The organism is Peribacillus deserti (assembly GCF_016909175.1).
GTDB classification, from domain to species: domain Bacteria; phylum Bacillota; class Bacilli; order Bacillales; family DSM-1321; genus Paraperibacillus; species Paraperibacillus deserti.
This window is the reverse complement of the sequence record NZ_JAFBFI010000005.1, coordinates 1-57,671: the sequence shown is the minus strand read 5'-3', so window position 1 is coordinate 57,671 and position 57,671 is coordinate 1. Positions and strand designations below refer to the sequence as shown.

The 57,671-nt window shown below is 40.7% G+C and carries 52 protein-coding genes, 1 rRNA gene and 1 pseudogene (1 of these 54 running past the window's edge); 48 read left to right on the top strand and 6 right to left on the bottom strand.

Features of this window, described 5'->3' with window-relative positions; translation table 11 throughout:
* The 13 genes from JOC77_RS07115 to mgrA form a co-directional block, all read left to right on the top strand.
* A protein-coding gene (locus JOC77_RS07115) for an ABC transporter substrate-binding protein (protein ID WP_204540826.1) crosses the window boundary here: on the top strand, nucleotides 1–367 show its final stretch. 911 nt of this gene lie to the left of the window's left edge; the window shows 367 of its 1,278 coding nt (coding positions 912–1,278); the start codon falls outside the window, past its left edge; it ends in the stop codon at nucleotides 365–367.
* 63 nt (nucleotides 368–430) lie between these two features.
* On the top strand, nucleotides 431–1,024 hold the full coding sequence (locus tag JOC77_RS07110; RefSeq protein ID WP_204540824.1) for a hypothetical protein: 594 nt from the start codon (nucleotides 431–433) through the stop codon (nucleotides 1,022–1,024).
* Between the two features lie 37 nt (nucleotides 1,025–1,061).
* Nucleotides 1,062–2,177, top strand: coding sequence for a GDSL-type esterase/lipase family protein (locus tag JOC77_RS07105; RefSeq protein WP_204540821.1), 1,116 nt, complete (start codon nucleotides 1,062–1,064; stop codon nucleotides 2,175–2,177).
* Between the two features lie 405 nt (nucleotides 2,178–2,582).
* On the top strand, nucleotides 2,583–2,822 hold the full coding sequence (locus JOC77_RS07100) for a hypothetical protein (protein WP_204540818.1): 240 nt from the start codon (nucleotides 2,583–2,585) through the stop codon (nucleotides 2,820–2,822).
* A gap of 165 nt (nucleotides 2,823–2,987) precedes the next feature.
* Nucleotides 2,988–4,742: an ABC transporter ATP-binding protein gene (locus JOC77_RS07095; protein WP_204540815.1), complete on the top strand. Its 1,755-nt coding sequence runs from the start codon at nucleotides 2,988–2,990 to the stop codon at nucleotides 4,740–4,742.
* Nucleotides 4,743–6,524: an ABC transporter ATP-binding protein gene (locus JOC77_RS07090; protein ID WP_204540812.1), complete on the top strand. Its 1,782-nt coding sequence runs from the start codon at nucleotides 4,743–4,745 to the stop codon at nucleotides 6,522–6,524.
* Between the two features lie 225 nt (nucleotides 6,525–6,749).
* Complete coding sequence (locus tag JOC77_RS07085; protein ID WP_204540809.1) at nucleotides 6,750–7,724, top strand: aldo/keto reductase family protein; 975 nt, start codon at nucleotides 6,750–6,752, stop codon at nucleotides 7,722–7,724.
* Between the two features lie 41 nt (nucleotides 7,725–7,765).
* Nucleotides 7,766–8,803: an oxidoreductase gene (locus tag JOC77_RS07080; protein ID WP_204540805.1), complete on the top strand. Its 1,038-nt coding sequence runs from the start codon at nucleotides 7,766–7,768 to the stop codon at nucleotides 8,801–8,803.
* A 21-nt stretch (nucleotides 8,804–8,824) separates the two neighbouring features.
* A complete protein-coding gene (locus JOC77_RS07075; RefSeq protein WP_204540802.1) occupies nucleotides 8,825–10,222 on the top strand; it encodes a glycoside hydrolase family 1 protein in 1,398 nt (465 codons plus the stop codon).
* Nucleotides 10,223–10,334: 112 nt separating this feature from the next.
* Nucleotides 10,335–11,759, top strand: coding sequence for a glycoside hydrolase family 1 protein (locus JOC77_RS07070; RefSeq protein ID WP_204541256.1), 1,425 nt, complete (start codon nucleotides 10,335–10,337; stop codon nucleotides 11,757–11,759).
* A 206-nt stretch (nucleotides 11,760–11,965) separates the two neighbouring features.
* Nucleotides 11,966–13,405, top strand: a complete 1,440-nt coding sequence (locus JOC77_RS07065) for a glycoside hydrolase family 1 protein (protein ID WP_204540799.1) — start codon at nucleotides 11,966–11,968, stop codon at nucleotides 13,403–13,405.
* Between the two features lie 164 nt (nucleotides 13,406–13,569).
* Nucleotides 13,570–14,817 (top strand): sugar efflux transporter, encoded by a 1,248-nt coding sequence (locus tag JOC77_RS07060; RefSeq protein WP_204540796.1) that lies wholly within the window; start codon nucleotides 13,570–13,572, stop codon nucleotides 14,815–14,817.
* Nucleotides 14,818–14,978: 161 nt separating this feature from the next.
* Nucleotides 14,979–15,977 carry an L-glyceraldehyde 3-phosphate reductase gene (gene mgrA / locus JOC77_RS07055; RefSeq protein WP_204540793.1) on the top strand — a complete coding sequence of 333 codons (999 nt, stop codon included), beginning with the start codon at nucleotides 14,979–14,981 and terminating at the stop codon, nucleotides 15,975–15,977.
* 162 nt (nucleotides 15,978–16,139) lie between these two features.
* On the opposite strand, the gene JOC77_RS07050 is transcribed toward mgrA, so the two are convergent.
* Nucleotides 16,140–16,829: a pseudouridine synthase gene (locus JOC77_RS07050; protein WP_204540790.1), complete on the bottom strand. Its 690-nt coding sequence runs from the start codon at nucleotides 16,827–16,829 to the stop codon at nucleotides 16,140–16,142.
* A gap of 320 nt (nucleotides 16,830–17,149) precedes the next feature.
* Here JOC77_RS07050 and JOC77_RS07045 point away from each other — a divergent pair, with 320 nt between their 5' ends.
* The 10 genes from JOC77_RS07045 (at nucleotide 17,150) to JOC77_RS07000 (ending at nucleotide 29,545) form a co-directional block, all read left to right on the top strand.
* The gene (locus JOC77_RS07045; RefSeq protein WP_204540787.1) at nucleotides 17,150–20,272 is read left to right on the top strand and encodes a glycosyl hydrolase; all 3,123 of its coding nucleotides are present in this window, start codon (nucleotides 17,150–17,152) and stop codon (nucleotides 20,270–20,272) included.
* A gap of 668 nt (nucleotides 20,273–20,940) precedes the next feature.
* The gene (locus JOC77_RS07040) at nucleotides 20,941–21,561 is read left to right on the top strand and encodes a stage II sporulation protein M (RefSeq protein ID WP_204540784.1); all 621 of its coding nucleotides are present in this window, start codon (nucleotides 20,941–20,943) and stop codon (nucleotides 21,559–21,561) included.
* Between the two features lie 76 nt (nucleotides 21,562–21,637).
* Nucleotides 21,638–21,808: a hypothetical protein gene (locus JOC77_RS07035; RefSeq protein ID WP_204540781.1), complete on the top strand. Its 171-nt coding sequence runs from the start codon at nucleotides 21,638–21,640 to the stop codon at nucleotides 21,806–21,808.
* 261 nt (nucleotides 21,809–22,069) lie between these two features.
* Nucleotides 22,070–22,300 carry a hypothetical protein gene (locus JOC77_RS07030; protein WP_204540778.1) on the top strand — a complete coding sequence of 77 codons (231 nt, stop codon included), beginning with the start codon at nucleotides 22,070–22,072 and terminating at the stop codon, nucleotides 22,298–22,300.
* A 285-nt stretch (nucleotides 22,301–22,585) separates the two neighbouring features.
* Nucleotides 22,586–23,014 (top strand): MarR family winged helix-turn-helix transcriptional regulator, encoded by a 429-nt coding sequence (locus JOC77_RS07025; RefSeq protein ID WP_204540775.1) that lies wholly within the window; start codon nucleotides 22,586–22,588, stop codon nucleotides 23,012–23,014.
* 399 nt (nucleotides 23,015–23,413) lie between these two features.
* A complete protein-coding gene (locus JOC77_RS07020; RefSeq protein ID WP_239558649.1) occupies nucleotides 23,414–25,060 on the top strand; it encodes an MFS transporter in 1,647 nt (548 codons plus the stop codon).
* A 24-nt stretch (nucleotides 25,061–25,084) separates the two neighbouring features.
* A complete protein-coding gene (locus tag JOC77_RS07015; RefSeq protein WP_204540772.1) occupies nucleotides 25,085–25,717 on the top strand; it encodes a biotin/lipoyl-containing protein in 633 nt (210 codons plus the stop codon).
* A gap of 514 nt (nucleotides 25,718–26,231) precedes the next feature.
* Entirely contained in the window at nucleotides 26,232–27,407 is a 1,176-nt protein-coding gene (locus JOC77_RS07010) for a MalY/PatB family protein (RefSeq protein ID WP_204540769.1), read from the top strand.
* Nucleotides 27,408–27,834: 427 nt separating this feature from the next.
* Nucleotides 27,835–28,842, top strand: coding sequence for a Gfo/Idh/MocA family protein (locus JOC77_RS07005; protein WP_204540766.1), 1,008 nt, complete (start codon nucleotides 27,835–27,837; stop codon nucleotides 28,840–28,842).
* 229 nt (nucleotides 28,843–29,071) lie between these two features.
* The gene (locus JOC77_RS07000; RefSeq protein WP_204540763.1) at nucleotides 29,072–29,545 is read left to right on the top strand and encodes a DUF948 domain-containing protein; all 474 of its coding nucleotides are present in this window, start codon (nucleotides 29,072–29,074) and stop codon (nucleotides 29,543–29,545) included.
* A gap of 137 nt (nucleotides 29,546–29,682) precedes the next feature.
* On the opposite strand, the gene JOC77_RS06995 is transcribed toward JOC77_RS07000, so the two are convergent.
* Together JOC77_RS06995 and JOC77_RS06990 are read right to left on the bottom strand one after the other, a co-directional pair.
* A complete protein-coding gene (locus JOC77_RS06995) occupies nucleotides 29,683–30,942 on the bottom strand; it encodes an MFS transporter (protein ID WP_204540760.1) in 1,260 nt (419 codons plus the stop codon).
* Nucleotides 30,943–31,672: 730 nt separating this feature from the next.
* Nucleotides 31,673–31,987, bottom strand: a complete 315-nt coding sequence (locus JOC77_RS06990; RefSeq protein ID WP_204540757.1) for a hypothetical protein — start codon at nucleotides 31,985–31,987, stop codon at nucleotides 31,673–31,675.
* Nucleotides 31,988–32,273: 286 nt separating this feature from the next.
* On the opposite strand from JOC77_RS06990, the gene JOC77_RS06985 reads away from it, so the two are divergent.
* The 4 genes from JOC77_RS06985 (at nucleotide 32,274) to JOC77_RS06970 (ending at nucleotide 37,714) form a co-directional block, all read left to right on the top strand.
* Entirely contained in the window at nucleotides 32,274–32,777 is a 504-nt protein-coding gene (locus JOC77_RS06985; protein WP_204540754.1) for a hypothetical protein, read from the top strand.
* A gap of 338 nt (nucleotides 32,778–33,115) precedes the next feature.
* Nucleotides 33,116–34,561, top strand: a complete 1,446-nt coding sequence (locus tag JOC77_RS06980; protein WP_204540751.1) for an NAD-dependent malic enzyme — start codon at nucleotides 33,116–33,118, stop codon at nucleotides 34,559–34,561.
* Nucleotides 34,562–35,025: 464 nt separating this feature from the next.
* A complete protein-coding gene (locus tag JOC77_RS06975) occupies nucleotides 35,026–35,889 on the top strand; it encodes a glycerophosphodiester phosphodiesterase (RefSeq protein ID WP_204540748.1) in 864 nt (287 codons plus the stop codon).
* Nucleotides 35,890–36,487: 598 nt separating this feature from the next.
* Nucleotides 36,488–37,714, top strand: a complete 1,227-nt coding sequence (locus JOC77_RS06970; RefSeq protein WP_204540745.1) for a glycoside hydrolase family 18 protein — start codon at nucleotides 36,488–36,490, stop codon at nucleotides 37,712–37,714.
* Between the two features lie 66 nt (nucleotides 37,715–37,780).
* Here JOC77_RS06970 and JOC77_RS06965 read toward each other — a convergent pair whose 3' ends face one another.
* Nucleotides 37,781–38,515, bottom strand: a complete 735-nt coding sequence (locus JOC77_RS06965) for a GntR family transcriptional regulator (protein ID WP_239558647.1) — start codon at nucleotides 38,513–38,515, stop codon at nucleotides 37,781–37,783.
* A 272-nt stretch (nucleotides 38,516–38,787) separates the two neighbouring features.
* Between JOC77_RS06965 and JOC77_RS06960 the strand changes: the two genes are divergently transcribed.
* The 5 genes from JOC77_RS06960 (at nucleotide 38,788) to chbG (ending at nucleotide 43,354) form a co-directional block, all read left to right on the top strand.
* Nucleotides 38,788–39,096, top strand: coding sequence for a PTS sugar transporter subunit IIB (locus JOC77_RS06960; protein WP_204540742.1), 309 nt, complete (start codon nucleotides 38,788–38,790; stop codon nucleotides 39,094–39,096).
* Nucleotides 39,097–39,100: 4 nt separating this feature from the next.
* Nucleotides 39,101–40,471: a PTS sugar transporter subunit IIC gene (locus JOC77_RS06955; protein WP_204540739.1), complete on the top strand. Its 1,371-nt coding sequence runs from the start codon at nucleotides 39,101–39,103 to the stop codon at nucleotides 40,469–40,471.
* A gap of 134 nt (nucleotides 40,472–40,605) precedes the next feature.
* Nucleotides 40,606–41,940 (top strand): 6-phospho-beta-glucosidase, encoded by a 1,335-nt coding sequence (locus tag JOC77_RS06950; RefSeq protein WP_204541247.1) that lies wholly within the window; start codon nucleotides 40,606–40,608, stop codon nucleotides 41,938–41,940.
* 295 nt (nucleotides 41,941–42,235) lie between these two features.
* Nucleotides 42,236–42,565 carry a PTS sugar transporter subunit IIA gene (locus tag JOC77_RS06945; protein WP_204540736.1) on the top strand — a complete coding sequence of 110 codons (330 nt, stop codon included), beginning with the start codon at nucleotides 42,236–42,238 and terminating at the stop codon, nucleotides 42,563–42,565.
* A gap of 81 nt (nucleotides 42,566–42,646) precedes the next feature.
* A complete protein-coding gene (gene chbG, locus JOC77_RS06940) occupies nucleotides 42,647–43,354 on the top strand; it encodes a chitin disaccharide deacetylase (RefSeq protein WP_204540733.1) in 708 nt (235 codons plus the stop codon).
* Between the two features lie 67 nt (nucleotides 43,355–43,421).
* On the opposite strand, the gene JOC77_RS06935 is transcribed toward chbG, so the two are convergent.
* Nucleotides 43,422–44,915 (bottom strand): peptide MFS transporter, encoded by a 1,494-nt coding sequence (locus JOC77_RS06935; protein ID WP_204540730.1) that lies wholly within the window; start codon nucleotides 44,913–44,915, stop codon nucleotides 43,422–43,424.
* Nucleotides 44,916–45,281: 366 nt separating this feature from the next.
* On the opposite strand from JOC77_RS06935, the gene JOC77_RS06930 reads away from it, so the two are divergent.
* From JOC77_RS06930 to JOC77_RS21570, 9 genes are all read left to right on the top strand, one after another.
* Nucleotides 45,282–45,752 carry a nucleoside deaminase gene (locus JOC77_RS06930; protein ID WP_204540727.1) on the top strand — a complete coding sequence of 157 codons (471 nt, stop codon included), beginning with the start codon at nucleotides 45,282–45,284 and terminating at the stop codon, nucleotides 45,750–45,752.
* A gap of 191 nt (nucleotides 45,753–45,943) precedes the next feature.
* Complete coding sequence (locus tag JOC77_RS06925) at nucleotides 45,944–46,771, top strand: alpha/beta fold hydrolase (RefSeq protein ID WP_204540724.1); 828 nt, start codon at nucleotides 45,944–45,946, stop codon at nucleotides 46,769–46,771.
* Between the two features lie 202 nt (nucleotides 46,772–46,973).
* A complete protein-coding gene (locus JOC77_RS06920; protein ID WP_239558646.1) occupies nucleotides 46,974–48,335 on the top strand; it encodes a cytochrome P450 in 1,362 nt (453 codons plus the stop codon).
* Nucleotides 48,310–48,456, top strand: a complete 147-nt coding sequence (locus JOC77_RS06915; RefSeq protein ID WP_204540721.1) for a hypothetical protein — start codon at nucleotides 48,310–48,312, stop codon at nucleotides 48,454–48,456. Before JOC77_RS06920 ends, JOC77_RS06915 begins: the two co-directional genes overlap by 26 nt.
* Nucleotides 48,453–48,935 (top strand): hypothetical protein, encoded by a 483-nt coding sequence (locus tag JOC77_RS06910; RefSeq protein WP_204540718.1) that lies wholly within the window; start codon nucleotides 48,453–48,455, stop codon nucleotides 48,933–48,935. Before JOC77_RS06915 ends, JOC77_RS06910 begins: the two co-directional genes overlap by 4 nt.
* A gap of 155 nt (nucleotides 48,936–49,090) precedes the next feature.
* On the top strand, nucleotides 49,091–49,546 hold the full coding sequence (locus tag JOC77_RS06905; protein WP_204540715.1) for a hypothetical protein: 456 nt from the start codon (nucleotides 49,091–49,093) through the stop codon (nucleotides 49,544–49,546).
* Complete coding sequence (locus JOC77_RS06900; RefSeq protein ID WP_239558645.1) at nucleotides 49,530–50,582, top strand: alpha/beta fold hydrolase; 1,053 nt, start codon at nucleotides 49,530–49,532, stop codon at nucleotides 50,580–50,582. Before JOC77_RS06905 ends, JOC77_RS06900 begins: the two co-directional genes overlap by 17 nt.
* Before the next feature lie 35 nt (nucleotides 50,583–50,617).
* Nucleotides 50,618–50,782 carry a hypothetical protein gene (locus tag JOC77_RS06895; protein ID WP_204540712.1) on the top strand — a complete coding sequence of 55 codons (165 nt, stop codon included), beginning with the start codon at nucleotides 50,618–50,620 and terminating at the stop codon, nucleotides 50,780–50,782.
* 47 nt (nucleotides 50,783–50,829) lie between these two features.
* On the top strand, nucleotides 50,830–50,964 hold the full coding sequence (locus JOC77_RS21570; RefSeq protein WP_275585058.1) for a hypothetical protein: 135 nt from the start codon (nucleotides 50,830–50,832) through the stop codon (nucleotides 50,962–50,964).
* Nucleotides 50,965–51,333: 369 nt separating this feature from the next.
* Here the strand turns inward: JOC77_RS21570 and JOC77_RS06890 are convergent, their stop codons facing one another.
* The gene (locus tag JOC77_RS06890) at nucleotides 51,334–52,359 is read right to left on the bottom strand and encodes a VanW family protein (RefSeq protein WP_204540709.1); all 1,026 of its coding nucleotides are present in this window, start codon (nucleotides 52,357–52,359) and stop codon (nucleotides 51,334–51,336) included.
* A gap of 180 nt (nucleotides 52,360–52,539) precedes the next feature.
* On the opposite strand from JOC77_RS06890, the gene JOC77_RS06885 reads away from it, so the two are divergent.
* The 7 genes and pseudogenes from JOC77_RS06885 to JOC77_RS06855 all read left to right on the top strand — a co-directional run.
* On the top strand, nucleotides 52,540–53,214 hold the full coding sequence (locus JOC77_RS06885; protein WP_204540706.1) for a restriction endonuclease: 675 nt from the start codon (nucleotides 52,540–52,542) through the stop codon (nucleotides 53,212–53,214).
* A gap of 21 nt (nucleotides 53,215–53,235) precedes the next feature.
* On the top strand, nucleotides 53,236–54,177 hold the full coding sequence (locus tag JOC77_RS06880) for a hypothetical protein (RefSeq protein ID WP_204540703.1): 942 nt from the start codon (nucleotides 53,236–53,238) through the stop codon (nucleotides 54,175–54,177).
* A gap of 9 nt (nucleotides 54,178–54,186) precedes the next feature.
* Nucleotides 54,187–54,911: pseudogene (locus JOC77_RS06875) on the top strand (ROK family protein); the annotation flags it as partial.
* Nucleotides 54,912–54,929: 18 nt separating this feature from the next.
* Nucleotides 54,930–56,159 carry an MFS transporter gene (locus JOC77_RS06870; RefSeq protein WP_204540700.1) on the top strand — a complete coding sequence of 410 codons (1,230 nt, stop codon included), beginning with the start codon at nucleotides 54,930–54,932 and terminating at the stop codon, nucleotides 56,157–56,159.
* Between the two features lie 374 nt (nucleotides 56,160–56,533).
* A complete protein-coding gene (locus JOC77_RS21820) occupies nucleotides 56,534–56,827 on the top strand; it encodes a cation:dicarboxylate symporter family transporter (RefSeq protein WP_204540696.1) in 294 nt (97 codons plus the stop codon).
* Nucleotides 56,769–56,987, top strand: coding sequence for a hypothetical protein (locus JOC77_RS06860; RefSeq protein WP_204541284.1), 219 nt, complete (start codon nucleotides 56,769–56,771; stop codon nucleotides 56,985–56,987). Before JOC77_RS21820 ends, JOC77_RS06860 begins: the two co-directional genes overlap by 59 nt.
* Before the next feature lie 610 nt (nucleotides 56,988–57,597).
* Nucleotides 57,598–57,671, top strand: a 16S ribosomal RNA gene (locus JOC77_RS06855); the annotation flags it as partial.

Below are 57,671 nucleotides of genomic sequence, written 5' to 3'. Positions count from 1 at the left end.
ATACCTTCCAATTGGTATTGGTAAAGGCACAAAACATCCAGATGAAGCATTCAAACTTCTAACATTCCTATCTTCTGGTAAAGGCCAGGATATGCAGGTCGATACTATCTCTGCTGTTCCTGTAGTAAAACGTAACGCAGATAAGATTGAAACGATGAAAAATGCTCCAGAAAACGCCAAATCTTTAGCGGCTTCTCTCGCAAATGGTAAAACGGTAATGAATGCACCATACATCCCTGAGTATGCTGAAATTGCCAACAAAATTCAGCCGGTCATTGACAATATCAACTTAAAAGGCGGCAAAGACACTGAGAAACAGTTGAAGAAAATTGCCGACCAGATTCGAAAAGAATACAACTTGAAATAATAATGAAAGGGGTACTTGTTGGCCACAGCCGGCAAGTACCCTTTTTCCAAGAAGGTGAATGGAATGAATAAAAGCAGATTTATCGAAAGCCGTTTTCATGCTTTTACGGACATCACGTATGGTCTTGTTAAAGCCAGTTTACTATTTTGGGAATATCTAATCAGGAACTTTATAGTGTTTGGCATTGCCAAGTCTTTTTGTACGCTGCTTGAGACTGTCAACGAACTTTTTGCAGGAAGCGGGAAACCAGTCAGGGAACTCTTTCGTGAAAATAGCACTAAATATTCGTATAAAAAGCTCTCGCTGGTTGCGTTCCTTCTTATTATATATATCAGTGCCTTTATTATCCTCCCATTTCCAGAATCATTCAGCAGTTACTATGCATCAATCATTAAATTCGGCTGCCTTTATATTTTTCTATTAGGACTTGTGCTATTTTCCTATATCTCATGGAATCTTATATCAAAGGATGTAACGGTAAAACAAGCTGTTATGTATGGTTTCTATTTAATGGTTAAAAGATTTTTTAGATCGATTCTTTTAATCATCATTATACTGGCTATCATGTATGTCGCAGATATAAACTTTATTTTCTTCTTATTCTTTGCACCTGGAATTTTTGCGATGTGTGTAAGGTTTATATTACGGAAAATATGATAGATTCATACCGTTTACAAATGATGGAGGAATTAGTATGAAAACACAATCGGCGGCTGAAAGCTGGGTGGGTTCATGGAGTATTAGTCCCGTTGATTTTAGCCAATCACCGTTTTTTTTCAATAATCAGACCGTTCGGGCGGCGGTAAGGCTGTCCATTGGCGGGAATAAAATGAGACTGAAATTTTCAAATCGGTTTGGCGGCATGCCTGTTGTTTTATCTGAGGTTCATGTTTTTATTCATAGAACCGGCTTGAGACATCCTGTTTTATTTCAAGGAAGCCCTATGACTGGGCTTCAACCGTATCAAGAAGTCATCATTAGCGATCCGATTGATTTAGAGATACATGATCTGGAAGAAGTAAAAGTTAGTATGTTTTTCTCAGGAAACGAGACCATTGAAACAGCTTATCAGGGATCCTCCCGCGTAGCATCGATTCCTGGAAACAGTAGTAGTGAAGTCCACGTCCAAGAGGAACATCTGCATCCTGAAGAAGCGCTGCCATTACTAACAGGAATAGAATTGTATGCGAGTGAAACGTGCATGTCTGTGGTTACGTTTGGTGATTCCATCACCGCCATGGATTGGCCGGATTGCTTTGCTGAAATATTAGCGGAGGAATCGATGGAAATAGGTGTTTTGCGACAGGGAATCGGCGGAAATAAAGTGCTGACTGACAGTCCGGAAGCCTTTAAATATGGCGTGGCTGGAGTAGAGCGCTTTAAGCTGGACGCCCTGAACCACGCTGGTGTGAAAGCTATCATCGTTTTACACGGAGTAAATGATATTATCCATTCAGCTGGCAGTAATCCGATTTCACAGCCAGTAGATGCAGAAGAAATTATTGAGGGACTAAAACAATATATCGGCTGGGCACATGAAGAGAACATCCGAATTTGCGGAGCCACTTTGCTGCCTTTCGGAGGATATGAAGGCATTACTTCTATTGAAGAAAACAAGCGTCGAGCCATTAATGACTGGATCCGAAATTCTGGGGAATTTGATGCAGTCATCGACTTTGACAGGGCAGTCCGAAACCCGGACAAACCCCTAGAACTTCTGCCTGCATACGACTCTGGCGACCATCTGCATCCAAGCCGTGAAGGGGCTGAGGCAATGGCACGGTCGATTGACATAAATCTGTTTGTTTGAATGAGTTTTTCTGTGTGCGAATGAATAATTGTTAAAAGTGTAGTTTGGATGACAAGCGAGAGGGTTGAAGGTGGTTGCGAGCAAAAATATAAAATGCGAGCAACTTTAAGGTAAATGCGAGCAGAAAAACGAATGTGCGGGCAGCTGGATGTGGAGCGAGCAAGTTCATAGCGGTTGCGAGCAAAAATATAAAAATGCGAGCAAAAAAAAGAATGTACGGGCAGCTGGATGTGGAGCGAGCAAGTTCATGGCGGATGCGAGCAAAAATAAAAAAATGCGAGTAACTTTAAGGTAAACCGAGCAGAAAAAACGAATGTGCGGGTGAAGCGAGCAAGTTCTTAGCGGATGTGAGCAAAAATAAAAAAATGCGAGTAACTTTAAGGTAAATCGAGCAGAAAAACGAATGTGCGAGAGGGGGGGGGGGGGCAGCAGGATCTCTATATTATATTCCTTAAGCGGTCCCAGCAGGAAGATGGCCCTTGGCGTATCCTTGCTGACAATCTATTGGAGGATTCTATTCCATTCGGCCCCTATAATGATGTTCAGCCATTTTCGGGCATCTATTTCTATCTTATGATGGCGGCTAATACAGCAGGTGTTACTCCCTATTCCAATATTGTGAAAACAGATATAAAGCGAGAGTAAAACAGTAATTGTGAAAAACGAATCATTTTTAATTGCCATTCATAAGAAGGCCGTACACAAAATATGATTTGTTTAGGCTCTTTTTCCAGATTTAAAAAGAGAGTCCTGGCTCATTCTACCCAGACAGCCTTGTCTGGACTTCTGAGCTTGAGAAAGGAGGTAAATATGCATAGCTTGCGATGGGCCTGGAGCTACATACGCGAATATAAGGGCAGGTTTGCACTTGGCTTGCTGCTCGTGCTGGTTGTTTCGGCATTAAACATGCTTAACCCGTATATAGCAGGTAAGATCGTGGATGATGTTATTTATGGGCAGCAGAAGAATGTATTGGGGCCGCTGTTAGGAATAATGATTGGGTTTACTTTTTTTAGGACAATAGTACGGTATGGGTATCAAATGACGTTTGAAAAGCTGTCGCAGAATGTCATCTTCAAGATGAGGGCAAATTTGTATGACCGCCTTCATAAACTGGATTTCAGTTTCTACGATCAGACTAAAACAGGGGATATTATGGCCCGTATGACAGGTGATCTGGAAGCTGTCCGGCATTTTACCGCGTGGTCCATTTATATGATTTTTGAGAATGCTATGATTCTGCTATTTGCCATTGGGTTTATGTTTTATATTCATCCACCGCTGGCTCTGGCCATGCTGATGGTAACACCTTTTATTGGTTTCTTCGCTTTTCGGCTCACAGCCGATGTTCGTCCTACGTTTACCGAAATCAGGAATCAATTTGCCAGACTGAACTCAGTGGTGCAGGAAAACATCAGCGGGAACCGGGTTGTAAAAGCATTCGCTAAGGAAGAGTATGAAATCCAAAAATTTTCAGCCGAAAACGGTGCCTTTAAAGAAAAGAATTTGCAATCTGCGAAGATTTGGGAAAAATATCTTCCGATTCTGGATTCACTTGCAGGCGTGCTGACGGTGGTTATGATTTTAGCCGGAGGGATTATGGTGATCCACGGTTCCCTTACATTTGGTGAGCTGGTCATGTTCAATTCTCTGATCTGGGCCCTCAATAATCCAATGCGCATGGCAGGCTGGCTGATCAATGATGTACAGCGGTTCATTGCTTCTGCTGAAAAAGTGGAGGAGCTCTTGAAAACAGAACCAAAAATCATGAATCAAGAAACAGAGGCTGCCAAGGTAAAAAACTTTAATGGAGTCGTAGAGTTCGACCATGTGAATTTCAGCTATGGCGAAGGTCCTGTACTTAAGGATATAAACTTTAAGGCAAAACCAGGGCAGTCCGTCGCGATTATTGGTCCGACGGGCTCCGGTAAATCTACATTAGTAAATCTCCTAAGCCGTTTTTATGATGCCTCAAGCGGGGTAGTGAGAGTGGATGGCATCAATGTAAAAGATTGGGACATTCAAAGACTCCGGGATGGAATGGCTATGGTCATGCAGGATATTTTCCTTTTTTCGGATACAATTGAAGGAAATATCGCGTACGGAAGCCCTCAATCATCACTCGATTCTATACAGAATGCTGCAAGACTAGCAGAAGCGCATGACTTTATCTCTGCTTTACCGGAAGGTTACGACACGATTGTAGGAGAGCGGGGAGTGGGTCTTTCTGGAGGACAACGTCAGCGTATTGCTTTAGCCAGAGCGATACTAAAGGACCCGTCTATACTCATTTTGGATGATACAACCTCCAGTGTCGATATGGAGACTGAGCTGCGGATCCAAACTACCCTGCAATCTATTCATCAGTGTAAAACCCGCTTTATTGTTGCCCACAGAATTTCTTCAGTAAAAGAAGCGGATTTAATCCTCGTGATGGAGAACGGAAGAATTATTGAAAGAGGAAAGCATACAGAACTGATTAAGAAGAAGGGCTATTACTATAATGTGTATAAAAACCAGTATGGAAACTTTGATCATAAGCAGCATGGCAAGGAAGTGATATAAATGGCCCGTAATAAATTTGATGTTGATGAAGAGCTGGATACCCCATTTAGTATCACTCATCTGAAGAGGCTGTTTGTTTATATTAAACCATACAAAAAGAAGATCATCCTGACGGTTCTCATCATGCTGATCGCAAGTGGTGCGAACTTAATCGGCCCGTATTTAATCAAACAGGCTATTGATGAAGAAATACCAGGCAAAGATATCCCGGGTCTTTTTCTTTTGTCAGCGATCTACTTATTTGCACTGATTATAACTGGAATATGCATGAAATACCGGATCAGGATCATGTCCCAAATTGGGCAGAGTATTATCCAGAATATCCGTAAAGATTTATTTACACATTTACAGTCTCTTTCCTTTTCTTTTTATGACAGCAGACCGCATGGGAAAATTTTAGTCCGTGTAGTAAATTATGTGAATTCGTTAAGTGATTTACTGTCAAATGGTTTGATCAATTTAATCACTGATATGTTTAGTCTCGCCGTCATTATTGGGTTTATGCTCGTTATTGATGTGAAGCTGACACTTCTCGCTATGCTTGGCTTTCCGGTACTTGCAGGTATTATCTTCCTAATTAAAAATGCCCAGCGTAAAGCCTGGCAGGATCTGAGCAATAAACAATCCAATATGAACGCTTATATTCATGAAAGCATTAATGGAATTAAAGTGACACAGGCCTTTACAAGGGAGAGCGAGAACAAAAGAATCTTCCAGGAGGTTTCTGGTGAGTATCGAAGCTCTTGGATGAAGGCTGTCTATATTCAGTTCCTTCTCTGGCCTTCTATTGAAAACATTTCAGTTCTGACTGTTTCCTTTATCTATGTGATGGGGATATCCATGATTGGCGATGGTGTGACTGTGGGTTCATTGATAGCGTTCATCGGGTATATCTGGATGTTCTGGACACCGCTCGCAAACATCGGAAATTTCTATAATGCCATTATTAATGCCATGGCGTATCTAGAACGAATCTTTGAAATGATGGATGAGAAGCCGACTGTTACAAGTGACCCCGAGAGCAAGGACCTGGGTATGATCAAAGGGAAGGTAGAGTTCGATGATGTGGTGTTTGGCTATGAAGGCGAAGACCGGACCCTTAAAGGAATCAATTTTAAAGCCAATCCAGGAGATACTATTGCCCTTGTCGGAGCAACCGGCTCGGGAAAAACGACAATCGTCAGCCTGATCAGCCGCTTTTATGACATTAACAGCGGATCCATCAAAATAGACGATGTAGATATTAAGACCGTTACCATTCACTCCCTTAGGAAACAAATGGGGGTTATGCTTCAGGATCCTTTTATTTTTTCTGGTACGATCATGGACAATATCCGTTATGGACGATTAGACGCAGCAGATGAAGAAGTGATCGCAGCTGCGAAAGCAGTCCAGGCTGACCCCTTTATCAGCGAATTGAAAGATGGATATCAAACAGAGGTAAATGAAAGAGGGACCAGGCTTTCTACCGGGCAAAGGCAGCTTATCTCGTTTGCAAGGGCACTGCTGGCAGATCCTAAGATTCTTATCTTGGATGAAGCTACATCTTCTATTGATACAGAAACGGAGCTTGCTCTTCAGAGGGGTCTTGAAACACTGCTTGCAGACAGAACTTCCTTTATCATTGCTCACCGTCTTTCAACGATTCAAAATGCAACGCGCATTCTGTTTATTGAAAACGGCAGAATTATAGAAGAAGGGACACATCAGGAATTACTTAATCAAAAAGGACATTATTGGAAGCTCCATAAGTCCCAGCATCACACATTAGAGGTTAGTTAAAAAAGAAATTGAGTAATTGTCTATACTTATTAATTTAAAGAATAGACATATATAAAAATAGATTTATAATAGTAGATGAAAGCGTTTTAGAAAACAGCGGGAAGACAGCTGCATCGATTAATTACGAAGCAATTTTTTCAGTGGTGATCAACCAGGTTTCGGAGGCTCTCTATCGTAACTTAATTAAACTATGGAAAGAGCCTCCATAAAACAGGAGGTATGGACATGCAGTATAGGAGATTAGGAAGATCCGGTCTAAAGGTAAGTGAGATTGGTTTAGGAAGCTGGCTGACATACGGAACTGCAGTCGAAGAGGATAAGTCAGCTGCCTGTATTCACAAGGCATATGAGCTGGGCGTTACCTTTTTTGATACAGCTAATGCGTATAACAAGGGAGCTGCGGAACGGGTTCTTGGGGAGGCATTAAAAGAATATCAGCGCTCAAGCTATGTGCTGGCAACAAAGGTCTTTTTTTCAATGGGCAAAGGTCCCAACGAGCGCGGTTTATCTAGAAAACATATTATCGAGCAATGTGAAGCAAGCTTAAAACGTCTTGGGGTAGATTATATCGATTTATATCAATGCCATCGTTACGATCCGGAAACACCAGTGGATGAAACGTTAAGGGCTTTAGACGATTTAGTGTCTCAGGGTAAAATTCTATATGCCGGCGTCAGCGAATGGTCGGCAGCACAGATCACAGATGCAGTACATATAGCAAGAGCACAACATTTAAGACCGCTTATTTCTAATCAGCCCATCTATAATATGCTCGTTAGGTATATCGAAAAAGACGTTCTGCCGGTAAGTGAGAAGGAAGGACTTGGGCAAGTTGTATTCTCACCGCTGGCACAGGGAATTCTGACTGGCAAGTATAAGCCGGGACAGGAGGTGCCTTCAGCAAGCAGGGCAGCAAATGAAGGGACAAACACCTGGATTAACAGCTATCTGAACGATGATGTGCTGACTCGAGTGGAAAAGCTTGCGATAATTGCAAAGAGCCTTGATGTAGAATTGTCTCAGTTAGCACTAGCATGGGTGTTGAGACAGCCAGGGGTCAGCTCCGCTATCATCGGTGCCAGCCGCCCTGAGCAGGTAGAACAAAACGTTAAGGCATCCGGGCTTGAGATTCCTCAAAACATCCTGGATGAAATTGATTCTGTTTTGGAAGAAATCAGAGGTTTTGTTCCAATCTGGTAACCCGCTTGAAAATCCTGCTACCTATAAATTGGAGGGAAGTTATGAAATTAAAAATCGGGTTTATTGGTTTTGGAAAGAGTACAAATCGATATCATCTTCCCTATGTATTGCAAAGGGATTCTCTTGAGGTCAGCAAAATTTACTCGAAAACTAGAAAACCAGACGTAGAGGAACAATATAAGTCCTGCGGCATCGAGTTCACATCGGAGATCGATGATATACTTCAGGATCCGGACATACAGCTTGTTTCCATCTGCACATCACACGCTTCCCATTACGAGTTTGCAAGAAGGAGCCTTGAGCATAATAAACATGTTCTGGTGGAGAAACCATTTGTCACAACACTAGCGGAGGCAAAAGATCTAATCAATCTTGCAAAAGAAAAGAACCTAGTTATTATGCCGTTTCAAAATAGACGGTTCGATAGTGATTTCCTTGCATTAAAACAAGTGCTTTCAAGTGGCCGTATTGGGAATATAGTAGAAATCGAATCCCATTTCGATTACTTCAGAACCGAATATCCGGATAATCACGGCAAGAAAATGGACGGGGCTTTTTATGGCCTGGGTGTTCACACCATAGACCAGATCATATCTTTATTCGGCAGACCTGATAAGGTTTACACAGATATCAGGTCGGTTCGAAATCCTAATAATCCGGATGATTATTATCATGTTGAGCTTTTTTATCAACATTTTAAAGCCATCGTGAAAACCAATCATTTAGTCAAGATCCCGTATCCTAAGTTCACTCTCCTTGGAACAAAAGGAAGCTTTGTTAAATATGGAATTGATAGACAGGAAGAATGTCTGAAAGCCGGGATGACTCCAGATCAGAGCGGGTTTGGGCTGGATCCTGAAGAATCTTATGGGAAAGTTCAATTCGAAGACTCTGATGGAAGTCATTTTGAGAAGATTATTACACCAAAGGGAGATTATGGCCGTGTGTATGATAATCTGTACCAAGCTGTTATGAATGGCAAAAAGAAGCTGGTAAGCGATGAAGAAATTCTTACCGTTATGGAAATTTTAGAAGAGGGTATTCAGGGTGAAAATCCTAAAATATATACATTAAATTAAAAGGCGAGAGGGGAAAAAATCATGGTAAAAAACAATGAAAAGGCTTTTCCTGAAGGATTTTTCTGGGGAGGAGCTGTAACATCATTCCAAACTGAGGGTGCCTGGAACGAAGGCGGAAAAGGACCTTCTATCGTGGATGCACGTCCTGTAAAAGAAGGCCAGTCTGACTGGAAAACCGCAGTTGATTTTTACCACCGTTATAAGGAAGATATCGCTCTATTTAAAGAAATGGGCTTTAATGCATATCGGACAAGCATTTCCTGGTCAAGAATTTTCCCTGACGGTGAAGGGGAAGTAAATGAAGAAGGCCTGCAGTTTTATGATGATTTATTTGATGAAATGATTGCAAATGGAATTCAGCCGGTTATCACTCTTTATCACTTCGATTTACCACTGGCTTTAAGAGAGAAATATAATGGGTTCGCTTCAAGAGAAGTGGTGAATCTATTTGACCGCTATGCAAGAACGGTATTTAAACGCTATGGCCATAAAGTCAAATACTGGCTGACATTCAACGAGCAGAATCTTGTGCTGACAAACCCGGATTTCTGGGGTGTGAAGCTTGATGGCGCAGAAAATGAAGAGGCATTAAAATATCAGGTTACACATAATGCGTTTATTGCCCATGCCAAAGCGGTTAAATCCCTTCATGAACTAGTTCCGGGCGGGCAGATGGCTGGAATGGTAACTTATATGACAACATACCCAAATACTTGCAAGCCAGAGGACGCTATTGCAAACATGAAAGCTAAGGAACTTTTAGTAGATTTCTATTTTGATGTTTTTGCACACGGCGAATATCCTTCTTATGTAACAAGTGACCTGAAGCGGAAAGGAATCATGCCCCAATTTGAAGAAGGCGATGCTGCACTGTTAAAAGAAAATACAGTGGATTATTTAAGCATCAGCTATTATCAGAGCCAGACAGTCAGCGCTGAAAAAGCAGATGGCAAATGGCTGATCTCTGGAGTTACTCCAAACCCGGGCCTAAAGACAAACGAATGGGGCTGGGCGATTGATCCAATCGGTTTAAGAGTGTGCCTGAAAGATATGTATGCACGGTACAGACTGCCTATCTTCATTACGGAAAACGGAATTGGTGTACGAGAGGAATTAAATGAAAATAATACGGTTGAAGATGATTACCGGATTGAATATTTAAGTGAACACATCAATCAGGTGAAGCTGGCGATCGAAGAGGGAGTAGATGTATTCGGCTACCTTACATGGGGTTCGACGGATCTGATCAGCTCAGGCGGATCATTTGAAAAGCGTTATGGCTTCGTATTTGTTAACAGGGGCGAAACCGATTTAAGAGATTTAAAGAGATATAAGAAGAAGAGCTTTGACTGGTATAAGAAAGTCATTGCCACAAACGGCGCTGACTTGTCATCTAAAGAAAGCGTTTCTGTTAAATAACTTTATGTATGCTGATCTTGTGAAATGGTAAAAATAGAAATGGAGATTAGTATTTTACCTAATCTCCATTTCTATTTTATGCTGAGGAGGAAAGATAGTGGAAAACCTTATCATGTCTGTCCCGCGTGACTTCATCCTGGGCGCTGCTTCTTCCGCCTGGCAGACTGAGGGCTGGAGCGGCAAGAAAGAAACACAGGATTCATATATTGATCTCTGGTACAAAAACAATAAACATGTCTGGCATAACGGGTATGGACCTGCTGTAGCTACGGACTATTATAATCGCTATAGAGAAGATGCCGCTTTGATGAAAGAAATAGGATTGACACATTACCGGACCTCCATTAACTGGTCCCGTTTTCTCACTGACTATGAAAATGGAAATGTCGATGAAGAGTATGCAGCATATGTTGACTCTATGATCAATGAATTAATCCAACAAGGTGTCGAACCGATGATTTGCTTAGAGCATTATGAGCTGCCAGCGGTTTTATTAGAAACTTATGGCGGCTGGGGCTCGAAGCATGTTGTGGAGCTGTTTGTGAAATATGCAGAAAAGGTTTTTGAACGCTATGGAGAACGTGTGAAACACTGGTTCACCTTTAACGAGCCTATAGTTGTACAAACAAGAGTATACTTAGACGCTATCCGCTATCCCTTTGAACAAAATACCCGTAAATGGATGCAGTGGAACTTCAACAAATCTCTAGCAACAGCGAAAGTTGTTCAGTTGTTTAAAGAAAAAGGATACAAAGAAAAGTACGGCTCAAAGATCGGCGTGATTTTAAATCCAGAAGTAACATATGCCCGTTCAAGTGCAAAGCACGATCAAGATGCTGCCAGGATATATGACTTGTTTTTTTATAGAGTATTCATGGATCCTTCCATAAAAGGTGAATATCCTGCGGAGCTTCTTGAGTTAATGGAGAAACACGATATAGTATTTGAAGCTGCGGATTCGGAGCTAGAGATCATAAAAGAGAATACGGTTGATTATGTAGGTTTAAATTTATACTTCCCGCATAGGGTTAAAGCGAGAACAACAGCCTGGAATGAAGAAGTACCATTCCATCCGGCTTTCTATTACGAAATGTTTGAGCTTCCTGGGAGAAAGATGAATCCTTTCCGCGGCTGGGAAATCTATCCGCAAATTATGCTTGATATGGCTCTTCGGATGAGGGATGAATACGGAAATATCGAATGGTTTATCGCGGAAAATGGCATGGGTGTAGAAAATGAATTCAACTATAAAAATGAACAGAAGATGATTCAGGATGATTACAGAATTGAATTTATCAGCGAGCATTTAAAATGGCTGTTAAAAGGGATAGAAGAGGGCTCAAATTGTTCAGGTTACATGCTATGGGCATTCACAGATAATGTATCCCCGATGAACGCATTCAAAAATAGGTATGGTTTGGTGGAAATCGACCTTGACGAAAACCGAAACCGAAGGATGAAGAAATCTGCTTATTGGTATCAAGAGCTTATCAAGAAAAGAGAAATATCAGTAAAAAACGATCAATTATACAAATAAGGGTTTGAGACAAGGAATTTAGAGAAAAAGGATAAAGATATTTTCTGAATTTTGAAAATTAAATGTATATACATTTAACACTAAACATATATAATTATTTGTGTAAGCGGATAATCAGCTCTGTTTTGAAAACGATATCAAAACAATTTTTTTGATTTATTGTGCATTAGAGATATCTTGTTACTAAACTTGAAGGAGTGAAACATATGATACATAACAAACTTACCCCTTTTCCAAAAGACTTTTTATGGGGTGCAGCTTCTGCAGCGTATCAGGTAGAAGGAGCATGGAATGAGGACGGAAAAGGAGTGTCAAACTGGGACCAATTTGTACGAATCCCTGGTAAAACATTTAAAGGTACAACCGGAGATGTGGCTGTCGATCACTATCATCGTTATAAGGAAGACGTTCGCTTAATGGCTGAAATGGGAATGAGAGCATACCGTTTTTCAGTCGCCTGGACACGGATATTTCCAAATGGCAAAGGAGAAATCAATCCCAAAGGCTTAGAGTTCTATAACAACTTAATTAATGAGTTGAAAGCTAATAACGTTGAACCGATTCTTACGCTCTACCACTGGGATTTGCCACAAGCACTTCAGGATGAATACGGCGGCTGGGAATCAAGAAACATCATAAAAGATTTCACTGCCTACAGTGTGGAATTATTCAAGCAGTTTGGCGCTAGGGTTAAGTATTGGGTCAGCTTAAATGAACAGAATATTTTTACGGGACTCGGTTACCGCATGGCCGCTCATCCGCCGGGAGTGAAGGATGACAAGCTGTTTTACCAGGTAAACCACCATGCGAATTTAGCCAATGCCAGTGTAATTAAGGAATTCCGCAAATATGTTCCAGACGGGAAGATCGGACCGAGCTTTGCTTACTCCCCTGCGTATGCTGCCTCCTCAAATCCTAAAGATATCATTGCGGCTGAAAATGCTGAAGAATTAAACAGCCACTGGTGGATGGATATCTATGCTTGGGGCAAATATCCGAAGTCGGCTTGGAGCTACTTAGAAAAAAACAATCTGGCACCTGCTGTGGAAGAAGGAGATTTCGAATTATTAAAAGAGAGCAAGCCCGATTTCATGGGACTGAATTATTATCAGACAACTACATTTGAGGAGAATCCGATAGAAGGCGGAGTTACTGCAGGTGAAATGAATACGTCTGGCAAAAAAGGAACTTCCAAGGATGGAGGAATTCCAGGAGTATTCAAGACGGTGTCAAATCCTAATCTTGAAAGAACAAACTGGGATTGGAATATCGACCCGAATGGACTGCGAATTGCCCTTCGCCGAATTACCGGCCGTTACAATCTGCCTATTTTAATCAGCGAAAATGGGTTAGGGGAATATGACAAATTAGAAGAAAATGATGTCGTGAATGATGATTACCGGATCGACTTTGTTCGATCCCATGTTGAAGCCATGCAGGAAGCAATTTCTGATGGAGTAGATTTGATGGGGTATTGTGTATGGTCCTTTACAGATTTATTAAGCTGGCTGAATGGCTTTCAGAAACGATATGGCTTTGTATATGTCAATCAGCATGAAGAAGGGGAACATGATCTCCGCCGCATCAAGAAAAAGAGTTTTCACTGGTATAAAGAATTAATTGAAACAAATGGAGAAAAACTCTAAAAAATTACGAGAGAATCAATCGACCTTTCGTCCTTAGGGCGGGGTGGGGATATTGGGAAACTATTGAATTCCTGCAGATAAGAAAGGCTTCCATTTCACTCAGAAGTCCAGGTTACTTTTTACATGAATGGATTTGATAGATAACCAAACGGGGATTGATAACAATGAAAAATAAAAACGTGCTGGCTGCTCTTAAAGAAAGATTGCTCTTTATTTGGAGGATTCCCTCCTTACCGGTCCTATTTCTGCTTAATATCCTCTATGGTCTTGGCATGTCCTTCTTTGCCCCTTTTTCTTCACTCTTTGGAATCGATGAAGTAGGGATGAGCAATATCGGTTTCGGGCTGTTTATGACCATTATGGCGGTTGGCGGTGTGGTGATCAGCAGCTATATAGCAAAGAAGTCTGATACAACATTAAGCCGCAGGAAAATTCTTATTTATTCGTCTTTAGCCGGCGCGCTTGGATATATACTCTTTGCCTATCTGCGCAATTACTATGCGCTTGCATTAACTGGTTTTTTCGTGCTTGGGAGCGCGGCTGCGACTGTCCCGCAGCTATGGGCATATGCCAGGGATGCGCTGACTAATGCTAAAGTGCCAAGTGAAGAAACACCGCTCATTATGAACATTTTCCGGATGTTTTTTGCTCTGGCATGGGTAGGAGGGCCGGCGCTGGGAGCATGGCTCGTGATGGTGTTTGATTTCAAAGGATTGTTCTTTTTTGTAGCTGCCTGTTATTTGCTGGGCATGTTAACCGCTATTTTTCTTTTAAAAGATATTGAACGGCAGGAAGTGCCCAATCAAGAAACAATCAAGGTTAAAAAGTATATCAGCAAGCCTCATATACTTGCGAATCTCGCAGCTGCTTTTCTTCTTTATGCAGCATCCTCAATCCACATGCTGAATGTACCTCTATTTGTTACTAAGGTACTGCACGGGACAGAAATGCAAGTTGGGATTATCTTTAGCGTAGCACCAATTTTCGAAGTTCCCATGATGATTATCATTGGGATGATGGCAACAAAAATGGATAATTCCATATTAATAAAAATCGGCTACTTCATGGCCTTTATTTACTTTTTAATATTCGGATTCGTTTCTGAACCTTGGCAGATTTATCCGCTTCAGATTTTAAGCGCTGCTCAAATATCAATTACGGCAGGGATTGCCATAGCTTATTTTCAGGATTTTATCCCTGAAGCGCCGGGTACAGCAACAACCCTGTATATGAATACTACACAAATCGGCTCAACAGCTGGGTATCTTCTATTCGGCTTAATTTCGTCCATGATCAGCTATGGTCAGATGATTACAATCTACACCATTTTCGCTGCCATCGGCTGCTTATTCATAACTGTCTATGGCAAAGAAAGAATAGCAGGTTCAAAGAGTAAAGGTATGAGTGTTTAGGAGGATAGCAGCGTTTAAAGCTCCGCATACAAATTTACTAGTGCTGCAGGCGGAGCAGTTCAAACGGCACCAGGCAGTAAGAAATATGGGCAGAGAAAGCCAAAATGGAAAAAAACAGGTTTCTCAGATTGAAAAATAAAAGTAGAATTGAGGACATACAAATGGTATATCAAGCAGCTGATAATCGTTATAAAACAATGAAGTATAATAGAAGCGGACGTTCGGGACTTCAGCTTCCAGCAATTTCTCTTGGGCTCTGGCATAATTTTGGCGGTGTCGATACAATTGAAAATGGCCGAGCCATGTTAAGAAAAGCCTTTGATCTGGGCATTACACATTTTGACCTGGCCAACAATTATGGACCTCCGGCAGGCTCAGCTGAACTAATGTTTGGCGAAATGTTAAAAACCGATTTTGCTCCGTATCGGGACGAAATGATTATTTCCACAAAAGCAGGCTACTATATGTGGCCAGGGCCGTACGGTGAGTGGGGTTCTAAAAAATATTTAACGGCGAGCATCGATCAAAGCCTTAAACGCATGGGGCTGGATTATGTAGATATCTTCTACTCTCATCGTCCAGACCCAAATACACCTCTTGAGGAAACAATGGGTGCGCTCGATTCCATCGTCCGCCAGGGGAAAGCGCTCTATGTTGGGATTTCCAGCTACAGTGCCGAACAAACGGCAGAAGCAGCTGAAATCCTCAACCGTTTAGGAACGCCACTAGTGATTCATCAGCCTAGCTACTCCATGCTGAACAGATGGATTGAAGACGGTCTTCAGGACGTTTTAGAAAATAGCGGCGTCGGCTCTATTGCTTTCTGCCCATTAGAGCAGGGATTGCTGACAAATAAATACATTGGGGGCGTACCTGCCGATTCACGAGCTGCCAAATCTACCGGTGCACTTGGTGAGGAGCGGGTAACACGGGAGGTAATCGATCGCGTCCGAAAATTAAACAAGATCGCAGCCGAAAGAGGGCAAAGTCTGCCGCAAATGGCGCTCGCCTGGGTACTTCGCGGCGGCCGAGTAACCTCTGCTCTAATTGGTGCAAGCAGGGTCAGCCAGATTGAAGAAAACGTGGCAGCGCTAAATAATCTAGAGTTTACAGACGAAGAACTGCGAAATATTGAGGTAATCTTAAACAGTTCGAATTAATAGAGAGCAGCAGGGCTGCGTCTAATTCAATGTAAAACGGCTTCCATGTGGAAGTCGTTTATTTAATTTATTTAAATGACCGCCGCTGGCAAGTGTAAGCTCGGCAATTATTTATACCTAATACTTGATATGAAGGAGAAACACACAATGCCTTAAGCAAAACTAATTTAGTTGTGAAAACAAATCCTCAAGTTCTCCTTTAGAAAGCTCTCTCCAATCGCCTTTATCAAGTCCATCGAGCACGATATTCATAATTCGGACACGCTCTAGCCTTACTACTTTGTACCCTAGTGCCTTAGCCATCCTGCGAATTTGACGGTTAAGTCCTTGTTTTAGAATAATTCGAAACTTGTATTCGTTGATATGGGTAACTTCACATGTCTTGGTTGTCACTCCCAGAATTTCAACCCCATTTGCCATCCTTTGGATAAACCCCTGTGTAACAGGCCTGTCTACTGTCACCAGGTATTCCTTTTCATGGCCATTCTCAGAACGCAGGATCTTATTTACGATATCACCATTATTTGTCATAAGAATTAATCCTTCTGAGGCTTTATCTAACCTTCCAACTGGGAAAATACGTGTAGGGTAGTTTACGAAATCAATGATATTGTTTGAAACTTCCTTTGCAGCCGTACAGGTTACTCCGACTGGTTTGTTAAGCGCTATATACACAGGACTCTCTCTATCAGGCAAGGGCTTATTATCTATTAATACAATGTCACCTGGATTTATAAGAGTATTATGTTCACAGATTATCCCATTTACCAAAATTCTATGATTTTTAATTAATCTATCTGTTTCATTCCTAGAATAATATCCTATCTCACTCATATACTTCTGAATTCTCACTTCAAACCCGCTTCCTTTAATATCGTTTAAATGTTTTATTATATAATAACAATCTTTAGATTACACCATAAACTTAAAGGCAAAACAAATTAGTATTTAACTTTAATGAGTGAAGTTTATTAGTTAATTAAATCTATAAATTAAGTTAAAATAGTACTAAAGCAGGAGTAGGTATTTGATGAAATTTAATAGTTAAACAGTTTATAATAAGAATATTGTAAGCGCTTAAAAAATAATAGAACTGGAGGGTGGAAGGAATATAGGAAACTAAGTTAACGGTAAGTTAATTTATCTTTAAAAACCTAGAAAAGAGGTTGCATATGAAGAAATCAAAGGTTCTTATCAGTTCAGTTATGGCTTCATCCCTGGTATTATCTATACTTCCATCTATAAATGTACAAGCATCGCTGTCATCAGCCGCATCTTCCAAAGCACACGAGGCTGTGAAGAAAAATCGGACGGTAAATTTTGTAGATGCTAAAGCCACGAATAAAACAAAGTCTTTGTTTGCCTATCTTAATGATGTAAGGGGAAAGCATGTGCTTTTTGGCCATCAGCACACAACGGATGAAGGACTGACTCTTACAGGTTCAGGAAAACCGGAGTCAGATGTGAAGAATTCGGTCGGAGACTTTCCAGCCTTGTTTGGATGGGATACGTTAAGTCTTGAGGGGAAAGAGAAGCCGGGCGTTCCAAATGATGCAGAGAAAAGCCGGGAAAATCTTGCTGCGTCCATGAAAGAAGCTCACGATATGGGCGGTATACTGGCACTGAGTACACATTTTCCCAACTTCGTTACCGGTGGAAGCTTTAATGATACAGCTGGCTCGGTGGTAGAGCATATTCTGCCTGGCGGTGATAAAAATGATGAATTCAATGCATTTCTTGATAACATTGCATTATTCGCAAAAAATTTGAAAGATGATAAGGGAGACTTAATTCCTGTTCTGTTCCGCCCGTTCCATGAACAAAATGGGGGATGGTTCTGGTGGGGTGCAAAAACGACCACGACCAGCCAGTATGTTGAAATTTACAGATATACGGTTGAATACCTTCGGGATAGAAAGGGCGTACATAATTTCCTTTATGTTTATTCGCCAAATGGAACCTTTGGAGGCAGCGAGGACAGCTATCTGACGACATATCCCGGCGACGAATATGTGGACATTCTGGGTATGGATCAATATGATAACCAGTCCAATCCGGGGTCCGAGCAGTTTTTGAAAAACCTTGTCAGTGATCTGGGCATGATTTCAAAGCTAGCTGACCGGAAAGGTAAAATCGCTACTTTTTCTGAATTCGGATATAGTCCGCAAGGTATGAAGACTACAGGCAATGGGGATTTACAATGGTTTACAAGAATGATGAATGCGATCAAAGCTGACCCGGATGCCAGACGTATCTCGTATATGCAGACTTGGGCGAACTTTGCATTAAATGGCAATTTATTCGTTCCGTATAACGATGCACCTAATGGATTGGGCGATCATGAACTGCTTCCTGACTTTATTAATTATTACAAAGACCCTTATACTTCATTCCTTGATGAAGTGGAAGGAGTATACAAGTATAAAGCGAAAGCAGCCCATGAAACGCCGTTCATGCACATTGCTTCACCAACTGCCAACTCTACAGTTACAAATCCTGTTACCAAAATAAGAACCAGGGTTTTAAACGAGAAACCTTCGAAAGTTGTTTATTCAGTTGAAGGATCCCATACAGAAGTACCGATGAAGCTGGATACTGACGGGTTCTATTCCGCAGATTGGGCGCCAGGAGGAGAATTTAACGGAAAATCGGCTAATATTACTGTTAAAACCTTTTTCAGGGATCATAGTGTCCAGGAACAAACGGTAAAAGTGTTTGTAAAAGTTCCTGAAATCTCAATGAAAAAATATACATTTGACTCTGGAATTACGGATGTACAAAATAACGGTACGTATCCTGAAAGCATAAAAACTACCTTTGAACATGCTGTATTAAATGGAGATGGTAAGCTTAAAATCAATGTTACCGGACTAAATCAGGCTGATACCTGGCAGGAGATAAAGCTGGAACTGCCGAAAGCAGCACAGGAGGTTTACCTTGATGCAGTGAAGCGGGTGAAAATGGACGTACTGATCCCTTCTAATGCAGGCAGTAACGCTAATGCGTCAATCAGAGGAATCGTTATGCTGCCGCCGGATTGGGACACGAAATACGGGATGGCAGCTACGGAACAAAAGCTTTCTGGCCTGGAGAAAGTGTCAATAGATGGTATGGAATACTTTAAATATCCAGTAACAATAGACCTGAACGATTCAACAAAGTCGGAGGCGGCAGAGAGTCTTGCGCTCTCACTTGTAGGAAGCGGACTGACACTGGATGGAGCCCTGTACGCAGATAATATTGAATTGCTCAGCACGTATGCAGAAGCAGCTTCGGATCCGTCACTTGTCGACGATTTTGAATCTTACCAAGGCGATAGTGCTGCTCTTGCAGCGAAGTTCGTTCATGCAGGAGGAGATGCAGCATCTGTCTCTCTGACAGGTACAAACAAAAGCAGCGGCACATACGCCATGAAAATAGACTATACACTTGCTGGTTCTGGTTACGCCGGTATAACTAAATCACTGGGTGGTGTGGACTGGTCCGGATTTAATAAGCTGAAGTTCTGGCTCGTGCCGGATGGGAAGAATCAAAAAATGGTTGTCCAGCTTAAGGTAGACGGCGTATCTTATGAAGCCTATCCATCCCTGGCAGGAACTGCACCTGGCTGGGTAGAGATTCCTTTTAACCAATTTACCGTGGCTCCATGGGATATTGCCAATGCAGGCAAGAAGCTGAACAAAGTCACACTGAAAAATGTGCAGGATTTTTCTGTATACGTAAATGCAGTTAATGGAGCAGCGCTAAGCAGCACGCTATATCTTGATGACATCAAGGCAATTAACGATGGTACGGGAGGCGTCCCTAACGGCGGAACAGGACCTGGAAGTTCGCCGGAACCTATTGGAACTTTATATGACTTTGAATCAGATATACAAGGGTGGGCAGTCGAGCAAAATCAGGCGGGGGCCTCTGTGCCAGCAATCTCTTTAACAGAAGCCGCAAAAGGAACATCCTCCCTTCAAAGTACATTCGACTTATCGAAGACAGCGGGCTTTGAACTTACAAAGGTACAGGCTGCCGATCTTTCTGCAGCAGATTCAATCAGTGCGCAGGTAAAATTGTCTTCCGGAACAGCAAATGTCCGCTTATATATTAAGACAGGCAGCAATTGGAATTGGCATGACAGTGGGGTGGTTTCAGTAGATTCCAGCGGATTTAAGACAATAGTATTACCGCTGGATTCTTCATGGGGGCTCGATAGCGTCAAATCAATCGGCATTAAAATTGAACCTGTAAGTGGCAGTGGAAACGCCTCTGTTTATGTAGACGATATAGCATTATCAAATAAATAAAGGTCTATACACAACCGCAGTTGACCCATAAGGAAGCTGCGGTTTTTCGGTTTGGAGGTAAAGGCTGAGTCAGGGTGATCGAATATATTCTGAACTGTATTAGAGCATTAAAGAAAAAATTTGAAAAGATGTAAAAAATTAGTATAGTTGTTATGATAGAATCATATAAAAGCAGGGGTTTGCAATTTAATTGTGGGAACTGCATCCTAGAGTGTGCTACCAAAGGCTGCCTGTAGAAGTTTGAGTCCGCTAAGTTTCCAAGCAAACTAATGGGTAAATTTATAAGTAAAAAGGGCGGGATTATGTGTCAAAAATGAATGATAGGAAACTAGTATAGCAGCCGGGTTGGAGGAATTAACACAATTAGTTAAAATGTACAAATTTTGATTCTCAAAGGATATAGTTATCGTTTGAAGACCTTTCAAGAGTCAAAAAAACTTCTTAAAAAAGGCTTATTAAGCTAAATCTTTAAAATTATGCTGTTTTCGCTGAAGAAATGCTGGCATCTATGACTTATGCTGATCATAACAGTTTTAATTCACAGTGTTCGAAGTAGTTTACGCTATCTTGCATCGGTGGAAGCACACTTTAAAAGACCTCTAGTTGCGCGGTGTGGAAAAACCTTAGGAATCGAAGACTGAGATAATTTGTCACGGAGTGTAACAATAATGAATTACATGTACAATCGAGAAATTCTGCAAGAACAATTAAAAAAGTATAAGACTCATTTTATTACATTAGGTTGTTTATTTTTTTTATCAGCAATTATATCTTATATTATTTTTAACTCAGTGCCGCAATATATTGATACTCTATTAGTAGGATTTAGAACGCGGTTAGACCAGCAGGGCATCAGCGTACACACAGATAGTTCCACTCTTTTTATAACCCTGCTATTAAATAATCTAAAAGCTTGTTTGATGTTAATGGCCATAGGCTGTATTCCATTTTTGTTCCTGCCTTATCTTAATATTTTATTAAATGGAACAGTTATTGGTTTATTGCTATGCAGCAAAACCATTAAAGGAATCTCCCTATTAAAACTGATTCTCTTAGGGCTTCTCCCTCATGCCATTTTTGAAGTGCCGGCACTAATACTCTCTGCATCTATAGGTTCTTACATCTGCTTAAGTTTAGTTCGAAAAATCTTTAAACGAAGAACGGAAATATTGCTTACAGATCTATTTATAAGTGCTGCCAAAATATTTGGGAAGGTTGTCATTCCATTATTGCTGGGTGCAGCATTTATAGAGGCTTTTATAACAAAAGTATTAGTGAGAACTCTTTAGAAAAAGGAATAGTACGGTATGGCAAGTATCACCGAAGGAAAAGGCTCAAAATAACCTGACGAAAGAGTGAATGAGCGTGGGGAAAAAGTCAGTACGTTTAATAAAACGGGAAGAGAGAAGAAAAAGGCGTAAAAATGGAGAGTCAGAATGGGGTTTTTATATATTTGATGTTGTTCTAGAATTATTCGAATATATCATCCTGGGAATTGTTCATTTAGTAAGAATAGTAGTAAAGCTAATAAACTAAGGAAAAAATAAGGTCCTGATTAAACGGTAATCAGTTGCCAGTAAACAATGAAAGAAAAATGACACCCCTTTTCGTTATATAAAAGGGGTATTTATCTTCTTAGGGAGAAAAAATTTTTTAAAAGGTTAATAACATTAATATTAAATTAATAAAATATTTTTATGGTGAATTATCTTTTTTTGCGTTATTATAAAACTCGATAACGAATACCTTTGTGTTAGTTGATTTTGCAATCCATTTTATAAAAAGGGAGAGATGTACATGATTTATTTAATTGGGATAGTTTATGTAATCGGAATCCTGGGTGCAATCTTCCTCATTAGAAAGAAATCCTATTATGCCATTCCTGTTATTGTAGGCGTAATCGGGCTGGATCTTGTGCTTGGCGGCACGGCCTTACATTCACATTTAGCGAGTTTGTCTGCTGAATATTCCGGAATGAGCTATATTGGTTTATCCGTTTTTATTTTTTTGATACTTATTGTACTTTAATATCAATCAAACTCTTAGTAAAAATGGCTCCTTGTCTGCAAGGGGCTTTCTTTTGTTGTATCATTTCCATTGGATCTTTTTTCTGGCTAGGCCGAGCAGATGTGGCCTGAAGTGAACAAGAGGAACCACAGATTGTTTTATCAATAAAGTTCGTTATAATTTATATATACTTTTGTAATCTCAACTACGCTTTTATAAAGGGAAACTGAAAGTGCAGCTTATACATATTAAAGGAAACTAGAAACTACATAGTCATTACAAAATTGAAAAAGAGGAGAGCTATCTATGCATAAAGACTCCATCCGGCTGATAGAGTACGACATCGCGATGCTGGTACGGCTTACAACCGCCCATAGCCCTCGATTAGGGAGCCTGGATCGTTCCGAATATTTAGTGCTGAGTGAATTGAATGAAAACGGAGCAACTGCGATTAATATGCTTGCTGACCAATTAAAGCTTAATCTTTCTACGGCCAGCAGGCAGGTAGCTGTCCTGGAAACGAAAGAACTGATCCGCCGCTATCCTGATCCGCAGAATGGCCGGATCAGTTTGATTGAAATAACACCAAAAGGTAAAGGGATACTTGAAAAAGTCCAAATAGCCCGCCACGATGTTTATTCAGAAATTCTTAAAAATTGGACTGATGAAGAGCTCCGCTTATTGGAAGAAAATTTATCCCGCCTAAACAAGGATTTTAAAAGCTGGAGAAAATAATACAGGCGATATATAAGGAAAGGGTATCCCGCAAACATAGGCGGGGCACCCTTTTTGGGGAGTCAGAAAACAACCCTTCACCGTTGAAGTGGTGAGAAAACATATATTTGTAGGCTGAATGTGCCGGTAAACTCTTCTGAGTTTACCGGATTTTTATGTGTTAAAAAAACAGTTCTTGATCATACATACAGAGAATAGTCACTTATGCTGCTAGTAAAATGTAAAGGAAATGACGAATTTTTAAAAGTTAGAAAAAAAGAAACTCTATTGCTATATTTTTTGTATGTTGTATAATACAATTTGTTAAATGCAACTTAAAAGTGAATCTCTATAGTTTTACAGAAAAATGGAATTAAACTTAACAAGGAAGATCGGTAAAAGAAGAAAGGAGAGGGTATATTGAGTCAGTCTACAACTAATCCGGCTATGGAAGCCAAACAGAGCGGTCCCCATTTTATAATAATCTCCATTTTGACATTGTTTTCATTTGGACCGCAATATTTTACAAACTTATCTTATATCCTGAATCAAATGATTATTCAAAATGGGCTTAAACTTAGCACTCATGACATGCTGCTTCCATCCATAGCATCCAACCTTGCTTTTGCCCTTGGGGTACCGCTGGGACGTATTTTGTCCATGAAGTTTGGTATAAGAAAGATTTACCTTACTTTTATCGGAATTTTCATAGGCGGAACACTCATAAATATATTCAGTTTCGGTTTATATACCCTTACAATAGGAAGGACTATTCAGGGAATTGGAGCAGGTGTTTTGTTCTTGACCATATTGCCGCTTAGCCTTAGATCTTATCCAAACAAAGTACGGAATTATTTCATTTTGTTTGCCATTGGAGGTCTTTTTGGTTCCAGTGCAGTGGGAGCATTTTTTGGTTCCTTATCGTTAAGCACATCCGAATGGCGCTGGTTATTCTTATTGAATATCCTCACATCTCTTATTTGTTTTTGGCTGGGGTATACAGTTTTGCCGCAGCAAAAGCCAGAGGAGAAAGTGAGTTTGAAGTTTGATGTAAAGGGTGTATTTTTATTCGCCCTCTTATTGATAGTCCTTATTTTCCCGTTGTTTAACCTTCAGGAAAAAGGATTTTCATCCATTCATGTTTGGCCTTATCTTGCACTTGCTTTCATATTATTAGTGATATTTGTAGCAGTTGACTTTACTGCAGAAAATCCGCTCATACCTGTACGTTCCTTATGGGCAGCAAAACCTATTTCCGGAACTATTATGGCATTGGCAGCACATGTGGCACTTATCATAGCCATTGCTGGAATTAATGGATTTTTACGGACGATCATGGATCCGCCATTCGGTAGTCTAACGATTTTCTACTTTTGGTTCTTTATAGGAATTATAGTATCTGCATTAATTTGTACGCTGCTATACGACAAGCTGGGTGCAGGAATTCTCGGAATTATTGGATCTATAACCATCATTTTAGTAAGTATCCAATGGAGAATGGTCGGACCTGAAGCACACTTAAGCATGTTGAGTTTTCAAATGGCCTGTGTCGGCGGCGGAGTAAGTATGGTGCTGATCTCAGGAGCACTGGGAACCGCGCTTGCTGGTGATATTCATCAAGCTACAGCACGTTCAGCATCACTTCATTCAATCCGTAACTTTATTGGGGCAGTCGCCGCACCTGTGCTTGGCTGGTTTGTCCTTCGAATGAATGCAATGCACTATGAAGATATAAGAGGTAAAACATCCTTGCTGGATCCCGAGCTGTATAGCGAGACGGCTGCTCTTGTCAGGAAGTTAATGAACAGCGGGCATACATTTACAGAGGCCAAGAGTCTGGCTTCTTATACAATTGCTGTTAATGCCCAAAAAGGTGCTGTTCTCGGCGCCTACCATGATCTATTCTCGATTCTCCTGATCTTGGGGATCATCATGCTTTTAGCTTCAATTGGCAAGGCGTTAACAGGAAAAGGAAGATCGCTTGTTCAGAAAGAGAAGCGAATTCTTTTGCAGGCACCGCCAAAAGGCAAAAATAAAAACGAAATGATTTTATCAAATCAAAATTAATGGAATGGAAGGGAGAATAAAGGAATGAGCAGAGGTCGTTTAATTATTTTCAATATATTAGGTCTCCTGATTTTATTAGCTTTATTAGCAGGCGGAGCTTATTTTTACTATCAAAACCAAAACTATGTAAAGTCTGAGGATGCAAAGGTTTCCGCAGAGATGACACAAATTGTGGCTCCAGCTTCAGGCCAGCTTTCCGGCTGGAATTATAAAGAAGGTAACACGGTCGCTAAAGGAAATACACTAGGTGAAGTATCAGATGGCAAGCAGGCTCTTTCTATCAAATCAACACTAGAAGGTACAATTATTAAAAATGGAGCCGTTAATGAACAGTTAGTTCAAGCCGGACAAGTGCTTGCGCAGGCGGCTGACCTTAAACACTTATTCATTACAGCTAATATTAATGAAACAGATTTGAAGGAAGTCGAAAAAGGAGACAGCGTGGATATCATTGTCGATGGCGATTCTGAAGTAACGTTTAAAGGAAAGGTTGAATCAATCGGTTACGCAACTAACTCAGTTTTCTCTGCACTGCCACAGCAAAACTCTAATAATTTTACAAAGGTAACTCAAAAAGTACCTGTGAAAATTTCCATCTCAAATCCGTCAAGCAAAGTGCTGCCAGGTATGAACGCTGAAATTAAGATTTCTATTTAATATTAGATGTAAAATAAGACCCGAATATCAGGACACCTCATAGAAAGTGTCCTGAACTTGGGTTTATTTAGTTTTTTGATAAAATTCAACAGATGCACCGGCTAGTTATGATCAAAAGAGAATTCAGTCTAGAATTTTATGGGATAAAGTTAGATACTGCCAGTTGGGAACCTGACAAAATGAAAAATCCTCTTATAATCCTAGAAACACTCTAAAATCCCAAAATCGCTCATAAAAATCGAAAAACCCTCTTTTAATTTAAAAAGTCCTCTTAGTTTTTGAAAAATCCCCTAAAATCAAAAGCCCACTTTCCTAATATAAAAAAGTTAACACCGGCTATTATAGCTGCTTAGCCACTGGTGGTTTTTTAGTGCAGACGTATTGTTGTTCTCAGCAATCATTGACGAATCTTCAACGTCTCATTCAAACTATTATCTATTACCTGCTGCAAGGGATATAATGAAAATGATAGCACCTTATGTTCATTCATTTTTTTAATCCAAGGGGGTACCAGATGAAATACGATTTCGATAAGCACATCATACGTACGAATACTGGTTCTGTGAAGTGGGACCATTCTGAAACTTTGTTTGGAGATAAGGATATTCTTCCGATGTGGGTTGCTGATATGGATTTCAAGGCGCCGCAGCCTGTTATCGATGCCCTTATTGAAAAAGCGGAGCATGGAATTTTTGGCTATACAAAAGGTTTGGGTTCCTATCATGATGCTATCATCGGCTGGATGAAGGAAAGACATAAATGGGAAGTTAAAAGTGAATGGATCTGCCACAGTCCTGGAGTGGTGCCAGCTTTGAACTTGATTGTACAAACATTTACAGATCCGGGCGATAAAATAATCATCCAGCATCCTGTCTATTATCCTTTCACTAAAGTTATTGAGATGAATGGGAGAACCGTTGTATCGAATCCTCTTAAAGTAGAAAATGGTCAGTATGTGATGGATTATTTAGATTTGGAAGAGAAAATAGACGAAGAAGTGAAGATGATGATTCTATGCAGCCCTCACAATCCAGTCGGACGGGTATGGACTAGGGAAGAGCTCATTCGAGTTGGGGAAATCTGCCTGAAGCACAATATTCTAATGGTTTCTGATGAAGTGCATGCAGACCTTGTTTTGAAAGGCGATCACACTGTATTTGCCGCCATCTCAGATGAGTTTGCCCAGCGTTCGATTATCTGCACGGCACCAAGTAAAACGTTTAACTTAGCAGGTTTGCAGACTTCCAATATCATTATCCCAAATCCAGAAATAAGAGAAAAATTTTCAAATGCACTGGAAGCAAATTTTATGGGAGGGATGAACACGTTTGGTGTGGCTGCAACGGAGAGTGCCTATCGATATGGTGAGGAATGGCTTGATCAGCTGCTTGTATATGTACAGGCCAATTTTGATTATCTGGCGGGCTACATAGAGACACATCTTCAAGACCTAGTGGTGTATCCGCTGGAAGGAACATATCTAGCTTGGATTGACTGCCGGGAGCTCGGCCTTGACCATCAGGCTCTCGAGGAATTAATACACAAAGAGGCAAAAGTAGCGCTCAATCAAGGATATATATTTGGAGAAGGCGGGGAGGGATTCATCAGGCTGAATCTCGCCTGCACCCGTTCGACTCTTGAAGAAGGATTGCAGCGAATAGAGAGAGCCATTGGAAGGATAAGAGGCTGATTCAGGTCCTAATCTGAGTTTATCCTGTATTCTAGCAGCTTCATTACACACTTATCCATAGAAAAACAGACCCCTGAAGTACACAAGTGAACTATAACCCGATTAATGGACACTAAATTAAAAGTGCCCCTTAATCGGGTTTTTCTATGTCGTCAGGAAGAAAACCCGTTTATAATAAAAGAATTTTTGTGGACGGAAGATAACATTATGAGTAAACAGCTCTACTCAGCAGCATAGGGCCTTTTATTAAACTGTCCATTTTAGGGGTTACAGTTCAAAGTTCAGGGGTCTGTTTTTTCGGCAGGAGCAATGGCAGATGAACAGAAAATGATATTACTTTATCGCATAAATCTCCTGGTGTATACTTTACATAACAGAAAGAGAACGTTTTCATCAGAGAATAATAATTTCTTTAAGAGGTGAGTAGATGATTCATACAGCTTTATTAAGCAGATGGCATGTTCATGCTGACGAATATGCGGAACAGGCACAAAGCAACCCGGATTTATCGATAAAAATGGTGTGGGATGAAAATAGTGAACGCGGCAGAGACTGGGCAGTTTCTCTTGGAGTTCCATTTGAAGCGGATTTACATTCCGTTTTAACCAATAAGGATATTGATGCCGTTATAGTGGCGGCGCCTACTAATATGCATAAAGAAATAATGGTGGAAGCGGCCAGAAATAAGAAGCATATTTTTACCGAAAAAGTGCTTGCAGCTACGGTCCGTGAAGCCCGGGAAATCCTTGAAGCGGTGGAGGAAAACAATGTTCAACTCACCATTTCTCTGCCGCGGCTGACAGCCGGTTATTACTTATATGCACAACAAGTTATGGATCAAGGCCTGCTTGGCCAATTAACGACCATTCGCTGCCGTGTTGCCCATAACGGAGCAGTAAAAACAGAGGAGAATCCAAGTGGATGGCTGCCGCAGCACTTTTTCAGCAAAGAACAGTGCGGAGGTGGTGCCTTCATCGACCTTGGGGCCCATCCTATTTACTTGACGAACCGTTTGGCAGGGAATGTAAAAGCAGTATCAGCACGCTTTCAGACGTTCGGAAATGAGGTAGATGTAAATGCTGCAGTCCTCGTGGAATATGAATCTGGTGCTCTCGGTATTCTGGAAACAGGCTTCGTTTCAAGTGGCAGCCCATTCCAGCTTGAACAGTATGGTACGGAAGGAACACTAATGATTGAGGATACACAGATAAAAATAAAAACCAGGCATTCGAAAGAGTGGCAAGTGCCAGCAGATATACCGGAGAGCATTTCTATGCCGATTGATCAGTGGGCTCGTGCGATTGCTGCAGGAGAACAGCCAGTAATTTCGGCAGAAGATGCTTTAAATCTGACACTAGTAAATGAACTCGCTGCTCTTTCAAATCAGGAAGGCCGCCCCATTGAAGCAGCTGAACTTATGAATACCTCCAAATAAAAATGATAGAAGGCATTTCTCTATGAGAAGTGTCTTTTTTATATTTAAAAAGTTAAGTCGCTGGGATTCCGGCTAAACGATAGTGGCATCCTCTCTCCCGGATTCGTTTAAGAACGTTACGTAACGCCGCTTCCCAAAAACAAAGCTCTCAAAAAGGTATAGCAGAAAACTGTTTAACTTATTAACATCCGGGTAAAAAGACTACTATAACACTCAAGGAGGAGACAGGATGAGAATTATTTTATATTTAAGTGTGGCCGTGATCGCTATTGCATTTGTACTACTTGTTGTTTATCTAACGAAAACGTTAAAAGCATTGGAGAAAACGATGCTAACGGTTTCCGACACAATCTCACGCCTGGAAAATCAGCTGCAGGGAGTTACGCTGGAAACGACCCAGCTGCTGCATAAGACCAATGCACTTGCTGAGAATATTCAGGAAAAATCAGAGAACCTCGATTCTATTTTTGTAAATGTAAAAAATGTAGGAACATCACTGCAGGGCTTTAATTCTTCTCTTCAGCATGTTTCGTCCAAAGCTCAGAACAAAATCGACGGCAACCAGGAGAGAATTGCTAATATTATTAAATGGACCAACGTTTCAAAAGAGCTTTATACGAAATGGAAAAGCAGAAAGGCTGAAAAAGCTTCTGTAACTTCAGTTGATATGAGGGCTCAAAATTCATTAGGAAGAAATATGTAATAACTGAACCAAGAGATTTCAATTTGAGATCTCTTGGTTTTTTGCTGTTTTACAAGAAGCGCAGTCTTAATCCATATTAAAAAAAATCCCCCACATGGCGGACCTCTGAAAAGGCCGTAATATGGGGGTTCAATTATCTAAATTTCTTCCCTGACTTCCTGTTTAAGGGGTCCTGCTGGAGCCTTTTTCATTAATGGCAGCAGTGTGAGGATTCCAACTGCCAGCAGCAAGGCTGAGGCTTCATAAATAAATACAATAGAAAAGTGGGCTTTCAGCCAGCCAGATATGGACATCGTAATAACCATAGCGCCCATGAATAGTGGATTTAATATTCCATTTACTCTGCCGATAAAGGCCTCATCCGTATTTTGCAGAATCATGGTATTGATTCCAATGTGAATGCACGGCATAAATAGGCCTGAGAAAAATTGGGCGGCAAGGGTGAGCCAAAGCACAGTCGATAAACTCATGCCCACAAATCCAATCGCACTCGCCGCTAGTCCAATAGCAAGAAGTACCTGAGGCATGGTTTTCTTAGCCATAGCCACTGTAAGTCCTCCGCCAAGAATCATGCCGATACCGAATGCAGCCATCAGCCATTGAAGCTGTTCTTTTGGCAGGCCAAGCCGCTCTGTTATTAAGAATACACCGAGAGGCTGAGTCAGCCCGATTGCAAGCCCCGCCGCCGCAAAGCAGGCACCTAGCAATGTCAATGGCCTGCTTTTTCCAACATAACGGAAGCCATCTTTCATTTCCTGTATTAGAGATGTATTTGTTTGATCCTGTTCAGAAACACGATCTGCAGGGAGCATGACAAGCACAGCCGCTGAGCAGATAAAGGCAATGCCCATGACTGCAATGGCGGCCATTATACCAAAATGCTGATACACAAAGGTTCCGATAACAGGACCCAGTATCATAAATAGGGCAAATACGGTTTGATACATAGACATACCCATCTGGACAAGTTCCGGCGGAACATGAAGTTTAAATAGCTTCATGCCGGAGGGCTGGGAAAACTGAGAGAGTATAGAAGACACGAGTGTGGCAAAGAAAATAACCTTCCAGCTTCCAAAAAACAGTGTCAAGAGCACAACAAATATCGAGACAGCACTTAATAAATCGCACCAAATCATAGTCCGTTTTGGACGCCACCTGTCCGCAAACGTGCCTCCTATAAAGGAAAATAGAAATATAGGAGCAAATTCAGCCACCGATATCATAGAGACCGCCACTGGGTTTTCATTGGTCTTTTCAATTACATACAGCAGAATTGAATAATTCCGAACCCATATCCCAATCTGTAGAAAAAATACAGACAGCAGTATGGTCCGGATTACCTGGTTTTGGAATAATGAACCTATCGTAATTTTTTGATCAGTAGTACTTTCAGTCATAAAAAAACCTCCCTTTCCCTTCCGGATAGGAGGCTCTTGTAAGATGACATAAATCAGCAATACACTTCTTTGTGTATATACCCTATATGCTTTCATTAAGAGGCACACTAATCCTATCCAGAAATAGACGTACGCATTAGCTTATACGAATGTTTTCTAAAAATAAGATTAGTAAATCATCGCCCGCATTCACCCTTTTCACAAATTAATATCCTTATACTATCTGATTATAAAATGTAAAGCAATATGTATTCGTTCGTTCTATATTTACAAAATTAGACCTGATGTGACCCGCGCTGTTTAAGAATAAAAAAGTTCTATCAAGATTCCAAATGAGCCTATTATAAAAATGGCACTTTTTAAGATTGTTGTTTTATTAAAAGGGTGGTCGGCAGGCAGCAATTAATTTGTGCTGAATGTTGGGAAAGCGTATTAGGGAGCAAATAAAAATGAGTGTGAGGGCTTTTCGCTATCTTATATGGGGTTTGAGAAATTTAAGGGGAGTTTAGGATTTTACGGGGACATCCAAATTTTTATAGAGATTTCAGCATTTTAAGGGATTTTGGTTTCGATCTAGCATTCGGTTAACATAAATTTATAATACAACCATACACAAAAATATTCTGGGGGGACAGTACCCCCCAGCAGGAAATAGTATTTGATTGTAGGGCAGCCGAATAAGCTTCTGCGCATTAAAGGTGTGCACGGCCTTTTAAGGCTAGAGACTTAATCAGCTCTTATATTTTTTTTCACCCCTCTCTGTTAAGAAGTTAGCAGCATAATCGCCCGGGCCTAAAAAATCAAGATCCGCCGGAAAAAATGCCCCGGATTTTTGCTTCGTTTCCTCCATTCTCATTCGGATGAACTCAAAAACACTGTTTCCCTGCATAGCTAAGGCGGCGGATATTCTGAAGATAGGCTGAGTGTTACTGCCCGATTGCCCATTGGCGGCTGCCTCAGCGCGTGAAACAAACGCCTTTCCTACAGAGCGGCTGGACCGTTTGGTTTTTACAGGATTTTTGGGATGTAGTTTTAAGATTTTCATACTTTCACTACCTTTCCGAAAAATAATGAGGGTGCTTTATTCCCTATAAGAGAAAATTTCCACATAAATCAGGAAAGTTCCTTTAATTCAGCCGGCCTTTTCCTCGTCACTTTTTTTAAAAATCTTCCTTGAATTTCCTATAAATGAGCAATTGTGGGAGATTCCTCTATCGAAAAAAAGAGTTTACTGATATAAGATGAATAATAAGAGAGAATGATTAATTTATTTAAATTTACAGAACATGACCACCTTGTGCAGGAAAATAAGGTGAGGGAGAGAGTGTGTAATGGCTAAGGTCAAAACAGTAAAAATAGATGGAGAAGAAATTTATATATTTAACTCGGCCATATATATCTTTGAATCTAGCAAAGGTTACAGCCTGGAACTGGGAATGATCATAAGCGAGATTGTTGAACAAAAGTATAAAAAAGAAGAAAATTTGTTCGTTGAAATTGAATTAGAGGACGGCCGGGAGATTCACATGATCATGCATACGGGAGGAGTTAATGGGAAATTGCCACAGCTGCAGTTATATGGTGAATTGGATGATCCGGAGGACTATCCAAATCTCATGAGGGTGAATGAAAATCAAGCTGATTTTCCTGATATAGAGAAAGGCATATCAATAGAAGACATTAGAAAAGTGGAAATGCCTGATGTCAAGGTCAAACTGACGGCTACTCTGCCTATTGATCAATCGGAATGGCTAAAGAGCTTAAAAAAAGACAAACTCAATGATATTTTAAAAGAAATGATTTATGAATACTGGGAAAAACAAGAGACTGATTAATCAACATTTCTTATTATCGCGCTATTTTTTAGGGAAGCAGATGGAGCTTAAGGAGAAAAGTTTAGGAGGGGGATTCTTTTTCATTAGGTGCCCGCTTGGCTGAATGGCTCTTTCTGCTCCAGCGTAAAATATTCTTTCTATATTATTTCTTCTAATTTTTCTATTGAAACCTCACGAAGAGGCGGTTACAATATGGGAGTTCAAATTAAAGATTTTCGAAGCACGGTATTTTTATTATTTTGTAAACGCTTAACTTTGTAAAATTCTATTAGTTTTGAATATAATATAATAGAATGCAGAAAAATCAAGAAACTATTTGAATAAAAGGAGAATGGTATATGGCCACAGCAGGAGGAAATTTAAATATTATTTTGCGGTTAGAAATCGACAAAGAAAAAGCAACGTTTGGCCGGATCGCCACTCTCATTAATGGGTTAAATGGGGATATTATAGCCATAGATGTAATCAGTGAAGGAAAATCTCATACGATAAGAGACTTTACCGTAACAGTATTTGACCAGGAGCACAGCGATTTAGTCGTCCGCGAAGTGAGAAGTATAACAGGAGTCAAATTACATCACGTTTCCGACAGGACATTCCTCGTTCATTTAGGCGGTAAAATTGAAACGAAGTTAAAGACTCCAATCAAGAACCGGGATGATTTATCAAGAGTTTACACTCCTGGGGTGGCTCGTGTCTGCACAGCTATACATAATGATGAGACCTTAGCTAACTCTTTGACTATTAAAAGAAATACGGTTGCCGTGATATCAGACGGCTCTGCCGTTCTAGGCTTAGGAAACATTGGCCCAAAAGCCGCAATGCCTGTAATGGAAGGGAAGGCCATGCTTTTTAAACAGCTGGCCAATATAGATGCCTTTCCAATCTGTCTGAATACCCAGGACCCAGAGGAAATCATCAACGTCGTGAAAGCCCTTGAACCGACATTTGGGGGCATCAACCTGGAAGACATCGCTTCCCCTCATTGTTTCGAGATTGAACGAAGATTAAGTGAAGAACTCGATATTCCGGTTTTTCATGACGATCAGCATGGTACAGCCGTAGTGATTTTAGCAGGCCTGCTGAATGCCCTAAAAGTTGTAGGCAAAAATCTAGAAGAATGTAAAGTGGTGATCTGCGGCATAGGGGCAGCAGGGATTGCCTGCACGAAAATGATTCTGCGCGCAGGAGCTAAAAATGTAATCGGTGTGGATAAGAAGGGAGCCATTGTTAAAAACAAATCCTATGAAAACCAAGAATGGAATTGGTATGCAGAAAATACAAACCCATATGAAGAAGAGGGAACGTTATCCGAAGTAATTAAGGGTGCTGATATTTTCATTGGTGTTTCAGGTCCCGGTGTATTGAAAGCAGAAGATGTTAAAAACATGGGGAAAGACCCGATTGTTTTCGCTATGGCCAATCCAACGCCAGAAATTCTTCCAGAAGTGGCAAAACCATATGTGAGTGTAATGGCAACCGGCCGGTCTGACTATCCAAACCAGATCAATAATGTATTATGTTTCCCGGGGATGTTCAGAGGGGCTCTTGACTGCCGTGCATCTGCCATTACAGAGGATATGAAACTAGCAGCAGCCAAGGCGATCGCATCAACCGTTAAAGATAGTGAATTAAACGAAGATTATATAATCCCGAGCGTATTTAATGAGAAGGTTGTCGAGAAAGTCCGCAGAGCCGTCATAGATGCTGCACATGAATCAGGAGTTGCACGGAAAGAGTACAGCTTAAGTATGAAAAACCCGGCTGATGAGGTGTTTTTGTAATTCGTTATTGAAAAAGAAGGGGCAAAATAAAAACTCAGGAAGGCAGAAACCGAGGTTGTTATTTTGTTTTCCTTGCCAAAACACTCGAGCTTATTGGATACTCGGTAAATTTGTACTTGATATCTCTTTTTGAATCTAATTATGAATCAAGAACCCCAGCTTAAGCAAAGCTTGGGGTTTTTTGTGATTGTTTTTAGTATCTATAATTATGCGCAGCTAGATTAATAGAAAGAGAGGGTGACGAACTTTGTCACCCTTAGTTAAATTTCCCGCAATTAAGTGAAAAAATCCCGCAATTTCTCTAATTTCCCACGCGAAAAAGTCTGTTTTTCCCACAATTCGTAAGCGGATTGAATATGTTTATTTACTTTCTCTTAATCTTCCATTCACCAATCTTTACTTCCTTGTAAAACGGCCTTCATAAACGAGCGTTATTCTTAAATGGAGATTAATAGAGACAGGAGATGGGTAATTTGAAGAGAAAATGGATGGCTGCAGCGGGTGCCCTTGTTATGGGAATGAGTATTGCGGCAGGTGGAGGAAAAGTTATGGCAGGGGAAAAATATAAGGATATAGTGAATGTCGCCCATCGCGGCGCTTCGGGACATGCTCCAGAACACACGATCATTTCTTATAAAATGGGTGAAAAAATGCATGGCGATTATATCGAAATGGATTTGCAGATGACAAAGGATGGGCAGTTAATTGTTATGCATGATGAGAAAGTGGATCGGACCACCGATGGAACCGGTCTAGTCAGGGATTATACACTGCAGCAAATCAAGCAGCTGGATGCGGGGAGCTGGTTTAATGAAAAATATCCCCAGCATGCAGATCCTGATTATGCAGGATTACAAGTGCCAACTCTTGAAGAGGTATTTCAGACTTTCGGAAAAAACAAAAACTATTACATAGAAACGAAATCACCCGAAGTTTATCCTGGCATGGAAAAGGAGCTTTTACGTCTGATAAACAAGTATAACATTAACAAAGAGACCCTGCTTGTTCAGTCGTTTAGTGCTCAAAGCCTGCATATTATGCATGAACTGGACCCCGCTATTAAACTTGTACAATTGCTTTCATATAAAAGCAATGCGGTAATTACGAATGAGGAAATGGCCGCTATCAAGGAATATGCAATGGGAGTCGGGCCGAATTATACGTACCTAAACCAGGAGTATGTACAAAAAGTGATACAAAGCGGTCTTGAAATTCATCCATACACTGTAAATGATAAGGAGACCATGCAGAGGCTTATTGACTGGGGAGTAACAGGAATGTTTACGAACTTTCCCGATTTGCTTGCTGAAGTGAAGAAAGGTAAGTAAAGATTAATATTTGTTCATAAGAAGCCTGTTCGTTATGATCGGGCTTCTTTTTACGTATAGGATGGGGTGTATGATCACGGCTAGGTCCATTAAAAAGATGGCTAAAATTGTACAAAGGCCCTTTATTTCCATTAGTAACACTTCAGCATCCGGAGTATGAATCCGTGTGATTGTAAAAAGCAGTTTTTAGCGGCAGGGAGAGCACCTGGAGATTGACGTGAACATCAATTTATAACAGAACATTGGCACCTACTTAATAAGTTCACCCGTATTGCGGGAGTTTTTTTCAACAACATTGATACATCTATTCAAGGTGAATTATTGATATAGGTTCGCCTTAAAAAAGAAACATAGACAGTAAGGTGAAAACTTTAAAAATATTAATAATAAATTTGTAATAACATATTGTCCCGGTATATAGTTAATGTAAGTACAACTCCGTTGAATTTCATCTAAAAAAGTAAGCGCTTTCTTTAAGAGAGGAGGGACATATCGTACATACACCATGTATGATCTTCATTGCCAGAACTTTATTTTGTCTTCACTTCTAAGAGTTCTACACAATACCATCAAACAATAGAATTGGAGTGAAATGTTTATGAAGAAAAGCCTTAAAAAGCTAGCTTTCCTCGTATTTTGTTTATTTGTTCTGCCAATATCCGCTTTTGCAGAAAAACCATCCAATCAGGACTTAGATGACAATAAGAAAATTATTGCGTATTTTCCTTCCTGGAACATATACGGCAGAGATTTTCAGGTGAAAGATATAGATGCTGCTAAGATTACTCATATTAATTATGCATTTGCCAATATACAAGATGGAAAAATGGTTCTTGGCGACCCGTGGGCAGATGTTCAAATATCTTTTCCAGGAGATGAACAAAGTCCTGTAAAAGGGAACTTCGGACAATTAATTCAATTAAAGAAGGAAAATCCACATCTTAAAACTTTGATTTCTGTTGGCGGCTGGAGTTGGTCTGGAGGATTTTCTGATGCAGCACTGACAACTGAGTCTAGGGAGAAATTTGCTAATAGTGCGGTGAAATTTTTAAGAGATTACCAGTTTGATGGAGTTGATTTGGACTGGGAATATCCAGTTAGCGGTGGCTTGGAAACTAATATTACAAGGCCTGAAGATAAGAAAAACTATACTCTTCTTTTAAAAGAAATTAGGAGAGAATTAGATAAAGCAGGGAAAAAGGACAACAAACATTATCTGTTAACGATTGCCGGAGGTGCTTCTTCTTCTTTTGTGGCTAATACAGAGCTATCTAAGATAGCAAAATATACAGACTTCATAAATATCATGACATACGATTTTCATGGCAGCTGGGAAAAGGTAAGCGGACATAATGCTCCTTTATATGCTGATCCACTTGATCCATCTGAAGGGCTGAACGGTGATAGCGCTGTGAAGCGCTACTTAGAGGCTGGTGTTCCTTCAAGTGAAATCGTCTTAGGAATTCCGTTCTACGGAAAAGGATGGACCGGCTGTGAAAATAACGAAAATGGCGAGTATCAGACATGCACCGGTCCTTCGATAGAAGGAACCTGGGAGCCTTCAATCTTTGATTACACAGATATAGAACAAAATTATTTGAATAGGGATGGGTATAATTCGTTCTGGAACGACAGGGCAAAGGTTCCGTTCTTATTTAATCCTTCCACCGGAACTTTCATCACGTATGAAAATGAGAAATCGATAGGTTATAAGGCGGATTATATTACCGACAATCAATTAGGCGGGGCAATGATCTGGGAAATCAGCGGGGACAGGAACCTGACTCTGTTATCTGCTCTTTCAGGCCGGGTGCTGAACCAATAAAGAAACAGCACATCGAAGATTAAAGAATAATAAAAAACAGCAGGAACGGCTACGTCCTGCTGTTTTTTACTTGTCATAATTTCTTTCAATTACGAAATGAGCGAGATCACCGCGGAAGATTGTCTTGGAATACTCGATAATTGTGCCATCTTTCGTGTACGCAACAGTATCAAGAGAGAGGCAGGGGTCTCCAATGTTGACGTGCAGTTTATCTGCCGACTCTTCGTCTGCTGTGAAAAGCTCTAGGCTCTCAACAGTCCTGCTAAGTTTAAGCTCAAATTGAGTTTCCAATAGTTTATATAAGGATTCTTCACACGCTTTCTGGTTTAGCCCCGGAGTTTTATACCAAGGCAGGTAGGCTATTTCATATTGAAGCGGCTCTTCATTTACATATCTTACTCTTTCCAGCATATTGACGGGTTCTCCATCTTCTATCTTGAGCATATCTGCAAGATATTCATCTGCTGGGACCACCTCAAGTTTAAGAACCTTGATCAACGGTTTTTTGCCCTGCATTTCAATTTGTGTAGTGAATTGGTCTACTGTTGTTGTCAGTACTTGTTTAACTTTGTCAGGCGAAACAAATGTACCGCTGCCCCTTTTTCGATATACATAACCCTCTGTACTAAGCTGCTGCAAAGCAGAACGGACTGTTGTACGGCTTACACCATACTCATCGCAAAATTCAGCCTCGGTTGGGAGCTGGGAATTTGGTTTGTATTCTCCATTTTTTATTAATTCAATGATGGCATCCTTCACTTGCTGGTGAAGAGCATTACCTTCCTTTAGTTCTGGCATCATAAGGGATTCCTCCTTGATATAAATAGAATATCAGAAAAGCGAAGAGAAATGTACCAATATGTTATCATAATAAATATTTGTTACTACATCTAACAAAGTTGTATTGTAAAAATTCAAAATTGTTATATAATTAAAATACTTAATAAAGAAAACGCTTACACCTATTTTATAAAGGAGGTGATTTTACTACTGAACCGGTATTTCTTTCAAAAATAAGTTTCATAGCTATTATTCTAATTATTTTACTTACATACTTCTAAGGGGGAAGAAGAATGAAAATATTATTGTGCTGCTCAGCTGGTATGTCAACAAGTCTATTGGTTTCAAAAATGGAAGCAAGCGCCAAATCCCAGGGGATCAATTGTGACATTTGGGCTGTCGGATCCACGGAGGTAAATGAACATATTGACAAGGCGGATGTGCTGCTATTGGGTCCTCAGGTTCGCTATCTGCTTGCCCAGCTTAAAAAGACGGGAGCAGAGAAGGGCATACCTGTAGACAGTATTAATCCAGTGCATTATGGGCTTTGCAATGGAGAAGAAGTCCTTAAACAAGCCATTTCGCTAAAAAAGGGGGAATAGTTAAATGATGAATTTTATAGATAGATACATCATGCCGTTTGCTAATAAGCTGGGCAATAACAAACATCTGTTAGCCATCCGTGATGCGCTGGTAGGAATGATCGCAATTACAATGGTTGGTTCCTTAGCGGTTCTTTTAAACAATCTAGGTGCAGTACCGGGAATCGGAAAACCTTATGAGAAGATGATGGTATCGCTTTTCGGGGAAACCTGGAATACTCTTGGCAGTGACATTTGGTGGGGCACGCTCGCCTTTATGACTATTTTTGCAGTATTCGGGATTTCTTATAAATTAGCAAGATCTTATGGTGATGATGGGTTCGAAGCTATGCTCGTGGCTGCAGCCTGTTTCTTCCTATTAGTTCCTCAAGTTGGAAATGTGACGATTACTCCAGAAGGAGGAGAAGCTGTAACAGGAGGAGCCTGGGGCTTTATCGGCTGGAATTATTTTAATGCTACAGCGCTCTTTACAGGGATCATTGTTGCAATCGCAGCAACTGAAATCTTTGTCCGCCTTTCAAGAGTCAAGTATTTGGTCATCAAGCTGCCTGATGGAGTTCCTCCGGCCGTTGCCCGTTCATTTGCTAAGCTTCTTCCGGGTATGGCTACCATCTTTACAGTAGGATTATTTGGACTTGTATTACGTAAATTCATTAGTGATGGTGCATATCTGAACGACTGGTTAAATAAAGTGCTGGTTACGCCGCTTACTGGTGCAGTGGATTCCCTGCCGTTTGCACTTTTAATCGTATTCCTGGTTCATGGTTTCTGGGCGATCGGTCTTCACGGTCCGAACATTCTTGGAGGCATCACAACACCATTAATGACGAAGCTGGGACAGGAAAATCTAAATATGTATGCGCAGGGGGTTACTGACTTAGATAAGTATAACGTACTGTCCGGTGCATTTTTAGATGCATTCGTATACCTTGGAGGTTCCGGGGCGACCTTAGGCTTACTGGTTGCTATGTTTATCGCGGGCAGGAAGCGCCATAAGCAATTGCTCGCACTGGGAACACCGCCGGGAGTATTCCAAATCAATGAACCAATTCTTTTCGGTTTACCAATTGTATTGAATCCGATCTGGTTTGTACCATTTATTCTTGGCCCTATCGTTATGACAATTGTAGCTTACTTATCTATCAGTTTAGGAATGGTTCACCCGGTTGTAGCGGATATACCATGGGTTACTCCGGCAATTATCGGAGGACTTCTGGCAACAGGAGGGCACGTCTCCGGAGCTGTCCTGGCCGCAGTAAACTTAGCTATATCCATCGGAATATATCTTCCATTTGTTATTGCTCAAGGTCGTATTGAGAGTAGAAGAGAAAGAGAACAGGCAGCAGGCAAGAAAGATGATACTTTAGCAGTGTAATCATACCCTAAGCCCTGGGCAGCCCTAGAAGGCAACTTCAAATGGAGGCTCAGGATGAATATTTCTATGGGGAATGTTCTTGGTTTGTACATAATCAAAAATACAACAAAGCAGAGAAAATGAGGTGCATTCAAATGAATTCTGGCTTGAAAATTGTAACGATTGGCGGAGGGTCCAGCTACACTCCTGAACTCATTGAAGGATTTATTAAATATTACGATGAACTGCCTGTGAGTGAAATTTGGCTGGTTGATGTGGAAGCCGGCAAGGAAAAATTAGAAATCGTGGGCAGCTTGGCCAAAAGAATGGTTCAAAAAGCAGGAGTGCCTATCGAGATCCATCTTACCCTCGACAGGAAGGAAGCTCTAGTAGGCGCTGATTTTGTAACGACACAATTTCGGGTCGGCCTGCTTGATGCACGCGGAAAGGATGAAGGCATCCCTCTGAAGCATGGAGTACTTGGTCAGGAAACAAATGGACCCGGGGGCTTATTTAAGGCTCTAAGAACGATTCCGGTCATTCTTGATATCTGCAAGGAAATGGAAGAAGTTTGTCCAGATGCATGGCTGATTAATTTTACAAATCCAGCGGGAATGGTTACTGAAGCCGTGCTGCGTTATAGCAATATCAATAAAGTAGTAGGGTTGTGCAATGTACCTATTGGAATGGAAATGGGTGTGGCTAAACTCCTGGACGTGGAACACAGCCGGGTAAGGATTGATTTTGCAGGGTTAAATCATATGGTATTTGGCCTTGATGTTTACGTGGACGGAGTTTCTGTTAAAGACCAGGTGATTTCTATGATTACAGATCCGGATAAAAGCATTACGATGCAGAACATCCACGCAATGGGGTGGGAGCCTGAATTCCTGCAGGCTTTAAATGTCTTCCCATGTCCTTATCATAATTATTACTATAAAGCGGGAGACATGCTTGAGAAGGAATTGAAAAACTATAATGATGGCGGAACCCGTGCTCAGGTAGTGAAACAACTGGAAGATGAGTTGTTTGAATTGTATAAGGATCCGGAATTAGCCATAAAGCCGCCTCAGCTCGAAAAACGCGGCGGTGCGTATTACAGCGACGCTGCAGTTAGACTTATACACTCCATGTATACAGATAAGCGCGATATCCAGCCGGTAAATACCATGAACCGTGGTGCGATTGCAAGCATGCCATTTGATTCTGCAGTGGAAGTAAGCTGTATTATTACAAAGGACGGTCCAAAACCGTTGGTGATGGGTGACCTTCCTGTGGCTGTCAAAGGACTTGTCCAGCAGATCAAGTCGTTTGAACAAGTATCTATTGAAGCAGCAGTCACTGGTGACTATGGTAAAGCACTGCTGGCAATGACAATAAACCCGCTTGTGCCGAGTGACCGGGTCGCCAAAATGATCTTGGATGAAATGCTGGAGGCGCATAAAGAGTATCTACCTCAGTTTGATCGAGAACTAAGCCCGTCCTTATAGTCTGAAGGCCTTCTTTTATAGGAAGGCCTGAAGTTATTTTTTAATAAATGGCTATGATAACGTTTCATGTTTATTTTTGCACTTTGTTGATCTTCACTGCAGGTGTGATACTCCTGCGGGAAAAGCCGGTCAACGGAAGACCCCGCAGGCGTATACGCCGAGGGGCTTCCGGACCGCCCACGGAAAGCGAGTTCCTGTAGCCGAAATCAACAAGTAGATATAAAAGAGCTTAATTACTAAATAAAATCAAAATGAACGGCCAAGATGGAGCCATTGATTCATTGGAGGAAGCGAAATGGAAAACTTTGAAACAGCGATTTTTCAGCTTATTCTGCATGGGGGTAACGGAAGAAGCTCTGCCATGGAGGCCATTCAGGCTGCAAAACGTAGAGACTTTGCCGGTGCGAGGGAAAAAATAAAGGAATCCGAACAGGCATTGAATGAGGCACATAAAATTCAGACGGCGCTTATACAGGGTGAGATAAGAGGAGAAAAAACTGAAATGTCACTGTTGATGGTCCATGCTCAGGACCACTTAATGAATGCTATTACTGTTAAAGATCTTGCCGCAGAAATGGTAGATTTATATATGAATATCAAACTTTCTGAAGGTGTGGCGGAATAATAGGAACTGCGATAGATGGTTTTTTTAAAAGAGTACTCTGGATATTTATGAAAAACATCAAGCCAAAAAAGGAGACTTCCAATGATTAATCTATTAATTAATGCAGATGATTTTGGTTTCAGTCAGGGTGTAAATCATGGGATAATTGACTGCCATAAATATGGTATAGTCAATTCTGCGACCATGATGATGAACATGGCAGGCACTGAGCATGCAATTGAACTTGCAAAACAGAACCCGCGGTTAAAAGTAGGAATTCATCTTGTACTAACATGTGGCAGACCTTTATTGCAGGATGTGCCTTCATTGGTGGACGACTATGGTAACTTTAATTCCTTGGCCAATCTAGCAAAAGCGGTGGATATTTCTTTAGATGAATTAGAACGTGAATGGACCGCACAAGTTGAGAGGTTTTTGGCTTCTGGCCTCAAGCCGACTCACCTTGACAGCCACCATCATGTACATACAATGGATCAACTGCTTCCTGTGATCCAAAAACTATCAAATAAGTACGATCTTCCGGTAAGAGTTAACGGAAACAAACTGCTGGAGGGTGTTAAACCCTTAACCGATTTATCGCTTTTTGATTTTTACGGGGAATCGGTGTCTTCCGATTACTTTTTACACCTTCATGACCGCCTGGAAGAAGGCAAAACCGTTGAGATTATGTGCCACCCGGCGTACCTTGATACCAACCTTTTGAAAGGATCTTCCTATACACATACAAGACTAAAGGAATTGGAAATCCTGACCTCAGTTCAATTACCGGGTGAACTTGTATTATTATAGAATTCATCAGAAATAAGAAAAGACAGCTTGTCATTTAGGACAAGCTGTCTTTTTTCTAGCTTATAAATTAACGTACACCCTTCATAAGACCTTGAATTTTTGGTGCAAGAGCAAAAAGGATAAATCCTAGTGCTAATGAAACTACCCCGATGACTCCGAAATACGCCATTTCTGTTTCTGCAGAGTAGAATCTTACAAGCTGTGCGTTTAAAGCTTGTGCTGCAGCACTAGCTAAGAACCATAAGCTCATCGTTTGTGCTGAGAATGCGGCAGGAGCCAGTTTTGTTGTCGCTGAAAGTCCAACTGGTGATAAACAAAGCTCACCAAGAACAACGATGAAATAGCTGAGTACCAGCCACAATGGACTTACTAATGCGTCTTCTCCACCGAAATAAGCAGGAAGAAGGATTACAAGGAATGATAAACCAGCGAATAATAAACCTAGAGCAAACTTTTGAGGTATAGACGGCTGGCGTTTTCCTAATTTAACCCACATCCATGCGAACACAGGAGCTAACATAATAATAAATAATGGATTTAGTGATTGGAACCATGCAGGTGAAATATGAATGCCTGCGAAATCTAATTGAGTTCTCTTATCTGCATAACTTGCTAAGATGGTTGAACCTTGTTCCTGAATAGCCCAGAACATAACCGCTGCTATAAACAATGGGATATAGGCGATTAAACGAGAGCGTTCAGTTGAAGTTGTTTTAGGGCTGCGATACATAAAGATGAAGTATAAAGCAGGAATAACAAATCCAAGAACAGCCACAAGGTTAATAAAGCCTTCAATTGTTAAAGTACCTGTAGTTGATGCAATCACAATGATAGCTGCAAGAATTACAGCTGCAAGTCCCATTTTAGTAAAGACAGATTTTCTATCTGATGGTGATAGTGGATTTGCAGGTATCGTTCCTGCAAGGCCAAGGTTTTTTTTCTTTGTTGCAACAAAAACAATTAATCCAAGCAGCATACCGATTGCAGCAATTCCGAAACCAAGGTGGAAGCTGTATTTCATTCCAACTGTTCCGACAATTAGCGGTGAAAGGAAGGCACCTGCGTTAATTCCCATGTAGAAAATGCTGAAGCCTGCATCGCGGCGATCGTCATTTTCAGCGTACATTTCCCCAACTACACTGGATACGTTTGGTTTAAGGAGACCAGTTCCTAAGACGATCAATACCATGGATACAAAGAACATTGCTAGACTTCCAGGTATAGCAAGAACAATATGTCCGAGCATGATCAGGATGCCTCCGTAAAATACGGCTCTTGAAGTTCCGAAAATTCTGTCGGCCAGCCAGCCGCCAATGATGCCTGACATATATACCAGGGATCCGTAAATGGAAACAATGGCAAGGGCTGTACCTTCATCAATTCCTAAACCGCCCTTTGAAACTTCATAATACATATAATAAACAAGGATGGCTCTCATACCGTAATAGGAGAATCGCTCCCAAAACTCAGTAAAGAAAAGTGTGAATAATCCTTTAGGATGTCCAAAGAAACCTTTTTGAGGAACACTATCCACAATTTTCTGTTTATTTATTGATGACATACTTTCTCCTCCTTTTTAGTTATTTTATAATAACTTTAATTCGTAATGTTGTAAACACAATTTAGTATATTTCAACTAAATACCAGAAATTAAGTATTTTTAAAGATATTTTAAAATAGTATGTAAATTATAAATATTGGCAATATTACTTATCTTTTCCGTAAGAAAAAATGAGGTGTCATTCCTGTTATTTTGCCCTTCATAGGATTACCCTTAAGGGCTGTTTATAATTACAGTTAATGAAAAACCATCTCTGAATCGGTACGGGCCTCTAAATAATGAGGCAGATTATCTTCCAGGGCAATATGAATTCCTTGCAGATTTTAGTTAAGTGTAAATATAACTTTTTTAAGGGGGGAAGCCGGAATGGAGAGAGAAGATTTCATGAAGGAAGCGGTACGACTTGCTAAGATTAATGTCTCCTTAAACAGCGGCGGCCCTTTTGGAGCAGTGATTGTTAAAGATGGAAAAATTATAGCAGCAGGCCAGAATAAAGTCACAGCTTCCTGTGACCCGACAGCACATGCCGAAATTCAGGCCATAAGAGCGGCCTGTTTGGCGCTCCGCCATCATCAACTGGACGGCTGTGAAATTTATTCAAGCTGTGAACCTTGCCCGATGTGTCTAAGTGCCATTTACTGGGCACGTCCAAAGGCAGTGTATTATGCATGTACAAAAGATCAAGCGGCAGCCATTGGATTTGATGATCAGTTTATCTATGCAGAGCTTTCGCTGCCCCTGGAAAAACGCAGACTGCCTATGAAGCAAATAATTATTCGAGACAGCGAAGTCCCGTTCGCCAGGTGGGGTGCTTCAACGAAAAAAATAGAATATTGATTGATAGATAAGTTTGTGAATACAGATATAAATCTGATTCGAAAAGCAGGAAGAGGTGCCATGGTGCATCTCTTTTTTTGTTCATTTTCAAAAAGAGCCACAGGCAGGTATTCCCTGTAAAGCATAAGTTGAAGTATGGACAGGGTGTTTTAAAGGTTTCACACAAAAAATGATTTGTGGAGGTCGGATAGTTGGAAAAGAAACAAACGATTATCAATCATAAGAAGGTTTTTTATTTAGAGGAAGGAGATCCAGGCAGTCCAGCCGTTCTTTTGCTGCATGGAGTCCCAGAGTCCTCCCTGGTTTGGGAGGAAATCGTTCCAGCTATACTATCAAGCGGCTGCCGTGCTATTGCACCTGATCTGCCCGGCTTTGGCCAGAGTGAACCGTTTGATGAAGCTTCTACATGGGAGCGTTTTGGTGAGTTTGTATCAGATTTTAAGAAGCATCTGCATTTAGAGAAGGTGCACCTTGTAGTCCATGATTGGGGCGGGTTAATCGGACTTAAATGGGCTTGTGATCATCCAGAAGATGTATTAAGTATCGTTGTTTCCAATTCGACGATTTCAGACGAATACAGCTGGCATAAGCTGGCACAGATATGGCGTACTCCTGGCATAGGGGAAGAAGCAATGAAGAAGTTTGCGGATTGGGGGCAATTCTCTTCCGAAACAAGAAAATCGATTCCCGGTATTACCGAAAAAACGCTGAAGGACTTTTATCAGGTATTTCATACAGAGGATTCCAGTAAAGTGGTCCTGGATTTATACAGATCAGGAAATTTGCAAACAGTTAAAATGTATCAGGAAAAACTGAAATCACTGAAAGTACCGGTGTCCATTCTATGGGGGGAAAACGACCCGTACGTACCCTTGCCATTTGCCTGGAAACTGAAGAATGAAAGCTTTCCGCATGCACAGGTTTCTGTTATACAGGATGCCGGACATTTTATCCAGATTGAAGTCCCTCATGCAGTGAATAAACTCATGATTCAGCACTTAAATCAGTATAAAAAATAGCGAGATCTGTATAGGCGGCGGAAGCTTCGGGAAATAGGGACTGTCCCCCCAAGAAAATGCCTAAAACCAAGCCTGAAGCCTTTGGGAAATGGGGGACAGTCCCCAAAAAAACATTGGTTTTCTGAGCTATAGTACAAGCCGGAGTGTAGATATTTCATAGGATGGGGTGAGGGAAAGTTTATGTGAAGGAGGCAGTGCCCAATTGAGTGATTCAGATGGCTTGAAGAAGGTTCCCAGCGGCCCAGAGGGAAGGTTGATTTCCGGGCATGTTAAGGACTTCCAGGCAGATCCGCTTGGTTTTTTGAAGCGTGTATCTGGTTATGGTGAAGTGGCTAAGATGCGGTTCGGGCCTTTTCAAAATGTGTACCTGATTTCTGATCCTGACTTGATCAAGCAGGTACTTGTTACAAAACAAAAGTCATTTAAGAAATCGCAGGACTTTAATGCATTGAAACCGGTAGTCGGGGAAGGGCTGCTGACCAGCGAGAAAGAGTACCATATGCGTCAACGGAGGCTTATACAGCCGGCGTTTAAGAAAACAAATATCAGAAGCTATGCCCAGAGCATGATTGATATTACTACTGATTATGTATCCAAGTGGCGAGATGGAGAAGAACGGATTATCACCCAGGATACGATGAATATAACGCTGGATATTATTTCAAAAACGATGTTCAACATGGAATTTAAAGAAGGCTATAACATCATTGGTCCGCCTTTAGATACTGTAATGCATATCGCCGTAAAGAGAATGAGGAAATTATTCAATCTTCCTTTATGGATCCCGACGAAAAAGAATCGTGAATTTAATAAGGCAATCGAACAGCTTGATGCCGTGCTTTATACCATTATCGAAAAAAGACGGCAGGATACCGAAAAGCATGAGGACATGCTGGGTATCTTAATGGACGCGCGGGATGAAGAGGATGGGATTGGAATGACTGATATTCAGGTTCGTGATGAGCTGATGACTATGTTTCTGGCAGGACACGAAACCACAGCCAATGCTTTAGCCTGGACGCTGTTATTGCTTTCGCAGAATCCGGAAGCAGAACAGAAGTTCTTTGATGAGGTGGATCAGGTAATCGGCAGCCGCAGCCCTGCTCCAGAAGATTTTATGAAACTAACGTACACCCAGAATGTGATCTGGGAATCCCTAAGGCTGTATCCGCCTGCCTTCGTAATAGGACGTGAAGCCCTGGAAGAGGTTGAAATTGGCGACTACCAATTTAAAAAAGGTGACATGATCATGATCAGCCAGTATGTGATGCATCATAAGCCGGAGTATTTTGCGGATCCAGAGATTTTCCGTCCTGAAAGATTTGAAAACAACTTTGTAAAAACAATCCCCGCTTACGCGTACTTTCCGTTTGGAGGCGGCCCAAGAGTGTGCATAGGAAATCATTTTGCCCTTATGGAAATGGTGCTCGTTCTTGCAACAATGGCGCAGAGATTTAAAGTAAAGCTCGCCCCGGATCATAGTCGTGTAACCCCTTATCCATCAATCACCCTCCGGCCAAAAGGCGGTATAAGAATGATTGTTGAAGAAAGAACGCCTCTTTAGGGTTGAAGGTCCAACAGAAAGAGAACAGCCAAAACGTTTATCTGATGAAAAAGGGGGTGCTTTATTTTATGCCCAGGAAAAAATGACAATAAAAACAGCTCAAAAGAAAGACCCTTTTTGACAAGGGAAGAAATAGACTCAATCGGGACGTGGGCATCCCAAATGAGGAAATACCCGCTCTATACTCCTAAGCAAAAAATGAAGCTCGCAAAAAGTATATTAAAGCTTCGTTATAAAATGATTGGCAGCGGTTTAAACCGGATGGTTTTTGACCTGGATAATGGATATGTATTAAAAGTGGCATTTTCCGGGATAGGCCTTATAAGTAATAAACAGGAATACAACCTATATCACAGCTGTAAGGAAGAAGTCCGCCAGTTTCTTTGCCCGGTGTTCGAAATGGGGGAAGGGTGGATTATTATGAAGAAGATGGACCGTAAGGCTTCTATGACTAGTCAGCATTTGCTGAACTTAATCGCCATGAGAAGCAAATTTTATCGAAATGGAATATTACCTGTTGATTTAAGGTTCGGCAATGTGGCTTTATCTCAGGAAAATAAAATGTTGGTTATAGACTATGGATTATTTATAACTATATGAAACTGTACTTTTGTCCGTTTCTAATTTTTCGATATTGCATATTCTAGTAAAACAAAGACAAGCAGGAGCGTTCCTTTCTTGGTAAGGGACTTGAATGGACCGGAAGTTTTACCTCCTGCCGTGTAAACAAGATAAAAGTAGAAGGGATAGTAAATATGGAAATTAAAGAAAATCCAGATAACTATTACGAAACTCTTCGGTTAATGGGAGTTCAAAAGGAAAAAGAACTGAACACTCTCATAAGAGAGGCACTTAATAATGATGAGTGGATCAAAGAGGCGAGCCTCCAATCGAATACTACTGCTAAGATGGTCAAGCAGATGCAGGAATCTATGGAAGCATTATCTGCACTTGGAAATTTCCCTACAAAAAGGGATGTAGCAAATGTGGCAAAAATGCAGGTTCAGCTTGAGGAAAAGATTGATCAGTTAGAGGAAAAGCTCTCTAAAATGGTAAAGATCTGTAAAGCATCCAAACGCAAGAAGAGCAAAGACAAGAAGGATAAAAAAAAGAAGCATTCCAAGAAGGAGTCAGGAAAATCAGAAAGTATCGATAAACTTATGCACTCTCTGAATGAGGGAATGAACCAAACACATGGAAAAAGAAAATAAGAGTCTTGATATAAAAAGCATAGAGTCTAGGGTGGCCCTTGCCAGGGAAGCAATCAATGGTCCTCTGCCCGAAATGGGAGTAACCAAAAGAGAAGCAGTCTGGAAGAAAAATAAAGCAACTTTGTGGTATTACCCTCCTGCAGAGAAAAAATATAGAATACCTGTATTTATTGTGTATTCTCTCATTAATAAGCCGGTTATTCTTGATCTTTCTCCGGAAAGCAGCATGATCGCGTCATTTGTAAATGAAGGCTTTCAAGTATATTTATTAGATTTTGGGGCTCCTGGCTTTGAAGATGGCGATCTAAGCATCAGCGGTTATGTTTCGGATTATATCCAAAAAGGTGTAAAAAAAGCTTTACGGCATTCCCGTGCAAAAGAAATTACGGTGTACGGTGTCTGTCTAGGGGGAACCCTTGCAGCAATGTATGCAGCCATCGCTGAGGAACCGGTGAAGAATCTAATACTTTCAACCCCGCCGATCGACTTCAGCCATTCTCCTGCCTTTGATGAATGGTCAAAGGCAATCAGAGAAGGCAATGCCGATTTTGACGAATGGCTGGATGTAACACAGACATTACCAGGTTTTGTAGTCAATCGAGGATTAAACCTTGTTACATCCCCTATACACTTTTCAAGTTACCTTGCACTTTTAAGCAGAGTAGAAGACCCTAAATATGTCGATAAATGGCGCCGTTTTAATCACTGGACAAGAGATCATGTTCCATTTACAGGGGCAGCAATGAAACAAATGATGAACGATTTGGTCAGAAAAAACAAACTAGTAACTGGCGAGATTAAAATAAATAAGAAGAAAGCATCCTTAAAAAATATCCAGGCTAACCTACTTGTAATTGCAGCAGAAAATGACTTCTTAGTACCAGAAAAGATGATCAAGCCTATCATGAAGCTTGTTTCCAGCCGAGACAAAACCTATAAACTGATAAAAGGCGGTCATACCTCATTCAGCAACGCCTCCATGTTTCCTCCATATATAGCAGAATGGCTGCCTGAAAGGTCTGAACCAAGAAGCTGAAATCATATGCCGGTTTCCTGAAGGGAGGTGAACCCATGTACTTGCTGTATTCACCAGGTATCCTTCCGCTTGAACCACATAGCCTTGGAATTGCATCACAGGTATTTCCCCGTTTCCTCCGCTTTTTAAAAGAAGCGGAGCAGATACAGCCGGCAGAAACAGATGACGACACTTTACTGCCCTGGTTTTTGTATGTCTAAGTTTAGGGATTAAACATGGAACCTTGCTATTAAAGGAGGTGATTGCTATGAAAAATATGAACAATCGTATGCAGCTAAGACAAGTTATTAATAGAGTGAGAGTATTTAAAAGAGAGCTTAAAAGAGATATCAAAAGAGATACAAGATCTTTCTTAAGGGATTTAAAAAGAATTACGATGTAGTGATCAAATTATTGATTAAGTAAATAGACAATTTTATAAAGAACCTTTAAACAGCTTGTAAATCGAGCTGTTTTTTTAATACCAAATACGTCTATAGAATGCTAACTTAGGGATGTAAAAGGTCTAGCTCCAGTGATTAAACTGTTTTTTCCAGGTATCCACCTTTGTCATATTTCTATAGTGGCTATTGATTAGGTGCTTTATAAAGCAAAAACCCCCCTCTACAATTGATGAAGGGGAGCAAGGGTTTATAATGTGTTAATTCCTTCTAGGGGAGTCCATATGAATGAAGCTTAATCCCTCTGCAATCGGTACCGCTTGTATTTTTCGGACAGCCGTATAGGCTGATTCTATTGTTTGTGTTCAAGTTTAGTTCTGCCCTCGTATCCGTGCCATATACTTTTCCGACGTTCGTACTTCAACGGTTAATGTCCCGTTTTGTTTATCCACTATTGTTTTTATCAAGAAGGGCACTCCTGCCGTGTTCTGAAATCTGAAATCCAACCCACCATAAGATACAGTAGCATCTCTGCCGTTAGGCACGTAGCCTACATTGAGTGAATGATGGTGCTTTTCCACATAGCTGACTCCTAATTGATCGATAGCATTGTATAGAGTGGAAGAAGTCTGGCAGATTCCGCCTCCGATTCCGTCAACCAGTTTACCATTTAATGCTTCTTTTGCTTTTTGATAGCCATGTGCTGCGTCGCTTGGTCCAACTGTAGTATTAAAGGAGAAAATGTCCCCTGTGCCAAGGATGACATTATGAATAGCTTGTGCAGAAAGTTCAATATTGCGTGTTCTTCCGGCTAAAGATTTGTCAAAGCGGGTTGTATAAGAGGCAGCGACCGCTTCTCCTAAATGTGCTGCTTCCTCAGGCTTATATCCGCTTTCGGTAATAGTTAACGGAAGTTCTAGATCTCCGCCGCTTCTGGACAAGGCAAGAACCTGCTCCAGAAATTCCTCTTCTTCAAAAATGATTCGTGGTTTCCCTTTGATGATTTCACCGTTTGGCCCTATTTTATCCGGCAGCATTCTCTGATCTAAACCGATTGATTTCTCAGAACCTTTGGCGGCAGCTCTTGCCCAGTCTTTGATTTCTTTCTTATATGCTTCATCCTTCGTGCCAAATCCCAGAATACCGGGATCAAAGGTTTTGATTACTCTTTGTGAAAGAGGGTGAATGACTTTTACCTCTGACGTCTCTGGTTTTTCCTTAGGCTCTTGTTCTTTTTTTTCACTGGTCTCACTAAGCTTTTCTTTTTCCAGCGCCTCTTGAAGCTCCGCTACTTTTTTCTCTAATTCTTTTTCTTTTGATGCCTGTTCTTCACAAGCAGATAGCCCTAACACACTTCCAGCCAGCAGCAATGAACGGATAAATATATAATTTTTCATTTTTCCCCCGCGAATTCTTTTTTTCTGACATTTATTTTATTCGCAGATATTCAGCTATATGACTAAAAATATTAGTGATAATATTAAAAAGAATATTAATTATTATAAAAACTAATAATTGACTTAATATAATTAGGGATATATAGTAAAATTATCCATAAAAAAGGAGTCGACCAATAAGTGAATACACAAGCATGGCTCATCCGGCCAAAGCCTCATGATCGAGAACGTATGAATGAATTTTTGGAAGAAGAGATTGTGGCAGTGGGCTGGCCTCATATTGGAGATCTCACCGGACTTAGAGAGCATCATTTACGTGAGCTTATCCAAAGTGCTTATAAGGAAAGCAATTCGGCGCTGGCTACCTTGAAGATGATTGTTTATCGAATGAAGCCGGGAGATTATGTACTGGTTCCTTATAAGGGAACCATCTATTTTGGAAAAATCACAAGTGATTATAAATATGCAGAGGAAAAGGACAACGATGAATGGGGATATCCCCACCAGCGGATGGTTCGTTGGTATAACCTCGTACTTGAACGTGATGAGCTTCCAGAAAATCTGAAAAAATCAACAAGGGTGGTTAGAACAGCTGCAGATCTTACTTCTCATGTTCATACCATCGAAGAGTTATTAAATGAAGAAACCATTCTGCCGGAAATGTCTTTTCATGCTGAGGAACCGATGATGTATATGTCTGCACCTGCACAATATAGGGAAGAGCACGATGAGCATGAAGAAGATGAAATGGAGTTCATACAGAGGGCCAAAAAGGTTTTAGAAATGGAGCTTGATAATCCTGATCCAATGGTGCGCCTTCGCGCAGCTGAGATTGTTTTAAATTTAAAAAAATAACATATGAAGGGAAGAGATTGTATGGAAAACAAAAAGCTTCGAATAAAAGCAGAAACAGACTCGCTGGTTATCGGTGGATTGAGCATCAGCTTTGAAAGGACTCTCCGTATACCGGATGATGATCAGGTATATCCGCTTCCGCCGAGTTTAGGTTCCTTCTTTATATATAAGGTAGAGGATTACCTGGATAAGGTCCCTGAAAAATGGCGTGAGCTGGGTGGTTATTTTATCGGGATGTATCAACGGGAAGCACTGTGGCTGAATTTCTCAGGATCACCTCATGCCCTTATTGTGGATGCGGGGAATATTAATGCAATCACAGGTAATGAAAAGGAAGACTTATTAAACGATGCTGACCAAAATTACATAGTCCCGCCTGACCAGCCCTGGCTTGATGGATTTAATGCAGGTGAAGGATTTATCCGGCAGTTTGTTGCCATGCCAATCGGCCTTGGCTATACCGTGGAAGAACAGCTCTCTCAAACGGAAGCTTTAGGCGGAATGAGATTTGTGGTATTTGCTCCAAAACCTGATATCATACCGGAATACAGCCCCCTGTTAAAAAGTTCCGTAATGGAATGCAGTCTGAATGACTCTATGGGACTGGCGGCAGGCGGTAAAATGAAGCAGGAAATCTATCCGGACGAATATGGAATTGACGTGTGGGATTCAGAGAGCAAGACCGAAATATATATCCATGTTGCAAACAGTCAACAATTCAGTGAAATCACTGGCCGAAATCTTATGCCTTCTCCCGTGGATGCAGATGCCTATACTAACAACGGGTATCCTTGGTTTGATTTATATAATGAAAACAAAGGGGATGTTAAGGCCGCTCAGAAGCTTTCGGGTGTAAAATCAATAAAGGCTGTAGATGAAGAACTAGGTGAGATAAGCAATGAGCCGTCTTTAAACATTCCTGATTCACAAATTGTTACAATTACAGGGAAAAAGAAAGTGTAATAAATAAAAGATGATGGTTTAAATTTATTAACGAAGTGCATTGAAAACATCATTACTAAATATCCAAAAATCAGTTCTATGGCAATTGGCGTTCCTGGTTCGGTTGATAGTGGACGGATTTTTTATATACCAGGATATGAGCAGTTTCAAAATTTTGATTTAAAAGGATACTACGAAGAACATTTTTCAATACCTGTTGTAGTAGAGAACGATATGAATGCTGCTGTTCTCGGATATCACTATAATAGGGGATTTAAGGACAAGCAATCCCTTATTTATTTATATTCTGGTCAAAATGGTCCCGGTGCAGGAATTATGATAAATGGAGATGTGGTGCGTGGAAGTACTTTTTTCTCGGGAGAGGTGTCATTCGTCCCTCAGTATAATGAAAAAAATTTTCGGCAAGCTTTAGAAAATGGAAGTGGACCTAAAAAATAAGGATCAGTGAGGATTATGAGATTGAGCAATCAGCAGATTAATTGCCTCGTTTGCAGCTATCATTAACCCTCACATCATCATTTTTTGTAGAGATGATATTGAAGAAGCGGTATTAAACAAAAATTGCCATAGGCAGCTCAAAATATATCCCTTCAGAACAACTTCCAGAGCTTACAATGAGTGATTGGAAACAAGAATATTTGTATGGGTTACAAAGTCTTGGACTTGATCTTATGATGAATGGAATGGAGCAAACAAGTAAAACAGAGCGGAAACAACAGTTGACTACTAAATAATAAATGCGAGGATTAAATATGACAACATTCCTTTTAGTTATCATTTATTTGGCTTTTATCAGCTTAGGTTTACCTGATTCATTGTTGGGGGTAGCGTGGCCCACGATGCAATCGGACTATGGAGCCCCGCTTGAGACTGCCGGATTACTTTTTATGACGATTGCCGGTGGTACTATTATCTCCAGTTTAGCTAGTGGAAGGATCCTTAAACGTTTCGGAACTGGCAATGTAACATTCGTCAGTTGCTTAATGACTGCTGGTGCTTTGCTAGGATTTCATTTTGCTCCGTCGGTTATTTGGTTAGTTGTATGTGCCATACCACTAGGATTAGGTGCGGGAGCAGTTGATTCAGGATTAAACGATTATGTTGCTACACACTATAAAGCACACCATATGAGTTGGTTACATTGTTTTTGGGGAGTCGGAGCTACTTTTGGTCCTATCATTATGGCTCAGTTTATTTCAGGTCAAAATTCTTGGAGAGATGGTTATTTTGCAATTTCCGGAATTCAATTCGCGTTAGTTGTAATCCTTTTCTTTACCTTGCCCTTATGGAACAGAGTGACAACAAGCAATAATACCCTAAATGAAGAGCCAGAAGCTACAAAAGGTACATCTTTTAATGAAGATGCTAAAGATATAAAACCCTTACAAATTAAAGGAGTTAAATTGGCTCTGATATCCTTCTTGTTTTATTGTGGGGTAGAATCAACAGTGGGTCTGTGGGGAAGTAGTTATTTGGTAAATGTAAAGGATATACCCGTAGCAGTTGCTGCACAATGGGTTTCTTTTTATTACGCAGGAATCACAGTTGGTAGATTTATTACAGGCTTTATTACCTTTAAAATTAGTAACAGCACTCTCATTCGGGTGGGGCAAATTATAGCACTTTCTGGTGCCATACTTCTAATCCTGCCATTTCCTTCATCTCTCTCACTTGTAGGTTTTATTATGATTGGATTAGGATTAGCGCCGATATTTCCCTGTATGTTGCACGAAACGCCAACACGCTTTGGAAAGAAGCATTCCCAGAAAATTATGGGCTATCAAATGGCAATTGCCTATACAGGTAGTACTTTTATGCCACCTATTCTTGGACTCATTGCATCTCATTCTACAATAGGAATCTTCCCTTTTTGTATAGTCGTTTTTGTTGCAGCAATGCTTCTAAGTTCAGAAAAATTAAATAACTTACTGAAAAAGAAGGGTCTATTAAATAGAAAAGATGCAAGCTCAACAGCATTTTGATTATGTAGAGGGTCAATAAAAGTTTTCTTCAAAAGTAAAAGAGTGGGGGAGATCTTATTCCTGCCCCTCTTCTCTTATTAATGGGCAGTTTTTTGACGAATTCCGGCACAGCTGTATTTATGAAAATGATCAGCTTCATTATGTATTATGCCCCGATAGACTTGAAGCTTACATTGCTTATTTGGTCGGAACTTTTGGTACAGACCTGCTTGAAACTTATTTCAAATCAACAATGTTATATTTTGCCGTGGCAGCCGTGTTTTTCGCCGTCGCTTATACAGCCTTTGCATATGTCAGTGCTGGAAAAAAAGGAGTAACGGTATTTTGGAAGAATATGATGTCCCCGGCTAGTACCTCTCGCAACTTGCAGCTCAATGGCAACTCTCCCGTTTAATTTGGAAGCTTCTCAGAAAGTAGGAGTCCCTAAAGACATCAGGGAAACGGTTCTTCCATTAGGTGCTTCCATGCATAAAGATAGATTAGTCCTTGGGGTTATTCTAAAAAATGCTTATTCTCGGTATTTAAAATGGAAATTCACAGGTTTTGATACCATTCTTTATGCTGTGCTGATTGACGTATCGGGCGGAACTGTAATGGGAGCTATCTCGAGTGGAGGAATGGTTGCAGAAATGCATATGCTCTGCCTATGGAAGCTCTTCCGATTATAGCTGCCATCACACGATTATCGATGCCCCTGCGACTATGCTGAATGCTACAGGAGACAATACATCTGCCATGCTCGTATCCAGAGCTGTAGAAGGTAAGGATTGGCTGGATAAAGAAGAAGCATACGTTATTAATGATTCAAGAGGCTCTACCGCCGTATAACTTCATAAAAAAGCTAATTTCGATTAGCTTTTTTGTTCTTATATAAGAAGTAATTGATTACGTATAAGATTTGCGTGTGAAATGAAACAGAGAAGATGATAGCTACCTTCCGATCATTCATTAAGCTAAATCGTCTATTTTCTTAAACCCGCTATCAAGTCTATGTGGATCAAGTTAGTCTAACCTATATTTGTAATCCGTAAACGTTACCAATAATTACCACGGATAAAATTACTGCTTTCTATAGACTAAAAGCTGGAACGATGATAATATTTTGATACAACTTCAACAACATATTTACTGTTTTGAGGTGCAGATTAAGTATTGACTACATCAGATAAGCATGTTAGGCTAATAAAGTGGCTGAAGAGCGGCTTGACTAATGCTTAAATGAGACACACAAATTTTCAATGCTTATAGACAACACTTCATAAAAAGTGTTGACGCAACGATTCGAACGTGTTATGATTATTAAGTTGCTTACGAGTGACTGACTAATACTGACTAATGATTGTTCTTTGAAAACTGAACGAAACAAGACGCCAAGCGTATTTTTCTTTCGAGAAAATACAAAAACAAGTTTTAAACTTTTAAGAGCTATATCAAACATTCTTCGGAGAGTTTGATCCTGGCTCAGGACGAACGCTGGCGGCGTGCCTAATACATGCAAGTCGAGCGGATGGA

What these genes read in the sequence shown, in the direction of transcription:
- JOC77_RS07110 (WP_204540824.1), top strand. Translation starts at nt 431, where the DNA reads ATGAATAAAAGCAGATTTATCGAAAGCCGTTTTCATGCTTTTACGGAC.
- JOC77_RS07105 (WP_204540821.1), top strand. Translation starts at nt 1,062, where the DNA reads ATGAAAACACAATCGGCGGCTGAAAGCTGGGTGGGTTCATGGAGTATT.
- JOC77_RS07095 (WP_204540815.1), top strand. Translation starts at nt 2,988, where the DNA reads ATGCATAGCTTGCGATGGGCCTGGAGCTACATACGCGAATATAAGGGC.
- JOC77_RS07090 (WP_204540812.1), top strand. Translation starts at nt 4,743, where the DNA reads ATGGCCCGTAATAAATTTGATGTTGATGAAGAGCTGGATACCCCATTT.
- JOC77_RS07085 (WP_204540809.1), top strand. Translation starts at nt 6,750, where the DNA reads ATGCAGTATAGGAGATTAGGAAGATCCGGTCTAAAGGTAAGTGAGATT.
- JOC77_RS07080 (WP_204540805.1), top strand. Translation starts at nt 7,766, where the DNA reads ATGAAATTAAAAATCGGGTTTATTGGTTTTGGAAAGAGTACAAATCGA.
- JOC77_RS07075 (WP_204540802.1), top strand. Translation starts at nt 8,825, where the DNA reads ATGGTAAAAAACAATGAAAAGGCTTTTCCTGAAGGATTTTTCTGGGGA.
- JOC77_RS07070 (WP_204541256.1), top strand. Translation starts at nt 10,335, where the DNA reads ATGTCTGTCCCGCGTGACTTCATCCTGGGCGCTGCTTCTTCCGCCTGG.
- JOC77_RS07065 (WP_204540799.1), top strand. Translation starts at nt 11,966, where the DNA reads ATGATACATAACAAACTTACCCCTTTTCCAAAAGACTTTTTATGGGGT.
- JOC77_RS07060 (WP_204540796.1), top strand. Translation starts at nt 13,570, where the DNA reads ATGAAAAATAAAAACGTGCTGGCTGCTCTTAAAGAAAGATTGCTCTTT.
- mgrA (WP_204540793.1), top strand. Translation starts at nt 14,979, where the DNA reads ATGGTATATCAAGCAGCTGATAATCGTTATAAAACAATGAAGTATAAT.
- JOC77_RS07045 (WP_204540787.1), top strand. Translation starts at nt 17,150, where the DNA reads ATGAAGAAATCAAAGGTTCTTATCAGTTCAGTTATGGCTTCATCCCTG.
- JOC77_RS07040 (WP_204540784.1), top strand. Translation starts at nt 20,941, where the DNA reads ATGAATTACATGTACAATCGAGAAATTCTGCAAGAACAATTAAAAAAG.
- JOC77_RS07030 (WP_204540778.1), top strand. Translation starts at nt 22,070, where the DNA reads ATGATTTATTTAATTGGGATAGTTTATGTAATCGGAATCCTGGGTGCA.
- JOC77_RS07025 (WP_204540775.1), top strand. Translation starts at nt 22,586, where the DNA reads ATGCATAAAGACTCCATCCGGCTGATAGAGTACGACATCGCGATGCTG.
- JOC77_RS07015 (WP_204540772.1), top strand. Translation starts at nt 25,085, where the DNA reads ATGAGCAGAGGTCGTTTAATTATTTTCAATATATTAGGTCTCCTGATT.
- JOC77_RS07010 (WP_204540769.1), top strand. Translation starts at nt 26,232, where the DNA reads ATGAAATACGATTTCGATAAGCACATCATACGTACGAATACTGGTTCT.
- JOC77_RS07005 (WP_204540766.1), top strand. Translation starts at nt 27,835, where the DNA reads ATGATTCATACAGCTTTATTAAGCAGATGGCATGTTCATGCTGACGAA.
- JOC77_RS07000 (WP_204540763.1), top strand. Translation starts at nt 29,072, where the DNA reads ATGAGAATTATTTTATATTTAAGTGTGGCCGTGATCGCTATTGCATTT.
- JOC77_RS06995 (WP_204540760.1), bottom strand. Translation starts at nt 30,942, where the DNA reads ATGACTGAAAGTACTACTGATCAAAAAATTACGATAGGTTCATTATTC.
- JOC77_RS06990 (WP_204540757.1), bottom strand. Translation starts at nt 31,987, where the DNA reads ATGAAAATCTTAAAACTACATCCCAAAAATCCTGTAAAAACCAAACGG.
- JOC77_RS06985 (WP_204540754.1), top strand. Translation starts at nt 32,274, where the DNA reads ATGGCTAAGGTCAAAACAGTAAAAATAGATGGAGAAGAAATTTATATA.
- JOC77_RS06980 (WP_204540751.1), top strand. Translation starts at nt 33,116, where the DNA reads ATGGCCACAGCAGGAGGAAATTTAAATATTATTTTGCGGTTAGAAATC.
- JOC77_RS06975 (WP_204540748.1), top strand. Translation starts at nt 35,026, where the DNA reads ATGGGTAATTTGAAGAGAAAATGGATGGCTGCAGCGGGTGCCCTTGTT.
- JOC77_RS06970 (WP_204540745.1), top strand. Translation starts at nt 36,488, where the DNA reads ATGAAGAAAAGCCTTAAAAAGCTAGCTTTCCTCGTATTTTGTTTATTT.
- JOC77_RS06965 (WP_239558647.1), bottom strand. Translation starts at nt 38,515, where the DNA reads ATGATGCCAGAACTAAAGGAAGGTAATGCTCTTCACCAGCAAGTGAAG.
- JOC77_RS06960 (WP_204540742.1), top strand. Translation starts at nt 38,788, where the DNA reads ATGAAAATATTATTGTGCTGCTCAGCTGGTATGTCAACAAGTCTATTG.
- JOC77_RS06955 (WP_204540739.1), top strand. Translation starts at nt 39,101, where the DNA reads ATGATGAATTTTATAGATAGATACATCATGCCGTTTGCTAATAAGCTG.
- JOC77_RS06950 (WP_204541247.1), top strand. Translation starts at nt 40,606, where the DNA reads ATGAATTCTGGCTTGAAAATTGTAACGATTGGCGGAGGGTCCAGCTAC.
- JOC77_RS06945 (WP_204540736.1), top strand. Translation starts at nt 42,236, where the DNA reads ATGGAAAACTTTGAAACAGCGATTTTTCAGCTTATTCTGCATGGGGGT.
- chbG (WP_204540733.1), top strand. Translation starts at nt 42,647, where the DNA reads ATGATTAATCTATTAATTAATGCAGATGATTTTGGTTTCAGTCAGGGT.
- JOC77_RS06935 (WP_204540730.1), bottom strand. Translation starts at nt 44,915, where the DNA reads ATGTCATCAATAAATAAACAGAAAATTGTGGATAGTGTTCCTCAAAAA.
- JOC77_RS06930 (WP_204540727.1), top strand. Translation starts at nt 45,282, where the DNA reads ATGGAGAGAGAAGATTTCATGAAGGAAGCGGTACGACTTGCTAAGATT.
- JOC77_RS06905 (WP_204540715.1), top strand. Translation starts at nt 49,091, where the DNA reads ATGGAAATTAAAGAAAATCCAGATAACTATTACGAAACTCTTCGGTTA.
- JOC77_RS06900 (WP_239558645.1), top strand. Translation starts at nt 49,530, where the DNA reads ATGGAAAAAGAAAATAAGAGTCTTGATATAAAAAGCATAGAGTCTAGG.
- JOC77_RS06895 (WP_204540712.1), top strand. Translation starts at nt 50,618, where the DNA reads ATGTACTTGCTGTATTCACCAGGTATCCTTCCGCTTGAACCACATAGC.
- JOC77_RS21570 (WP_275585058.1), top strand. Translation starts at nt 50,830, where the DNA reads ATGAAAAATATGAACAATCGTATGCAGCTAAGACAAGTTATTAATAGA.
- JOC77_RS06890 (WP_204540709.1), bottom strand. Translation starts at nt 52,359, where the DNA reads ATGAAAAATTATATATTTATCCGTTCATTGCTGCTGGCTGGAAGTGTG.
- JOC77_RS06880 (WP_204540703.1), top strand. Translation starts at nt 53,236, where the DNA reads ATGGAAAACAAAAAGCTTCGAATAAAAGCAGAAACAGACTCGCTGGTT.
- JOC77_RS06870 (WP_204540700.1), top strand. Translation starts at nt 54,930, where the DNA reads ATGACAACATTCCTTTTAGTTATCATTTATTTGGCTTTTATCAGCTTA.
- JOC77_RS21820 (WP_204540696.1), top strand. Translation starts at nt 56,534, where the DNA reads ATGGCAACTCTCCCGTTTAATTTGGAAGCTTCTCAGAAAGTAGGAGTC.